Here is a 57,671-nt window from a genome sequence, read left to right as displayed (position 1 = left end):
ATGTGGATGCTCCCCTCGCTCGTCAGGCGGAGCAGCTGGCCGTAGATGGTCATGCCCGGCTTGCGGTCGATGCTGCTGAGCGGCACCGGATGCTTGTCGTCGCCGAGCGCGAAGGTGTAGCCGCCCAGATAGAGCTGCAGGTCGGGGCGACGGTCGCGGCTGGTCAGGTTGAGGAAGGCGCCGACCTCGAACGGCCCCGTCGCCATGATCCCGCCGCGCGTGAGCAGATATTGCACCATCGCGCGCGCCAGGCCGACGCCGAAGAAGCTGCGGTTGCTGCCGATATCGCGCGACAGGCGGTGCGGCATCGAAAAGCCGAGATGTTCGCGCATCCGCCCGCCGACGTCGGGGGCGTCGACGACGGGTTCGACCCCGGCGGCGCGCAGCACGTCGGCAGGGCCGATCCCCGAACGCTGGAGCAGCAACGGGCTCTCGAGCGTGCCGCCGGCCACGATCACCTCGCCCACGCAATCGAAACGCTGCGGCCGGCCCGCGACCTTTGCCTCGACCCCCGTCACCCGCCCGCCCTCGACGACCAGCCGCTCGGCCATCGCATGGGTGACGACGTGCAGGTTCGGCCGCCTCCTTGCCCGCGCAAGGAAGGTCGTCGCCGCGCTCTCGCGCCGTCCGCGGCGGATATTATGCGCATAGAAACCGACGCGGTCGGAAGTAGAGGCATTGAGGTCGTCGACCGGCTGCAGCCCCATTTCGACCCCGGCCCGTACCATCGTCTCGGCTAGCGGATAGCTGTGGATCTTGGGCGCGATGCCGACCGGCCCGCCCGCCCCGCGCATCGCGCTCGCGCCGAGGCCGTGATCCTCGAGACGGCGGAAGGCTTCGGTCATCGCGGCACCGTTCCAGCCGGTGCAGCCGAGCTTTTCCCATTCGTCATAGTCGGCGGGCTCGCCGCGGCTCCAGATCATGCCGTTGATCGCCGACGATCCGCCGAGACCCTTGCCGCGAATCCACGCCTCTCCCGGCGCGCCGCCGTCGCCGCGCGGCTGCGACACACCATAGGCCCAGATATGATCGGGATTGGTGACGAGCTTTGCGACACCCTTGGGTATCGCGACCCAGCGACCGTCGTTGCGGCCGCCCGCTTCGAGCAGCAGCACGCGAATTTGCGGATCGGCGCTCAGCTGTTCGGCGACGACGCATCCGGCCGAACCTGCTCCCACGACGATATAGTCCCAGCTTTCCGCCATGGCGCCTCTCCTCGCCCATGACCTGACAGCGGCTCCCCGCCCCCGCACCTAGCGCAATAAATAGGCTCGCGGCGCCGCGGCCGCATGATAGTCGAGAGGCAAAAGAGGGAGGACAGGATGGCAGGGCAAGGCCGCATCGCGGGCAAGATCGCGTTCGTCACCGGCGGCGCATCGGGGCTCGGCCTCGACATCGTCCGCCGTTTCGTCGCCGAGGGCGCGCGCGTTATCATCGCCGACATCGACGTCGCCGCGGGCGAAGCGCTCGCCGCCGAACTCGGCCAGCGCTTCGTGAAACTCGACGTATCGCAGGAAGCCGAGTGGCTCGACGCGCTCGCCAGCTGCGAGCGCGTCGACATCCTCGTCAACAACGCCGGCATCACCACCCACGGCTCGATCGAAGATCTGACGCTCGAAGCCTTTCGCCACGAATTTTCGGTCGATGTCGACGGCGTCTTCCTCGGCTGCAAGCATGTGATCCCCAAGATGAAGGATCATGGCGGGTCGGTGATCAACATGTCGTCGATGTGCGGCGTGCGTGCGCAGGGCGATCTCGCCGCCTATAACGCCGCGAAGGCCGCGGTGACGCACCTGACCAAATCGGTCGCGCTCCACTATGCGCGCAAGGGGTACGGCATCCGGTGCAATTCGGTGCATCCGGGCGCGATCCACACCCCGATCCTCGACAAGGTCATGGCGCAGGTCGACGATCCGCAGGCGCTCTACGACAGCTGGGTCGCGACGCACCCCGTCGGACGGCTCGGCAAGCCCGAGGAAATTTCTGCGATCGTCCTGTACCTCGCGTCGGACGAATCGGGCTTTGCGACCGGCGCCGAATTTCGCGTCGACGGCGGCAGCTCGCTGTGACCGCCGGGCGGCTCGACGGCCGCGCTGCGCTGGTAACCGGCGCCGGATCGGGGATCGGGCGCGCAACCGCCCGGCGTCTCGCCGCCGACGGCGCACGCGTGCTGACCACCGACCGGACGGGCGCGGTCGACATCGTCGCCGACGTCACCGAACCGGGCACCAATGCCCGGCTGGTCGCCGAGGCCGAAGCACGCTTCGGCGCGCTCGATATCGTCGTCGCCTGCGCAGGGATCACGGGCATGCAGCCGCTGGACGGCCACAGCGACGATTTTTTCGACCAGATGATGGCGATCAACGTCACCGCCATCTTCCGCCTGATGCGCGATGCCCTGCCCTTGCTCAAACGCTCGCCGCACGGCCGGATCATCCTGATCGGTTCGGTGATGTCGAGCTTTGGCGAGGCCGGCATGGCGGCGTACAGCGCGTCGAAACATGCGGTGCTCGGCATGACCAAATCGGTCGCGGCGGAAGTCGGCGCGCATGGCATCACGGTCAACTGCATCCAGCCCGGCGCGATCGACACGCCGATGACCGCCCCCGCCTTTTCGGCGCTGCCCGAATTCAGGCAGCGCTGGATCGACAAGGCCGCGCTGGGGCGCCTCGGCCAGCCCGAAGACGTCGCCGACGTTGCCGCCTTTCTTGCGTCCGACGACGCGCGGTTCATGTCCGGCCACGGACTGTTCGTCGACGGCGGCGCCACCCAGCGGCAATAGAATCGCCCAATTTCAGGGCGTTTCCGGCCGTTACGGCATGCCTGATATTTTTGATGATTGTTGAATCGGGACATTAAGCGGACCTTCCGCTCCAACGTGACCGGCGAGCCTATGCGCCGGCGCGAGAGGGAGGATTGACGATGACCACGCATGCCCGAATGCTGCCCGCCGTCTACGCGACCGTGTCGCTCGCCGCGCTTGCCATCGCCACGCCGGCGCTCGCGCAGGAGGCCGCCGCGGACGACAGCGGCAGCGCGCTCCGCGAGATCGTGGTCACCGCGCAGAAGCGCCAGGAGAGCGTCCAGTCGATCCCGATCGCGGTCACCGCACTCGACCAGACCGCGCTCGAATCGGCAACGATCGACGACATCCGCGACATCGCCGGCCGCGTTCCCAGCCTCGTCGTCGACTCAGTCGGCGCCGGCCCCAGCGCCGCGGCGATCTCGATCCGCGGGATCAGCTTCGAGGATATCGAAAAGAGCTTCGACCCCGCGGTCGGCGTCGTCGTCGACGGTGTCTTCATCGGCACCAACACCGGCCAGCTGCTCGACAGCTTCGACCTCGAACGGCTCGAAGTGCTGCGCGGACCGCAGGGCACTTTGTTCGGCCGCAACACCATCGGCGGCGTGATCAACGTGACGCGCACCAAGCCGACCGACGATTTCGGCGTGCGCGGTCAGTTCGCCTACAGCAATTTCGATACCAAGCGCGGCCGCCTCGTCGTCAACACCGGCAAGCTCGGCGACTTCATCGCATTGAAGGCCTTCGGCTATTACGACAAAACCGACGGCTATTATTTCAACGTCACCAAGAACAAGCGCGAGGGTGCCTATGAGACGCTGACTGGCGGCGTCACCGCGCTGATCACCCCCAGCGACACGATCAGTGCGCAGATCACCTATCAGCACAGCCGCGAACGCGGGGAGACGATCGTTGCGCCGCTGTCCGAAACCGGCCGCGACGTCGTCTGCGCCGCTCCCGGCGCGCCGGGCTTCTCTCCGGCCGCCGAGTGCAACCGTTCGACCCAGCCGCACCGCGGCCTCTACACCACCTACAGCAGCATCGAGACCCCGGTGCGCAACGATGCGGACAGCATCACCGGCAACATCGACATCGAACTCAGCGACAATCTCACGCTCTCGTCGGTCACCGGTTACATCAAGAACAAGGAATCGGTGACGCAGGACTTCGACGCCAGCTCGGTCAATTTCTTCGAGACGAAGCGCGACCAGCGCTACAAGCAGTTCAGCCAGGAGGTCCGCCTGCTCGCCGACTTCGACATGGTGAACCTGCTGGTCGGCGGCTATTATTTCAACAGCAGTTACACGCTCGACCAATCGACCAATTTCGGCGTCGTCCTCGGCCAGGGCTCGACCGCGGTGCTCCGCCAATATGTCGACCATCACGCCAAATCCTATGCCGGTTTCGCCGACGCGCAGATCAGCCTGTCGGACCAGTTCAAGATCTCGGTGGGCGCGCGCTACACCGACGACAAAAAGTCGATCTTCAACAATTACGGCCGCATCGGAGCGCTCGTCCGCCTGACCCAGCCGACCTTCGACGGCACGAGCTGCGTCGCGGTGACCGGCACGACCAGCCCGGCACCCGGCGTGGTCATTCCCGTCTACGCCCCTGCCAACAATTGCTCGGGCAGCGACAGCTTCGGAAAATTCACCTGGCGCGCCAATGCCGAATATACGATCGAACCGGGCAAGCTGGCCTATGCCTCCTTCTCGCGCGGTTTCCGCTCGGGCGGCTTCAACGGCCGCGCGGCGTCGCCGACCTCGCTCGGGCCGTACCAGCCCGAGACGGTCGACGCCTATGAGGTGGGGCTCAAGGCCGACTGGCTCGACCGCACGCTGCGCACCAACCTCGCCTTCTATTACACCAAATATAACAACAAGCAGGAAGAGGTGGTGCAACCGTCGCCGCCGGGTTCGTCGAGCCCGCAGGAAACCGTGGTGAAAAACGCCTCGTCCGCCGACATCAAGGGCTTCGAGGCCGAGATCATCGCGCAGATGTCCGACGCGTTCAGCTTCAACGCGTCGTTCAGCTACACCGACGCCAAGTACAAGAGTTTCTTCAACGACATCGTCGGGCTGACCACCGGCAGCGCCGCCGACGGCATCCCCGACGACGTGTCGACGCTGACGCTGCGCCGCGCCCCCAAATATCAATGGTCGGCGGGGCTGAACTACAGCAAGGAAATCAGCTCGGGCCGGATCGATGCCTCGACCCTGCTGCGCTACCAGAGCAAATATGTGACCTGCATCGCACCGAACCGTCCGGTCGTCCCCGGCGCGGTGACCAACGACAATCGCTGCTTCACCGAAAACCGGGAAAATCTGTCGGCGCAGATCGGCTACACGCATTTCCTCGGCGAAGGACGCGAAGTCAGCCTCGCGCTGTTCGGCCGCAACCTCACCAACCACAAGGGCCTGTCGTCGACCCTGCCGGTGGCGGGTCTCTTCACCTTTGGCGCGGCGATCCAGCCGCGCACCTATGGCGTGGAACTCGGCTTCAAATTCTGACGAACGGCCGTGCCCGCCACGGGCACGGCGAGACGAAAAGGGGGACGGGGGGCGGCGCATTGCACCGCCCCTTGTTTGATGGATCACACCAGTATGTCGGGGGAACCCAGATGACGCAGGCCTTTTTCGACCACCCCTATCTGTCGGGCCATCACCAGCCGGTGCGGTTCGAGGCGACGGCGCCCGACCTGATCGTCGAGGGCGAAATCCCGGCCGATCTCGTCGGCGTCTTCTATCGCAACGGGCCCGAGCCGCTCTATCCGACGCGCGAAGGTGAGTATCACTGGTTCGACGGCGACGGCATGGTCTATGCCTTTCACATCGAGGGCGGCCGCGCGTCGATGCTCAACCGCTGGGTGCGGACCGAGAAGTTCGAGCTGGAGAAGGCGGCGGGCAAGCGCCTGTTCGGCATGTTCGGCAACCCGATGACCGCCGATCCGTCGGTGCAGGGAAAGCGCTACAACACCGCCAATACCAATATCATCGTCCATGGCGGCAAATTGCTCGCGCTGATGGAGGGGGCGCCTGCGGTCGAACTCGACCCGCGCACGCTGGAGACGCTGGGCGAGGAACATTATGGCGGGACGATCACCACGACCTTTTCCGCCCACCCCAAGATCGACCATTATAGCGGCGAACTTATCAACATCGGCATGGCGATCAACGGCCCGATGGGGGCGCCGCAATTGCGTTACGACGTGATCGCCGCCGACGGCAGCGTGCGCAAGGCCGAGATCATCGACATGCCGCACAACGCGCTGATGCATACTTTCTTCCTGACCGAGAATTGGGTCGTCTTCCCGGTGATCCCGATCGACGCCGACCTCGGCCGGTTCATGAAGGGCGGACCGATGACCGCCTGGGTCAACGGCCGCCCGACCAAATTCGGGGTGATGCCGCGCGAAGGATCGGCGAGCGACCTTCGCTGGTTCGATTATGAACCCCGTCACATGTTCCACGAACTCAATGTGTGGGAACAGGACGGCAAGATCGTCGCCGACGTCGCCGCCGCCAACGGCACCGCGCTCTTCCCCGACGAGACGGGGGTGAAAAAGACGCATGGCGACACGCAGCAGAGCCTGCGGCGCTGGACGATCGACCCCGGCACCAATGGCAACGGGACATGGATCACCGAAGAAACGCTCAACGACCGCGACATCCAGTTCCCGCGTCCCGACGACCGCTTCATGACCCGCGCCTCGCGCCACAGCTTTGCGAATATCAACCTGAACAGTCGCGACGGCCGTGCCGAGGGGATGGATGGCGTGCTGCGCTTCGACACGGTGAGCGGCAAGGAGGATTTCTATCATTTCGGCAACGGAGCGGCGTGCGGCGAACTGATCTTCGCGCCGAAGATGGGCGCTGCTGGCGAAGGCGACGGCTATGCGATGACCCTCATCCACCGCGCCGGCGCTGCGACGAGCGAACTCGCGATCTTCGACGCGCTCGACATCGCGGCGGGTCCGGTCGCGCTTGTGCATGTCCCGTTCCGTGTACCGTCGGGTTTCCATTGCAATTTCTACGCCGCCGACTCCATGCTCTATCGGCAGGCGCTCGGCGCAGCATAGGGAGAGAAGACCCGTGAAGGTCGCAGCATTTGAACGCGTCGCCGATGTCGCGCGGCGGAACGCGCACGAGCGCCCCGACAAGATCCTCTTTCATTTCGAGGGCCGGACGACGCGCAACGCCGACTTCGATGCGAACAGCAGCCGCGCCGCCAACGCACTGATCGCGATCGGGCTGGAACCCGACGACCGCGTCGCCTATCTCGGCAAGAACAGCGATCTCTATTTCGAGCTGATGGTGGCGGTCGCCAAGGCCGGCGGCGTCATGACGCCGGTCAACTGGCGGCTCGCGGTGCCCGAGATCGCGTGGATCATCGACAATTGCGGCGCGCGCATATTGTGCGTCGGGCCCGAGTTCACCGACCTGGTCGCGGCGAACCGCCATGCGTTTCCAGGCGTCGAGCATGTCATCGCGGTCGAGGGCGATTACCGGGCCTGGCGCGACGACTTTCCCGCCACCGATCCCGGCATCCCGCGCGGCGAGAGCGACGCGGTGATCCAGATGTACACCTCGGGCACCACCGGCAAGCCCAAGGGCGCGGTGCTCACCAACGGATCGGTGCTGCGCTCGAAGCTCGACCGCGACCCGGCGCTGCAGGCCGACTGGGAACGCTGGGACGAGGATGACGTCGGCCTCGTCGCCATGCCCTGCTTCCATATCGGCGGCACCGGATACGGCATCACCGTCATGACCAACGGCGCGACCGGCGTCATCACGCGCGAGTTCGATCCCGGCGGGGTGCTCGACCTGATCGAGGCCTATGGCATCTCGAAAATCTTCATGGTGCCCGCGGCGATGCAGATCATCGTCAATCAGCCGCGGGCGCGCGAGGTCGATTTCTCGCGGCTCCGTCACATCGCCTATGGCGCCTCGCCGATCCCGCTCGACCTGCTGCGCCAGTGCATCGACATCTTCCAGTGCGGCTTCGTCCAGATGTACGGCATGACCGAGACCTCGGGCACGATCGCCGCGCTGCCGCCCGAGGATCATGACCCCGCCGGCAACGAACGCATGCGTTCGGTCGGCAAGCCACTGCGCGGGGTCGAGATGCGGGTGATCGACGGCGACGGCCATGTCCTGCCGCCGCGCGAAATCGGCGAGATCGCGATCCGCGCGCAGGCGAATATGCGCGAATATTGGGGACGACCCGAAGCGACCGCAGAGACGATCGACGCGGGCGGCTGGCTGCGCACCGGCGACGCCGGCTACACCGACGAGGACGGCTATTTCTACCTCCACGACCGGGTGAAGGACATGATCATCTCGGGCGGCGAGAATGTCTATCCGGCCGAGGTCGAGAATGCGATCTATGGCCACCCCGCCGTCGCCGATGTCGCGGTGGTCGGCGTCCCCGACGCGAAATGGGGCGAGGCGGTGAAGGCCTGCGTCGTGCTGCGCGAGGGCCAGAGCGCCCACGCAGACGAGATCATCACCTGGGCCCGCGAGCGGATCGCTGGGTATAAATGCCCGAAGTCGGTCGACTTCATCCCCGCGCTGCCCCGCAACCCTTCGGGCAAGATCCTTCGCCGCGAACTGCGCGCGCCCTATTGGGAAGGCCGCGAGCGGCAGATCGGCTGAGAATCCTCCCTGTCGCGAAGCCATGGGGAGGGGGACCGCTCGCAAAGCGAGTGGTGGAGGGGCTAGCATCGTTGCGTATTGCCCCTCCGTCAGCGCTTCGCGCTGCCACCTCCCCATCGCTTCGCGACAGGGAGGATTTCAGGCTTGCAGCTTCGCCATCGCCGCGCCCACCGCTGCCGCAATGTCACCTTCCTGCGGATTCCCCCGCAGCGCCAGCCCGCCATTCGGCTGCAGATTCTCACCGGTCACGAACGCCTCGTCGCTCGCAAGCCACAAACATGCATTCGCGACATCCTGCGCCGTGTTGAGCCGACCCAGCGGATAGCGCGGCAGGAAGGCGTCGACCAATCCCGGCGTCGCGAAGGCGCCCTCGGTCATCGGCGATTCGGTGAACGCCGGCGAGACGATATTCGCACGGATGCCTGCCGCGCCGAAATCATTGGCAACGCAGCGGATCAGCGCCTCCGACCCCGTCTTGGTTCCGATGTAAGCGGCGTGATTGCTGATCGGCGAGCGCGTCGTCGCCGACGATATCTGGATGATCGATCCGCCGCTCGGCTCGTTCGCCAGCATCGCGCCGACGAACGCCTGGAGGAAATGATGCACGCCGGTGAACTGGAGCGCGACGATTGCGGCCAGTTCTTCCTCGGTGACGTCGAGCAAAGGCTTGAGCAATCCCCAACCGCTCGCGTTCATCGCGATATCGACCCCACCCATCTTCGCCTTCGCCGCATCGGCGAGCGCAAAAACCGACGCCCGGTCAGTGATATCGCAGAGCGCGGCATGACCACCGATCTCTCCCGCCAGCGCTTCGAGCGGTTCGGCCTTGCGCCCCGCGACCATCACGGTCGCGCCCTCGCGTGCAAAGAGGCGCGCGGTCGTCTGCGCCATATTTCCCGTCGATGCCGCGCCGATGATGACGGCGCGCTTGCCGGTCAGCCTGCCCATGTCGATCTCCTTCAGAGCTTCAAGAGTTGTTTGCCGCGGTTCTGCCCGCTGAACAGGCGCTTCAGCGTATCGGGCGCATTCTCGAACCCGTGCTGCACATCCTCGCGATAGGTCAGGCGCCCGTCGAGAACGAAGCCCTCGAGCCGCTTGCGGATCTCCGGAAACTCGCTCGCCCAGTCGAGCACGATGAAGCCCGCCATCGAGCCGCGGCGGAAGATCAGGTTGAAATAATTCTGCGGTCCGGCGGGCAGCGTCCCCATCTCGTAGCGGCTGATCCCGCCGCACACCGCGACGCGCGCGCCGGTCGCGATCTCGCCGAGCATGTCGTTGAGGATCGCGCCGCCGACATTATCGAAGACGACATTGACGCCGCCGGGGCAATGTTCGCGGATCTGCCGCCGCACCTCGCCCGCCTTGTAGTCGATCGCGGCGTCGTAACCCGCCTCCTCGACGAGCCAGCGGCACTTGTCCTCGCCCCCGGCGATCCCGACCGCCCTGCATCCGGCAATCCTGGCAAGCTGTCCGACGACCGATCCCGTCGCCCCCGCCGCCCCCGACACGAGCACCGTATCACCCGCGACCGGTCGCCCGACCTTGAACAGGCCGCAATAAGCGGTGACGCCCGTGGTTCCCAGCACCGACAGCATCGCAGTCGGCGGCAATTGCGTGTCGATCTTCACCAGCCCCTCGCCGTTCGACACATGCCATTCGGTCCAGCCGGTCGATCCCATGACGAGGTCACCGGCGGCAAAGCCCGGGTGCTCGCTCTCGACGACTTCGCTGATCGCGCTGCCGCGCATCACGTCGCCGATCGCCATCGGCGCGACATAGTCGGCGATATTCTCCATCCAGCCCTTCTGCGCCGGATCGAAGCCGAGATAGAGCGTCCGAAGCAGTAACTCGCCATCGCCCGGCGCGACGATTTCGGTCTCGACGAGCCGGAAGTCACCGTCCTCGATCCCGCGCCCGCGCGGATGTCCGTTCAGCAGCCATTGGCGCGATGTCGGCATCGATACTCTCCCTGTTGATGCCGCGAAACTGCGCCTGCCCCCCGCCGCCAGCCACCGCCAAAAGTGCCAGTCGATCGGGAGCGCCCGCGGCCTAGGGTGTCATCAAGGGAGAGAGACGATGCCCGAAGTCCGCCGCAGTTTCTGCCGCTTCTGCCATGCCAATTGCGCGATGCTGGTCACGGTCGACGACGGCCGCGTCACCAAGGTGCAGGGCGACCCCAACGACCCGGTGTTCGGCGGCTATACCTGCATCAAGGGTCGCCAGCTCGCCGAGGCGCATCACGGCCCGCAGCGGCTGACGGTGTCGCAGAAGCGCGTCGATGGCACGTTCGAGGACATTGCGACGGACGCTGCGCTCGACGAGATCGCGGCAACGCTCGGCGCGATCGTTGCCGAGCATGGACCGCACGCCGTCGCCGTCTATGGTGGCACCTACGCCTTCCAGAACAGCGCCGGGGTCGGCAGCGCGATGGCCTTCGCGCAGGGGCTCGGCACGCGCAACATCTACACCTCGGTCACGCTCGACCAGCCCGCGAAAGTCTATACGACGATGCGCTACGGCAGCTGGATGGGCGGAATGCACAGCTTCGCCGATGCCGACGTCGCCTTCTTCATCGGCAACAACCCGATCGTCTCGCACTACGGTCCGCCGGGCGGGCTGCCGCCCTTCTCGCCCTCGCGCCGCCTGCGCGATGCGCTCGAAGGCGGCCTGAAGCTGATCGTCGCCGACCCGCGGCAGAGCGACGTCGCGGCGCTCGCGCATATCCACCTGCCCGTGCGGCCGGGCGAGGATCCCGCGCTGCTTGCGGGGATCATCCACGTCATCCTCGCCGAAGGCCTCACCGACAAGGCCTTTGTCCAGCGCTATGTCGATGGCCTCGACGAACTGCAGCGCGCGGTCGCGCCCTTCACCCCCGACGTCGCCGCCGCGCGCGCGGGGGTCGAGGAAAGCCAGCTCGTCGCCGCAGCGCGCATGTTCGCGAACGGCACGAAAGGCGTCGTCTCGACGGGCACCGGGCCCGAGATGGCGGGCAACGGCACGCTCACCCAATATCTCGTCTCGGCGCTCAACATCCTCTGCGGGCGCTTTTGCCGCGAGGGAGAGTTGAGCTCGATCCCGCGCGTCTTCACCCCCGTCACACCGCGCCGGGCGCAGGTCGCGCCGCCGATGGCGCTTTATGGCGAGGGTTTCCCCGCCTCGCGTTTCCGCGGGCTGACGCATCTCGGCATGGAGATGCCGTGCAACGTCCTCGCCGACGAGATGCTGACGCCCGGCGAGGGGCAGGTGCGCGCGCTGATCGTGATCGGCGGCAATCCGGTGGTCGCCTTCCCCGACCAGGACAAGATGACGCGCGCGATCGACGGTCTCGAGTTGCTCGTCTCGATCGACGTCAACGCCGCGTCGGCGACCGCAAAGCGCGCCGATTACATCCTCGCGCCGAAGATGTGCCTCGAACGCGAGGACATCAGCAACCTCAGCGAATGGTGGTACGAAATCCCCTATGCCCGCTATACCGAGGCGATGATCGACGCGCCCGCAGGGCTGCTCGAGGAGTGGGAGATGCTCTGGGAACTTGCGCACCGTCTCGGCACCGGCCTGCCGCTCGCGGGCGGCGCCTGCCCGATGGATGAACGCCCCACCAAGGAGGCCTTCCTCGACCTGATGGTCGCGGGCTGCGCGGCCCTGCCAAGCAAGGTGCGCCGCGATACGGTCGACGGCAAGGCGGTGATCTATGCCGACCTCCACCCGGTGGTCGAGGCGGGCGATCCCGATGCGCCCGGCCGTTTCGACCTGACGGCGGGCAGGATGCCCGACCAGCTCATCGCCTATGCCGATGCCGACCAGCCGACGCCCGACTTCCCCTGGCGCATGGTGTCGCGCCGCAGCCGCCACCGCTTCAATTCGACCGGACAGAATCTGCCCGCGCTGCGCGCCAGGCGCACGACTAACCCGGCGTTCCTGCATCCCGACGATCTCGCGCGCATCCCATGCAGCGACGGCGACACCGTGCGCATCCGTTCGGCGGCAGGCGAGGTCGTCGCGGTCGCGCGCGCGGCGGAGAATATGCGCCCCGGCGTCGTGTCGATGGCGCATGCCTTCGGCGGCCCCGACATCGGTCCCGACGGCGTCCATGAGCATGGCGTCTCGACCAACCGCCTCGTCAGCGAAAGCGCCCGCTACGACACCATCACCGGCCAGTCGCTGCAAAGCGCGATCCCGGTCTCCATCGTTCCCGCCTGAGGAGTTTTCATGCCCGACAACCGCCGCTTCCTGCTCGTCCGCCGGCCCGATGGCGAACCCGTACGGGAAGATTTCTCGCTCGTGACCGAAGCAACGCCCGAACTCGCAGACGGCGAATTCCTGATCCGCAACCATTATGCCTCGCTCGACCCCGCGATCCGCGGCTGGATGGACGATGCGCCGAGCTATATGCCGCCGATCCCGCTCGGCACGCCGGTGCGCGCGACGACGGTGGGCGTCGTCGAAGCGAGCCGGGCCGAGGGTTTCGCACCCGGCCAATGGGTGCTCGGCCTCAACGCGATCGAGGATTATTCGGTCGGCGTCGCGGGCGGCTTTACCCAGGTGATCGATGCGAGCCTCGTGCCATCGGTCACCAACTATCTGTCAGTTCTGGGCGCGGTCGGGATGACCGCCTATTTCGGCTATATCGACGTCTGCGAACCCAAACCCGGCGATATCGTGCTCGTCACCGGCGCGGCGGGCGCGGTCGGCTCGCTCGTCGGGCAGATTGCCAAGATCAAGGGCGCGAGCAAGGTCATCGGCATCGCGGGCGGACCCGAGAAGTGCGCCAGGCTGATCGATCGCTACGGCTTCGACGCCGCGATCGACTATCGCGGCAAGGACCTTGCGGCGCTGACCGACGCGATCCGCGCCGAAGCCCCCGACGGGGTCGATATCATCTTCGAAAATGTCGGTGGCGACATCCTCGACGCGGGCCTCAACAATCTGCGACACGGCGCGCGAGTCGGACTGTGCGGGCTGATCAGCGAGTATAACAGCGTCGAAAAGATCGGCGCGCGCAACATCTGGCAATTGATCGTGCATCGCGCCTCGATCCGGGGTCTGCTCGTCGCCGACTATATTGCGCGTTTTTCAGAGGGAGGAGCCGAAATGGCGGGCTGGCTGCAACAGGGCGAACTCGTCGCTGACGAACATATCGACGAAGGCCTCGAAAACAGCTTCGACGCCTTCATGCGCCTGTTTGCCGGAAGCAATCAGGGCAAAATGATACTGAAGATCGCATGACCGGGTCGCGCAGCCTTCTCGTCCTGTCAGGCGGCCATCCCTTCGAGGCCGCCCCCTTTACCGAACTGCTTGAAAGTCTCGATGGCTGGACGATCACCCACTTGATCCATCCCGAAGCCGAAACGGCGGTCGCCGCAGGCGCCGCGACCGGTGCCGACGCGATCCTCTTCTACGACATGCCCGGCTACAGCTTCGGTGACGGGCGGGCCGCAACACGCCCTCCGTCCTTCACCTATCGCCGCGCGATCACCGACTTTTTCGCGCGCGGCGGCGGCGCGGTCGCGATGCACCATGCGATCGCCGGCTGGGCCGAATGGCCCGAATGGGCCGACATGCTCGGCGGGCGCTTCCTCTATGCGCCAGGCGTCGCGAACGGTGAGACCCATCTCGACTCGGGCTATCGTCACGACGTCCGCTACGATGCCGTCATACTCGACCCCACACATCCGGTGACGGCTGGTCTGCCTTCGCGCTTTCCACTCTGTGACGAACTCTATCTGGCACCGATATGGGGCGCCGTGACCCCTCTCCTCCGCGCTGATCACGCCTTCGTCCGCGACAATTTCTATTCGGCGGCGCAGGCTGTCGCGGGACGGATGTTCAGCAATGACGGTTGGGCGCATCGCCCCGAAAGCGACCTGATCGCGTGGGAAAAACCCGTCGGCGCCGGACGCCTCGTCTATCTCCAGCCGGGCGACGGCCCGGCGACCTACGCCGACCCGAACATCCGCCGTCTGATCGCCAACGCGCTCGACCATGTCGCCGCGGCCCCGCCACGCGCCTAACGAAAGTGTGCATCGCGTGCCGGGAGCCGCTGCATATAGTTGCGCGTATAAAGAGAAGATCGAGGGAAGAGGCGCGTGAACACTATCGCCGCAGGCAGTTTTTTCGACCCGCAGGTCATCGCCGACCCGTTCGACTATTATCGCGCCTGGATGGCGAAAAGCCCCGTCGTCCAACTGTCCGAGGGAATGTTCCTCGTCCTCTCCTATGACCTTTGTGCGCAGGCGACCGGTGAGGTCGAGACTTTCTCGAACAATTTCCAGGGCACATTGTCGGGCGCGATGGCCGAGGACGGCGACGTCGCCGCGATCCTGTCCGGGGGGTGGCCGCAGGTCGACACTTTGCTCACCGCCGACCCGCCGGTCCACACGCGCTTTCGCAAGCTCGTCAACCTCGCCTTCTCGATGAAGCGCGTCGCCGCGATCGAGGAGGAGATGCGGGGGGTCGTGATCGACCTGATCGAAAAAATGGCCGCAAAAGGCGAGGCCGACTTCGTCCGCGATTTCGGCATCCCGCTGCCCGTCGCGATGATCGCGAGCCAGATCGGCATGGAGAACGACCTCGATCGCGTGAAGCGCTGGTCCGACGCCTTCGTCGACCGGCTCGGGCGCATGATCCCCAAGGAACGCGAACTCGAATGCGCGCGCGAGGTCGTCGAGTTCCAGCATTATATGAAGGCCAAGATCGACGAACGCCGCGCGAACCGCACCGACGACCTGCTCTCCGACCTCGTCCATGCCGAAGTCGACGGCGAACGCCCGCTCGAGGATGCCGAGATCCTGTCGATCATGCAGCAACTGATGGTCGCGGGGAACGAAACGACGACTTCGGCGCTCGCCGGCGGGCTGCTCCAGCTGATCGAAAACCCCGACCAGATGGCCAAGGCCGTCGCCGCCGCCGACGAGGGCAATGAGCGCGCGATCATCAACCTCGTCGAAGAGGTTCTGCGCATCGAAAGCCCGACCGCGGGCATGTGGCGCATGGTGCTGAAGGACGCCGAACTCGGCGGGGTCAAAATTCCCAGGGGTGCCATGGTGCAGCTGCGCTATGCCGCGGCAAACCGCGATCCGACCAAATATCCCGATCCCGACCGGTTCGACATCGAGCGCGCCAATGCGCGCAGCCACCTCGCCTTTGGCAAGGGCATCCATATGTGTGTCGGCAACATGCTGAGCCGCAAGGAAATGGCGGTCGCCTATACGGAACTGCTGAAGCGCCTGACCGATTTCCGCGTCGCCGAGGGACATGTGCCGAGCTGGCCGCCGAACATGCTGCTGCGCGGGCTCACCACGCTGCCCATCAGCTTCGGGCGGCGGGCATGAATTTCGACCTCGACGAAGGCCAGCAGCTGACGCGCGACACGATCGGGCGCTTTCTGGGTCCGGTCGACATTGCCGCGCGGCATGCAATGCGGCGGACCGAGGGCGGTTATTCGCGCGCGCGCTGGCGGGACGTCGCCGATCTCGGCCTGCTCGCGCTCGCCGCGCCGGAAACGATGGGCGGCATGGGCGGCACGATGGTCGACCTTGCACTCGTCGCCGAAGCGCTCGGCAAGGGACTCGCGATCGACCCGTGGCTCGAAAATGGCGTGCTGCCGATCCGGCTCGCCGCAGCGGCGGGCGATGGCGCCCTGGTCGGCGAACTGGCCACCGGGACGCAGTTCGCAGCGGTCGCCTTCGCCGAACCCGGACGCCGCTACGAAACCGAAGCCATCGGTACCAAGACCGAGGCCAATCAGGTCGCGGGCGCCAAGACCTTCGTCCTCGGCGCTCCGCTTGCCGACATAGTGCTCGTCACCGCCGCTGGCGACAAACTCGCCAAGGTCGAGAAAAGCGCTGCCGGCATCGTGCGGCAGGACTATCCCGTCATCGACGGCTCGAATGCCTCCACCGTGGACCTGCTCCGCACGCTCGCCGAAATCTTCGACCTGCCAGACGCCAAATTCCGGCGCGTCATCGGCGACGTCCGCACGCTCGCCGCCGCAGAAATGGTCGGACTCGCACAGACGATGTTCGACGACACCCTCGCCTATGTCGGCGAACGCCAGCAGTTCGGCGCCGCGATCGGCAGTTTCCAGGCGCTCCAGCACCGGCTCGTCGAATGTTACGCCGCGCTCGAACAGGCGCGGTCGATGGTGCTGCGCACCGCAATGCTCGACCCGACAACCGACGATGCGAACTGGCCCCGGATTGCTGCGGGCGCCAAGGCCTTCGTCGGCGAAGCCGCGGCACGCATCGGGCTGGAGGCGGTACAGATGCACGGCGGCATGGGCCAGACCGACGAGCTCGCGATCGGCCATGCGCTGAAGCGCGTCATGCTGCTCGACAAGCTTTTCGGCGATCAGGACCATTGCCTGCGCAGCTATGCGAGGGCGGCATGAGCACCCTCGCCCCCATCGCACCCGGCCTGTGGACCGACGATCCCGAACCGCGGCTGATCGGGGGACGGCGCGCCGACGGCGAGATCGTCTTTCCCGTTCCCGAAGGCGACGCCGCCGCGCTGGTCGAACCCGTCGCATTGTCGCGTCGCGGCACGCTCTGGTCGTGGACGACGCAGGGCTTCGAACCCAAGGAACCGTACAGCGGCCCGCAGCCCTTCCAGCCCTTCCTGATCGGCTATGTCGAGCTGCCCGGCGAGGTGATCGTCGAGACGCGGATCGCCGATGCGACCGCCGCCGACCTTGTGATCGGAATGCCGATGGAATTTGTCGTCGTCGCCTTCGACGACCACCGATCGACCTATGCCTTTCGTCCGGAGCGCCAGCCATGAGTGACGACGTCTATATCATCGGCGCGGGCATCCATCCCTTCGGCCGTACCGACAGCCGTTCGGGCCGCGATCAGGGCGTCTATGCCGTGCGCGAAGCGCTGGCCGACGCGGGCGTCGCATGGAGCGACGTCGAATTCGCCTATGGTGGATCGGCTGCCGCCGGCTCCGCCGACATCATGGTCAACGAGCTCGGGCTGACGAGCGTGCCCTTCATCAACGTCGCCAACGGCTGTGCGACCGGCGGCAGCGCGCTGACCGCGGCGCGCAACGCGATCGCGGCCGGGGCTTGCGACATCGCGCTCGCCGTCGGCTTCGACAAGCATCCGCGCGGCGCCTTCAACGCCAAACCGTCCGATTACGGCCTTCCCGAATGGTACGGCGAGACGGGCATGATGCTGACGACGCAATTCTTCGCGCTCAAGATCCAGCGCTACATGGCGCTCCACGGGATCAGCCGGCGGACTCTGGGTCTCGTCGCCGAAAAGGCGTTTCGCAACGGCACGCTGTGCGACCACGCCTGGCGGCGTTCGCCGGTCGATCTCGACACGATCCTGAACGCGCCGATGGTCAACGATCCGCTGACCAAATATATGTTCTGCTCACCCGCCGAGGGCGCGGTCGCGCTGATCCTCGCGAGCGGCAAAAAGGTCCGCGAACTCGGCGCCGACGCGGTGCGCATCGCCAGCGTCGCCTTCCGCACCCGCCCCGAGGGATCGTTCGAGGTGTTCGCGCCGTCGATCAGCGTCAATGGCGGCGGCAAGCCGACCCAGATCGCCAGCAAGGCCGCCTTCGAAATGGCGGGCATCGGCCCCGAGGACGTCTCGGTCGCGCAATTGCAGGACACCGAAAGCGGCGCCGAAATCATGCACATGGCCGAAAACGGCTTCTGCGCCGACGGGGAGCAGGAACAATGGCTCGCCGAAGGATGGAGCGAGATCGGCGGCAGGATGCCGATCAACACCGATGGCGGCTGCCTTGCGTGCGGCGAACCGATCGGCGCCTCCGGCCTCCGGCAGGTTTACGAAAACACCGTGCAGCTCCGCGGCCGCGGCGGCGAACGGCAGGTGCCGAACCGCCCGCGGGTCGGCTATTCTCATGTCTATGGCGCGCCCGGCCTGTCGGCGGTGGCGATCCTCGAACGCTAGCGGAAACATGGATCTCGATCTTACCCCCGAAGAACTCGAATTTCGCGAGGAGGTCCGCGACTTCCTTCGCACCTCGCTGCCGCCCGAAGTCCGCGACGGCGCCCGGCGCACCCCCGGGGTCTTCGTCGAACCCGATATCGGCCTCGTCTGGCACCGCATCCTCAACGACAAGGGCTGGGTCGCCTATCACTGGCCCGAGGATTGCGGCGGCACCGGCTGGTCGCCGATGCAGCGCTATATCTTCGAAAAGGAATGCGCGATCGCGGGGGCGCCCGCGCTGTCGGTGCTCGGCCTGCGCCTCGTCGGTCCGGTGATCTGCGCCTTCGGAACGCAGGAGCAGAAGGATCGCTTCCTTCCCGCAATTCGCGCCGGGACCGATTATTGGTGCCAGGGCTATTCCGAACCGCAGAGCGGCTCCGACCTCGCGTCGCTGCGCACCCGCGCGCGGCGCGACGGCGACGACTATGTCGTCGACGGCTCGAAGATCTGGACCACCCACGCGCACCACGCCAACTGGATCTTCTGCCTTGTCCGCACCGACAGCGAGGTCAAGAAACAGGCGGGGATCAGCTTCCTGCTCGTTCCCATGGACCAGCCCGGCGTCACGGTCAGCCCGATCATCACCATGGCGGGCGATCACGAGGTCAACCAGGTCTTCCTCGACGGCGCGCGCACTTCGGTGGACAACCGCATCGGCGAGGAAGGGCAAGGCTGGACGATCGCCAAATTCCTGCTCGAGAATGAGCGCGGCGGCTCCTTCCACGCTCCGCGCCTGATCCGCGCGATCGATCATCTCGAACAGCTCGCGGGCATCGCGCCGAGCGGGCACAACGGATCACTCGGCGGCGACGTCCAGGTCGCGACGCGGATTGCAAAGCTGCGCCTCGAGGCCGAGGCGCTCGAAACCACCGAACTGCGTATCCTCGCCGACATCGCCAAGGGCCGCCCCGCCGGGCCGCAGACCTCGCTCGTCAAATTGCTCTCGTCCGAAATCCATCAGCGGATCGACGGGTTGGCGATGGACCTCCACGGTTATGACGGGCTGCAACTGCCCACCGTCCGCCCGCTCTACGGCAATGAAGCGCCCGCGCCGATCGGCGACGAGGACGCGCAGGTTGCCGCCGCCCGCTATCTCAACAGTCGTGCCTGGACCGTATTCGGCGGTTCGAGCGAGGTTCAGAAGAACATCATAGCAAAGACGGTGCTCCGCTTATGACTCCTGCATTGCGACTTGCCAGCCACTATGAAATAGTCCCCGCCATGGGAGAACAGGCAGAAAAACTGCCGGTCGACGGGTTCGCGCCCCCGATGGATGCAAGGACGCTCGTCGATGCGGTCACGATCCGCTGCGTGGAGGATATCCACGATGCCGCGGTGCTGCTGCGCGACTATGCGGCGGCCTATGGGCTGCGCGCCGCGCTGTGCGACGACATCGCCTCGAAGGAGCCGATGGTCGACGCCGATGGCGCCGTCCTTGCCGCCGACCTGTTCGGCTGGCTCGGCGACGGCGAACGTTGGTGGGAAGATCACCGGCTGGCGCTCCATTCGCCGCTGCCGCGCTCGTGCCGCTACGAAAGCGAGCCCTTCTGGTGTAACAGCAACGGGTTTCGCACCGCGCAGCCCAATCCCTATCTCGATGAAATCGACCCGGCGCGCTACTTCGCCGCGAACCCGCGCTACAAGGCGGCGATCGTCGTTCCGGTGCACCTGCCGTTCGGGCAGATTTCGGCGAACAGCTTTCATCCGAACGATCCCGAAATCGACGACCTATCCGACCTGTTTGCGGACGTCGGCGACACGCTGGCGCTTGCAACGCGGCGCTTCATCGCCGGTTATGCCTCGGCGATGCGGACCAAAAGACGGATCCCGTCGGACTGTGAATTGTCGAAGCGCGAGGTCGAATGCCTGCGCTGGGCCGCGATCGGCAAGACCGACCGCGAGATCGGGATGATCATCTCGCTGAGCCACGCGACGGTGCGCTATCACGTCCACCGCGCGGGCGAGAAGCTGAACTCGGTCAACCGCGCGCAAACGATCTTCAAGGCGGGACAGCTCGGCTATCTGGGGGCGAACAGCTGAATACCGTCATTGCGAGGAGCCGAAGGCGACGCGGCAATCTTCAGCCATCGGCCCAGAGCTGGGTCGATAGCTGGAGATTGCTGCGCTCCGCTCGCAATGACGAAGTTTTACCAATAAGCCGCGTCCCTACCCCAGCGACCGCAGCGGCGCGCTCCCATCCCAGTCCTTCGCCGCATCGCGCATCATCGCGAACAGTTCGCGCGTGCCCGGCTGCGGTTCGAGCAGCTCGACCAGCGTTCCCGGTCCCGTGCCGGGATCGGCATAGATCACTCCGCCCTTGTCGCCGACCGGGGCTTCAAAGATGATCTCCGCGCCGACCTCGGCGCAGCGCGCCCGCGCCTCGGCGATCGAGTCGACCAGCACGCACACATGGTGCAGCCCCTCGCCCACCGCATATTCGCCGCGATAGATCGACCGCGCGTCATTCTCCGGCCGGATCAGCTCGATCTGCAGGTCGCCCCAATAGCCGAGCGCCATGGTGAAGACGGGGTCGCTCGCCTCGCCGCGATAGCGGCCGCCGGGGAGCGACACGTTCGGCAGCAGGAAGAAGGGGCCCGCGCCCATCACCCCGGTCCAGTGCTTCACCGCGGCATCGAAGTCCGACGGCACATAGGCCAGCTGCATGATATCGCCGAGCGATGCGAGCGTCGCGGGTCCGGCCATCGGTCTCTCCCCCTCAAAAGCACTAGCGCACAAGCGCCTGCCTTTGTGCGATAAGTCCAATCAGGCCCGGAGTCATACTGGGCAAAATGTGAGGGAATGCCATGGCCGAGTCCGATCCGAAGATCGCGCCGCAGGACTGGTTCGCCGTCCGCAAGCGCAACGCGCGCACCGGGCTGCGCAAACTGGTCGCGATCGTGTCCGAAAACCGGACCGACCGGGCGGAGGCGCCGCTGCCGCTGCACAAATCCATCTATATGAGCGAAGCCCGCAACGCGGCCGAGATGGAGCATATCTTCCGGAACGAACCGATCGTCGCGGGATTGTCGGGCGACATCCCCCAGACCGGCGACACACTCGTCTTCGACTCGGTCGGCCCGTCGATCCTCGTCACGCGCGGCAAGGACGGCGTCGCGCGCGCCTTCCTCAACATGTGCACGCACCGCGGCGCCAAGCTGGTCGAGGAAAAGGAACCGTGGAGCGGCGCACGTCCGCGGCTCGTCTGCCCCTTCCACGCCTGGACCTTCGATCCCGCGGGCCAACTCGTCGGGCAGCCGGGCAAGGAAGGCTTCGCGAACTGCGAGATCGGCGCGCGGAACCTGATCGAACTGCCGTGCGCCGAGCATCTCGGGCTGATCTTCGTGCGTGCCAATCCCGAGGGCGCGCCGATCGACGCCGCGGCGCATCTCGGCGATTTCGGCCCCGTACTCGCGCAGCTCGAACTCCACCGCGCCGAGCCGGTGAAAAAGGGCATCCTCACCGCCGAATCGAACTGGAAATTCGCGCTCGACACCTACGGCGAGGGCTATCATTTCAAGATGCTCCACGCCTCGACGATCGGCGGTACGCATTACAGCGACCGCAACGTCTATGAACCGATCGGGCGCCATCACCGCGTCAGCTTTCCCGACCTGTCGATCGGCAATCTGGTCGGCAAGGACGAGAGCGAATGGCCCGAGACCGACTATGGCGGGGTCCATTTCCTTTTCCCCAACACCGTCATCTTCTTTGGCGCGGTGACGCCCGGCGTCTATTTTACGCAGGTCTTCCGGCTCTTTCCCGACGGCGCGGGCAGGATGTTCTGCCAGTTCGCGGTCTATGCTCCCTTCGGCGTCGAAAATGACCAGCATCGCGCGATGTGCGAGATGGCCTATGACGCGACCGCCACCGTCGTCCAGACCGAGGATTATCGCGTCGCCAGCAACGGCTATGCGAACCTGATGACCGCGCCTGCCGACTTTCACGTCGTCCTCGGCGCGAACGAGCCGGCGCTGCACGGCGTCCACCGCTCGATCGCCGCGGCGTGCAAGATGCCGCTCGACCAGATCGCCTGACCCATTCGGAGTATCAGATGAACGACCTCTCGCCTCCCCAGGACCAGCACCGCGACGACCGCTGCCCCGGCACGAGCTACACCGACATGCTCAACGCCGATACGCGGCGCGTCCCCGATTATCTGTTCGCCGAATCCAATCAGGAACTCGGCGACGAACCGATCGCGATCGAGCGTTATGTCAGCGAGGATTGGGCCCGGCTCGAACGCGAAAAGATGTGGCCGAACATCTGGCAGTTCGCGGCGCGCGAAGAGGATATGCCGAACCCGGGCGACACCGTGGTCTATGACATCAACGAAAAGAGCATCTTGCTCGTTCGTCAGAAGGATCTGTCGGTCAAGGCCTTCTATAACGTCTGCCTCCACCGCGGCCGCAAGCTCAGGACCGAGAGCGGGCCCGCGGTGAACCTGCGCTGCCCCTTCCACGGCTTTTCCTGGCATCACGACGGCCGTTTCAAGGAAGCGCCGTGCGCGTGGGACTTCAGGCATCTCGAAGACAAGGACATGCGCCTGCCCGAGCTCAAGGTCGAAAGCTGGCAGGGCTTCCTTCTCGTCACCGAAAACCACGACCTGCCGGGCTTTCGCGACTGGGTCGGTCCCGGCGTCGAGCATTTCGACAACTGGCGCCTCGATGAATGCCATACCGGAGCATGGGTCGGCCGCGTCATCCCCGCCAACTGGAAAGCGGTGGCCGAGGCCTTCATGGAGGCGTGGCACAGCATCGTCACCCACCCGCAGATCCTGGGTTTCACCGCCGACGCGAACACGCGCTACGACTTGTACGGCGATTTCCTCAACCGCGCGATCACGCCGGCGGGTGCGATGTCGCCGCACATCAAGGGCAAGGATCAATTCTATGTCCTGAAGTCGCTCGAGGAGTTCATCGGCGGCGGCGACAGCCGTGCGCGGCGCAGCACCGCCTCGGCCGACGACCTCAAGGGTTTCGATGCCGACGACCCGATGCTCGCGCGCAAGGTGCTCGCCGAGGCGAACCGCGCCGCCTTTTCGGCGATGAACGGGCATGATTATTCGGACGCGACCGACAGCGAGATGCTCGACAATTTCACCTATAATGTCTTTCCCAACTGGGCGCCGTGGGGCGGTCTCACGCCGAACATCGTCTATCGCTGGCGGCCGTGGGGCGACGCCGATCATTGCCTGATGGAAGTCCGCATCCTGATGCGCACGCCCAAGGGCGAGCAAGCGCCGAAGTCGGCACCGATGCACCTGATCCCCGACGATCAGCCCTTCGCCAGCGCCAGCCATCTGATCGGCGCCGCGCTCGCGGGGGTTTTCGACCAGGACATGGAGAATCTCCCCTATGTGCAGGAAGGGATGAAATCCTCCCCCAACGGCGTGATCGAGCTCGGCCATTATCAGGAAAGCCGCATCCGCCATTTCCACCGCACGCTGGGGAAATATATGGGCGGGCAATTGCCCTGAAACGGGTGATTGTCTCTTTTGCAAACGCATGGAACGAATGCCGGTATTGGGGTGGGAAGCGGACTGGTCGCTCCTCCCTGTCGCGCAGCGATGGGGAGGTGGCAGCGCGAAGCGCTGACGGAGGGGCCGACGCCGTCAGGCGTCGCGCGACCTTTCAGCCCCTCCACCACGCCCTGCGGGCGCGGTCCCCCTCCCCATGGCTTCGCCACAGGGAGGATTGAACGTCCGCAACCGGTCGATTCTAGACGCTTCTCTTCCCGTTCGTGTCGAGCGAAGTCGAGACACCCATCGAGATGGCGCCAAGCCGAGGGGCATCTCGACTTCGCTCGATGCAAACGGGATGGAAGGTCCGAAATCGTTCGAAAATGGTCATTCTGTGGGGTTGCAAAAGGCATAATCGCTCAAAAGCCGACGTCATGGCGATCAGGCCGGAACCTTCACCGGCGACCAATCCTGCCGCGCCGCCCATTCGGCAAACGACGTCGGCGTCACCCCGAGCAGCCGCGCCGCCGGCACCGCATCGAGCGCGACCGGCGAGACCGGCTGGTCGTTGTACCAGCGGTAGAATTTCGCCATCCCGTCATAGATGCTCGCCGGTTGCACGTCGCGCGAGCCCGTGACGAGTTCGCTCATCCGCGCCGCGAATTCGTCGGGCGACAGGCTCTGGAAGCGCACCGGTTTGCCCGTTGCGACGCTCAATCGCTCGGCGACCTCGGCGCCCACCAGCGCCTCGGGGCCGCCCACCGCGATGCGGTCGGCGATCAGGTCCTCGTGGAGCAGTGCCGAGACCATATAGGCCGCGACATCCTCGAGGCAGACCCAGCTGATCTTCAGCGTCTCGGCGGCCGGATAGGCGAACACCCCGCTGTTCACGATCGCCGGCCGCGACCAGATGCGGGTGATATTGTCCATGAACACCATCGGCTCGATGATCGCATAGGGTACGCCGCTGTCGTGGATCGCGCGCTCGATATCGCGACGCCCGTCGTGCGCCGACAAGTCCAAGTCGCGGTCGGCGACGAAGCAGCTCGTATTGAAAACGATCTTCTTCAGCCCCGCGAGCCGTGCCGCTTCGGCGATATTGCGTCCCATCGTCGCGGCGCGCGCGCGGTCGAATTCGAACGGCAAATGCATCGCCAGCGCATCCTGCCCGCTGAACGCCGCGATCAGACTGGCGACGTCGTACAGATCGGCCGCGACCTCGGGGACGTCGGGATGCAGCGTGGCCGCCATGGCGCCCGGCCGCCGTACCCCGGCGGTCGGTTCGAGTCCCCGCGCCTTCAGTGCCGTGACCAGCGGAATACCCTGATCGGCCGGCGCGCCGAGAACGAGGACTTTCTTCATACCGCACCCTCCGGTTGCTTCGCCGATACGCGCGCGGCGTGGCGGCCCGCGAGGAAGCCGAACACCATCCCCGGCGCAATCGTCCCGCCCGGCCCGCCGTAGGTCATGCCCATCGCCGAGGCCATGACATTGCCCGCGGCGTACAGCCCCGCGATCGTCCCGCCGTCGACGTTCAGCACCTGTGCGTTGGCGTCGGTCTGCGGCCCGCCCTTGGTGCCGAGCGCGCCGCTCTTGATCTCGATCGCGAAGAAGGGCCCCTGCCCGATCGGCCCCAATGTCGCCGCGGTCGAACCGCGCCCGTCGGGATCGCCCCACCATTGGTCGTGCGCCGCATCGCCGCGCCCGAAATCGGGATCGCGTCCGGTCGCGCAATGGCCGTTGAAGCGCGCAACCGTCGCCTCCAGTGCATCGGCATCGATCCCGAGCCGCGCCGCCAGTTCGGGCAGGCTTTCGGCGCGCGCCGCCCATTGCGGTGGCGCGACGCCGCGCTCGCCGCTGATCATGCCGAAACCGAAGCGGTCGATATAGCGCTGGTCGAAGATCAGCCAGCACGGCAGATTCTTATAGTCGAACGCGCTGACGTCCTGATCGTGGAACGCCGCGCCGATCGCGTTGTAATTCGCCGCCTCGTTGGTGAAGCGCTGCCCCGCGCGGTTGACCATGATCGAATGCGGCAGGCTGCGCTGTCCCGCGACGAGCGTCTTGCCCATTGAGCAGTCGCTTTCCGGCACCTCGGCGACGGGCATCCACCACGCCTCGCGCATGTTGCCCAGCATCGCCCCGACGCGCATCGCCATCTTGAGCCCGTCGCCGGTGTTCGTCTTCGGGCTGAGCGGGTGCGTCAGCGGCCCGCGGATGAAGGCGCGGAGCAGATCGGCGTCCCATTCGAACCCGCCCGTCGCAAGTACCACCGCATCGGCCGCAACCTCGACCTCGCCATCGGCGGTCTCGAACATCACGCCCGCCACGCGGCCCCCGTCCATCAGCAACCGCACCGCGCGGTGCCCGGTCTTGGGTTCGATCCCGCGATCGAGGCACGCGCGCAGCAGCCGCCCCACCAGCGCCTGACCGCTCCCGCGCAAATCACCGTCGATCCTTCGCTGCAACTCCTCGGGTGCCAGCGGCTGCGGCTTCGCCTGCCCCAGCGGCGTGTCGTAGATCGAGAAATGCGGCGAGGGATAATAGGGCGATTTGGTCACCTTGTCCGCCCACTCGCCAAGCTCGTGGAACGAATAGAGCGGGCAGTCGAGCGAGCGGCCGCCGTTCGGCATCCCGCCCGGAAATTCGGCATGATAATCGGGGAATTCGGGGATCGGCCGGAACTGCACCGGGGTGTTCGCTTCGAGGAACGCGACCATCTCGGGTCCGTGGTCGAGGAACGCTTCGACCAGAGGCTGCTGCATCAGCCCGTGCGACATCGACATCAGATAGGTCAGCGCCTTGGCGCGGCTGTCCTCGATGCCGAGGGCCGCTTCGTGATGGTTGTTCGGGATCCAGATCATCCCGCCCGACCAGGCGGTCGTCCCGCCGACCTGATCGCCCTTTTCGAACAGCGAGACGCGCGCGCCGGCTTCGTGCGCCGAAATGGCGGCAGTGAGCCCCGCGCCGCCGGTGCCGAGGACGATGACGTGCGGCGCCTTGCTCATCTCTATGCCTTCAATTGCTCGACCATATGCGCGGTGTCGAAATAATGGATGCGCATCGACGCCATCTTGCCCGCGTCGTCGAACTCGGTGACCTCGGCGATATGCGTCTCGAAACGCTTGCCGCTCGATTTTGCGGTCACCGTGAAGTGGAGCAACGCGACGGCGTATGTTTCGCCGCCGACCAGTTCCTGCCATTTGACGACGGGATCTTCCCAATAGCCCATCACATGCGCGTACAGCCGCTGGAGCGCATCGCGCCCGCGCCATTCGCCGCCATAGGGCAGCGATGCGGGTTCATGGATGACGAAATTGTCCGCCATATAGTCGGCGACCGCAGCCCAGTTGCCCTTGGAAACCTCGGCATACATCGCCTTGCTGGCTTCGAGCGGCGTCATTCGATCGTGCCGACGAGCGCGCCGACCGGATAGACCTCGCCCTCGACCCCCGTCGGGCGGATCGTGCCCGCGACCTGCGCCTCGATCTCGACCGTCGTCTTGTCGGTCTCGACGGTGTAGATGATGTCGCCGACCTCGACGCGCTCGCCGTCGCCGAACATCCATTCGTTGAGCGTCATTTCGGTCGCCGACATGCCGATCTTGGGGATGCGCAATTCCTCGGCCATCGCCTCAGCCCTTCCAGTTCATCGCGGTCCGCACCGCGTCGGCGATCGCGTCCTTGTTTGGGATCCACGCCTGTTCGAGCGCGTTCGCCATCGGCACCGCGGAAAAGGCCCCGCCGATACGCGTGACCGGCGCCTTGAGCTTGCCGAAGAGTTTTTCGTTGAGGCGCGAGGCGATCTCGGCGCCGGTGCCGTACTGCTTCACGGCCTCGTGGAGCACGACCGCGCGCCCGGTCTTTTCGACCGACGCGGTGACGGTCGCCTCGTCATAAGGGGCGATGGTCCTGAGATCGATGACCTCTACCGAAACCCCTTCATCCGCGAGCTTGCCTGCGACTTCGAGCGCGTCGAGCACGGTGCGGCCATAGGTGACGATCGTGCAATCGCTGCCCTCGCGCGCGACCGCCGCCTTGCCCAGCGGTACGACATGACCCGGCCCCGGATCGTCGGATTTGAGCCCGTAGCAAAGGATATTCTCGATGAAGATCACCGGGTCGTTGCACGCGATCGCGGCGCGCATCAGCCCCTGCGCGTCGGCGGCGTTCGACGGGGTAACGATCTTCAGCCCCGGGACATGCGCGAACCACGCCTCGAGCATGTCGCTGTGCTGCCCGCCGAAACCGACCCCGACCCCGGTCGTGGTGCGCAGGACCAGCGGCACATGCGTCTGTCCACCCGACATGAAGCGCAGCTTCGCGGCGTGGTTGACGATCTGGTCCATCGCGACCGTCACGAAGTTCATCAGCATGATCTCGGCGATCGGGCGGAACCCCGCGAGCGCCGCGCCGACGCATGCGCCGACGATCGCCTGTTCCGAAATCGGGGTCGCGCGGATGCGGTGCTCGCCATATTTCTCGGTCAATCCCGACGATATCTTGAACACCCCGCCACCCTGTTTCGCGGCGACATCCTCGCCGAGCAGGATCACGCCCTCGTCCCCGGCCATCGCCTCGTCGATCGCGCGGTTGATCGCCTGCGTCATCGTGATCTGCGCGCTCATGCCGCAATCTCCTCTTCGAAGACATCCTTGCGGATTTCCTCGGGTCCCGGCAGCGGGCTCTTCGCGGCGAACTCGGCAGCCGCCTCCATCTGCGCATCGAGGTCGGCGACGATCGCGTCGAGTTCGGCCTCGGTGAACTGGTGATCGAGCATCAGCTGGCGCAGCCGCGGCAGCGGGTCTTCCGCCGCCATCTCGGCGAGATGCTCCTTCGGCATATAGGAGAAGTCCGATCCGAAGAAATGCCCCATCATGCGGTAGCACATCGCCTCGATCAGCGTCGGCCCCTCGCCCGCGCGGGCGCGGTCCACGGCCGCCTTGGTGGTGTTGTACATGGCGATCGCGTCGTTGCCGTCGACCTTCACGCCCGCCATCCCGTAGGCCCGGGCGCGGGTGACGATCGAATCGACCTTGGTATGGTCGGCGAACGCCGTGTGCTCGCCATAACGGTTGTTCTGGCAGAGGAAGATCACGGGCAGCTTCCACAGCTGCGCCATATTCATCGCCTCGTGAAAGGCGCCGATATTGGTCGCGCCGTCGCCGAAACAGACGATCGTCACCTTGCCGTCGCCGCGGTTCTGCGATGCCAGCGCGAGGCCGTTGGCGATCGGCAATCCCGATCCGACGACGCCCGTCGTCACCATCACCCCCGAATCCGGATGGGTGATGTGCATCGACCCGCCCTTGCCGCGACAGGTGCCGTCGACCTTGCCCGCAATCTCGGCAAACAACGGATTCAGCGGCACGCCCTTGGCGATCTGGTCGTGCTGGCCGCGATAGGTGGTGACCAGATAGTCGCTGGGTTCGAGCGCCGCCATCGCCGCCGCCGAGACCAGTTCCTGCCCGCGCACCGTATAATAGATGACCGCGAGTTTGCCGGTCATCAGCAGCGAACGGAATTTCTCGTCGGCGCGCGCGACGCGCATCGTGCGGGTATAGATATCGCGCAGCTTGTCGCGGTCGATCGTCGTCTCGGTCATGCAGGCTCTCCGATGCCATATTGGGGGTTGGCGCTGGCAGCGGCGCTGGGGCGCGCCGCGACGCGGCCCTGCCAGGCGACAAGGTTGGCGAGCGCGGGATCCGGCGGCTGCCCGACCATCGCGCCGAACTCGACGAAGCAATAAAGCAGAACGTCGGCGAGGCTGAACCGATCGCCGGCAAGCCACGGCCCCGCCCCGACGATCCGGTCGATTTGCACCAGTCCGTCGGCCGCCAGCCGCTTCAGGTCGGCGGCCGCATCGGGCAGGCAGAGCACCCGGCTCTCGAACATCGGCAGTCCCTCGGCACCGCGGAAGCCCGCGGTCATCGGCACGACGACGAGCTGGTCGACGATCCGCACCAGCATCCGCGTTCTGGCCCGCTCCTCCGCCGTCGCGCCGAGCAGCGCATGTCCGCCCAGCACCTCGCCCAGATATTCGCAGATCGCGAGGCTTTCGGCGATGCAGCGACCGTCGTCGAGCTCGAGCAACGGGGTGTGCCCGAGCGGACTTTTGGCACGGAAACCGGGCTGGCGGTTCTCGGCCGTCATGATGTCGACGAACCGGTGATCGACCGCGATTCCGGTCTCGGCGAGATACATCAGCACCACGCGCGGATTGGGGCCGAGCGACTGGTAGAGCTTCATCGCGCGCGGCCTAGAACTGGACGCGCTTGGTGAAACCGCCATCGATGACGAGATGCGCGCCGGTCATGTACGGACAGGCGGGCGAGGCCATGAACACGATACCCTTCGCGACCTCCTCGGGCTCGCCGAAGCGCCCCATCGGCATCTGCGCGAGCGTGGCTTCATAGAGCGGCGGCACCGCCGACCTGATCGTCTCCCAATTGCCGCCGGGATAATAGATCGCGCCGGGCGAGACGATATTGACGCGGATATTCTGCGCCGCGAGCGCCTGGCTCAGCTGCGAACCATAGGTGATCAGCGCCGCCTTGAGTGCGTTGAACGCCTGCGGAACGATGAAGGTCTCGACCGCCGCGGTCGACGACATGAAGATGATCGATCCCGACCCCGACGCCGCCAGCGCCTCGGTCAGCACCTCGACCCCGTGCACCGCGCCCATGATATCCATGTCGAGTCCGCGCTGCCAGTCGCCCGTCGCGCCCTGCCCCGACGAGCTCGCGGTGTGGATGAAGATGTCGCAGCCGCCGAGCGCATCGCGCGCCTTTTCCAGCCATTCGCGATAACCGTCGGGATTGCCCGTCATGTCGAACTGTTCGCCCAGCACCTTGCCCGGCCCGGCGGCGTCGATCGCCGCGACCGCCGCCGCGACCTTTTCGGCATCGCGCGAAAAAAACGCCACATCGGCGCCTTCGGCCGCGAAAATCTTGAGCGACGCCAGCCCCAGCCCGTGCGCGCCGCCGTTCATGATGACCTTCTTGCCGGCCAGACCCAGATCCATCGCATCCTCCTCATGTCATTTTGAAGAGGAGACTATCGTGCCCATCAGCACCGCGACATCAGCAAAAATGGGAGCGGCGGCCGGGCTGCCCCGTCCGCCTCCTGCCTCCATTCCAGCCACCGCACCGCAGGAACGGCGAATTGCAACAGATGGTCGGCCAACGACGGGGATGTCGTACGGGTTTGAAGGGCCGACGCCCGCACGATTCGATCGCGACGAGGATTGGTCGCGGCCTTTCGTCGATTTTCGAAAACTGGAGCGGGCGAAGGGATTCGAACCCTCGACCCCAACCTTGGCAAGGTTGTGCTCTACCCCTGAGCTACGCCCGCTCTGGCGGCTGGAAACGGGTGGTTCCCAGCGGGTGAGGCGGGCGATTAGCACCGGCTTTCGGAGTCGGCAAGCCCTGTTTGTGCATTTTCTCGAAGGGTTGGCATATCGGCCGGAATTCCCACATAAGCAGGCGACAAAAAGAGCTTTCCGGCCCGCGCCGGAAGCGCCCACCTCAACAGGAGCAACCAACCCGTGGCCACTCTGGGTCTGAACCCGCAGGAAAAGGAAGCCGTCGAAGCCTTCCGTCGCGATGTCGTCGAACCGTCGATGACCAAGATCGTCATCCTCGATTTCTGGGCCGAATGGTGCGGGCCGTGCAAGCAGCTCGCCCCCGTGCTCGAAAAGGTCGCGGCCGATTATGCCGACAAGGGCGTCGTGCTCGCGAAGATCGACGTCGATGCGAATCGCTTCATCGCGGGCCAGTTCCAGGTCCAGTCGATCCCGACCGTCTATGCCATCTTCCAGGGCCAGCCGGTCGCGAACCTGACCAATGCGCGCAGCGAGAGCCAGCTCAAGGCGATGCTCGACCAGTTGCTCGCGCAACTGCCCGTCGAAAGCGAGGCCAGCGCGCGCGCGGTCGAGATCGCACCGCTGCTCGAAATGGGCGAATCGGTGCTCGCCGAAGGCGACGGCCCGCGCGCGGCGGGCATCTTTGGCCAGATCGTCGAGATCGCGCCCGACAATGCCGCGGCGCACGGCGGCCTGATTCGCGCGATGCTGCTCGCCGGCGACACCGAAGGCGCGCAGGCGGTGCTCGACGCGCTGCCCCCCGAGATGGCGAACGATGCCGCGATCGCGCAGGCGAAGAGCGCGCTCGCGCTCGCCGCCGACGCCCCCGATGCGGGCGAACTGGCGGGGTTCGAAGCCGCGGTCGCCGCGAATCCCGACGATCATCAGGCGCGGCTCGACCTTGCCGCGGCACAGATCGGTGCCGGCCAGCGCGACGCCGCGGCGGACAATCTGCTCCATATCGTCGCGGCCGACCGCGAGTGGAACGACGGCGCCGCACGCGCCAAGCTGCTGTCGCTGTTCGAGGCGGTGGGGCTGGAGGATCCGTGGGTCGCGGCCCAGCGCCGCCGCCTGTCGCTGATCCTGTTCGGCTGATGACCGAAGACGCGCCCCTGACCATCCAGCGGATCGCGATCTTTCCGCTGCCCGGCGCGGTGCTGTTCCCGGGGCTGCATCTGCCGCTGCATATCTTCGAGCCGCGCTATCGGGCGATGGTGCAGGAGGTGCTCGCGCGCGACCGGCAGATCGGGATGATCCAGCCGCGCGTGCTGGCGGGCGAGGAGGATCGCGAACCGCCGGCGCTTTACGACATCGGCTGCATCGGCAAGATCGTCGACATCGAAGCGCTCGACGACGGGCGTTTCAATCTGGTGCTGGAGGGAACCGCGCGCTTTCGCGTGCGCCGCGAACTCGACGTCACGACGCCCTTTCGCCAGGTCGAGGCCGAAATCGCCCCCGAGCGCGAGGATGCAGCGGTGCTGTCGGGAATCGAGCGCGCCAGCCTCGAACGCGAAGCGAAGCGCTTTGCCGAACGGCAGGGTTATGTCGTCGACTGGAACGCGGTCGGACAGCTCGACGATGCGACGCTGGTCAACGGAATCGCGCAGGTCGCCCCCTTCGACGCGGCGGCGAAACAGGCGCTGCTCGAGGCGGCCTCGATCGACGCGCGCGCCGAACTGGTCGTGCAGATGATGCAGTTTTTCGGCCGCTTCGACGGCGACGATGGGCGCGCGACGCTCCAGTGACCGGGCAATGACCCGAAGCCGCGCCGCGGCGGAGGTCGCGGTTCGGCTCTAGAGCATCGAGCGTTAAATTCGCATCATCCCTCAGGCCCGTTTGTGCTGAGCCCTTCGACTGCCTTGCAGGCGCTCAGGAGAGCCTTGTCGAAGCACCGTTCTTCTTCCTTCGCCGTTGAAAGAAAGGACGGCCCCCTTCGACTGCCTGCAAAGGCAGGCGCTCAGGACAGGCTTCGACAGGCTCAGGGCGAACGGTTCATATTAAACGCACGCCGCTCTAGATTTCCGCGCCGGCGAGCAGCCGCGGCAGGTCGCCGGCCTCGCCGCGCGCTTCGTCCATGAAGAAGCGCTTGAGCATCGGCAGCCGCTGCACCGCGCCGAGCCCGGCGCGGCGCACCGCCGACGCGGTCCGGCCCGGGATGCCGAAGAGGCGGGTGAGCCCGTCGGTCGCGAGGCTGACCATCAGATTGTCGAGCCCGCGCCAGCGCTGGTAGCGCGCGAGCAGCGCCGCATCGCCGAGGTCGAGCCCGAACCGCGCGCCGTCGACGAGCACCTCGGTCAGCGCCGCGACATCGCGCAGCCCGAGGTTGAGCCCCTGTCCGGCGATCGGATGGATGCCGTGCGCCGCATCGCCGACCAGCACGATGCGGTCGGTCACGATCTTCGCGCTGTGATGGAAACCGAGCGGATAGGTCATGCGCGGCGCGACCAGCTCCATCGCGCCGAGAATCCCGCCCGCGCGCTTTTCGAGTTCGGCGACGAACCCGCGGTCGCCGAGCTTGGCGAAGGCCGGACCTTCCTTTTCGCTCACCGTCCAGACGAAGGCCGAACGATGCCGCCCCTGTTCGTCGTCGACGAGCGGGAGCAGCGCGAAGGGACCCGCGGGGAAGAAAATCTCGTGCGCGACATGGCCGTGCGGCCTTTCGTGCGCGACCGCGCCGATCATCGCATGATGATGGTACGACCAGCCCGCGATCGTGAAGCCTGCCGCGTCGCGCGTCGGCGAGCGACGCCCCTCGGCGACGATCAGCAGCGGCGCGGCGAGCCGCGTGCCGTCGGCGAGCGTCAGCGTGACGCCATGCGCATCGACCCGCCGGTCGGTGACCTTGGCCGGCGCGATCAGGTTGATCAGCGGCGCGTCGGCCAGCGCGTCGCGCAGCGCGATGCGAAGCTGGCGGTTTTCGACCATCGTGCCGAGCGGCGGCGCGTCTTCGGCGGTTTCGAAATCAAGTTCGCCCGTCTGCCCGCCATCGCTGACCTTGATCGCGCGAATCGGGCAGCCATGGCCCGCGAGCCGGCCCGCGATGCCGATCACGTCGAACATCTGCCAGACCGCGCTGGCGATGGCGGAGGCACGCCCGTCGAAACCGGGGGCGATCGTCGAGACCGGGTCGGCGGGGTCGACGATGATGCTGGACAGGCCGTGGTGCGCGAGCGCAAGGGCAAGCGTCTGCCCGACAAGGCCGCCGCCGGAGATCAGGACGTCGCTGCGCTGGATATCGCTCATATCGCGGCCCTAGACCATTTTCCCGGTCGAAGGGAAGACGTTCCCGATCGTCGCCGAGGACGGGACCGGCATGACGAAACGGCCATGTCCATCGACGCCAGACCTTCAGCCAGCGGCCCCCCGAAAAAGCGCTGTCCTATATTATTTCGGTCGAATAGCGTCGCCCCATGTTGCATCGCGCTTGCCCCTTGTTTCGCACCACGCCCTGGACGGCGCGCCTCGCCGCGAACGGCAAGGCAGAGCCGGAAGAGGGGGCAGAAGAGGGGCCAGAAGATGGGCCAGAAGATGGGTACGTAGCGTGACCTTTGTGACCTTCGGAATGATGTGGCGCGCTCCGATGGACTGCCGAGGTCTGCTTGACGGCGAGTCACCCCCACGTGCATATCGCCTTGGTTAATCCAGAGGGGATCGATTTCAGCATGGCCAGCCGCAAGCCCGTCGCCGCGAAGGCCGATTGGCGAACCCTTTTCCGGGCGAGCATCGCGCGGTCGCTCGTCATCGCCGCGGCGGTGGCGCTCGGCGCCTTCACGCTGTTCCTCACACTCGCGCTGCTGACCCACGACGGCACCGACGCTGCGATCCACACGGCCGCCGGCGGCGCGCCCGCCAACTGGATGGGCGGCGCCGGCGCGTGGTTCGCCGACCTGTTGCTGTTCGTCGGCGGGGTGCCGGTCGCGCTGCTCCTGCCGCTGCTCGGCGTGATCGCGTGGCGGCTCTGGACCACCGAACCCCAACCCTATTGGAAGCGCCAGCTCGCCTTCGCCTTCGGCGGCGTGCTGCTCGTCGGGCTCGGCGCGCAGCTCTGGGCCTCCGACAGCAATGCCGCGCTGCCCGCGGGGCTCGGCGGGATCATCGCGCTCGTCGTCGGTGGCGCGATCGACCCGCTGTTCGACCGCGCCGGCGAGCCCGCCGCGGCGCTGATCCGCGTCGCGGCGATCCTGCTGCTCATCGGCGTCGGGCTGTGGTTCGCGTGGCGCGCGCTGCGGCTCGGGCCCGGCTGGTGGACGCGCCTCCGGCTTCCCGCCGCCGAGCGCGGGCGCGTCCTTGCCCCGCCCCCGGCGCCCGCCGCGCCCAGGGACGAGAAGGCGCCATCGCTGATGGGCCGCGTCATCCGCCCGCGCGCCCGCGCCGAGCCGAGCGACCGCGCACCGCCCGAGATCGCCGATCCCGCCGAGCGGGCCGCGCCGTCGAAGCCGCGCCCCAAGCCGCAGACCGAGCTGTTCACCAATTACCAGATGCCGTCGATCGACCTGCTCGCACCGCCGCCGCCGGCGCCGACCGGACAGATCGACAAGGCCGGGCTCGAACGCAACGCGCGCCTGCTCGAATCGGTGCTCGAGGATTTCCAGGTCAAGGGCGTGATCACCGCGGTGCGCCCCGGCCCCGTCGTGACGATGTACGAACTCGAACCCGCGCCGGGCACCAAGGCGAGCCGCGTGTCGAACCTTGCCGACGATATCGCGCGCAACATGTCGGCGCTGTCGGCGCGCATCGCACCGATCCCGGGGCGCACCGTGATCGGCATCGAACTGCCCAACGCGGTCCGCGAATCGGTCGTCCTGTCCGAAATGATCGGCAGCGCGCTGTTCCAGGAACAGACCGGCGCGCTCCCAATCATCCTCGGCAAGAATATCAGCGGCGACCCGGTCATCGCCGACCTTGCGCCGATGCCGCACCTCCTGATCGCGGGCACCACCGGTTCGGGCAAGTCGGTCGGGCTCAACGCGATGATCCTGTCGCTGCTCTATCGCCTCGGTCCCGACCAGGTGAAGATGATCATGATCGATCCCAAGATGCTGGAACTCAGCGTCTATGACGGCATTCCGCACCTGCTCGCCCCCGTGGTGACCGAGCCCAAGAAGGCGATTCGCGCGCTCAAATGGGCGGTCGAGCAGATGGAGGACCGCTACCGGATGATGTCGTCGCTGTCGGTGCGCAACCTCGCCGGCTACAACGACAAGGTCCGCGGCGCGCTCGCCAAGGGCAAGTCGCTCGGACGCCGCGTCCAGACGGGCTACGACCCCGATACCGGCCAGCCGGTCTATGAGGAGGAGACGCTCGACTATCAGCCGCTGCCGCAGATCGTCGTGGTGGTCGACGAGCTCGCCGACCTGATGATGACCGCGGGCAAGGAGGTCGAATTCCTGATCCAGCGGCTCGCGCAAAAGGCGCGCGCGGCGGGCATCCACCTGATCCTCGCGACGCAGCGCCCGTCGGTCGACGTCATCACCGGCGTCATCAAGGCGAACCTGCCGACGCGCATCAGCTTCAACGTCACGTCGAAGATCGACAGCCGCACGATCCTGGGCGAGGCGGGGGCGGAGCAGCTGCTCGGCAAGGGCGACATGCTCTACGTCCCCGGCGGCAAGCAGATCACGCGCATCCATGGCCCCTTCGTCTCGGACGACGAGGTGCGCCTCGTTGCCGATCATTGGCGCGGCCAGGGCCAGCCCGACTATATCGAGAGCGTGACCGAGGAACCCGAAGACGGCGGCTTTGCGATGGAAGGCGCCCCCGCGGGCGGCGACAGCGCCGAGGACCGCATCTATGCCAAGGCGTGCCAGATCGTCGTCGAGAGCCAGAAGGCGTCGACGAGCTGGCTGCAACGCCAGCTCCGCATCGGTTACAACAGCGCGGCGCGGCTGATCGAGCGCATGGAGGAAGAAGGCCTCGTCAGCCCGCCCAATCATGTCGGCCGCCGCGACGTGCTGACCGACCAATATGGGCAACAGCGCTGAACGGAGCAGCGGAACCAAAGCCCGCCTCGCGACTTGAACAGCATCTAACGGCCGGGTTCACGGCGGGTTCAACGCTCCGCTGGCAGGGCTTCGGCCACCGATGGAACAGAATGAGAGCCTTATGACCCTGACCTTCCCCCGCCTGACGCTGACGCGCGCCGCCGCGCTGGCGCTCGTCCCAGCCGCCGCCGCGGTGCTGGCGGCCGGCGCGCCGGCGATCGCCCAGTCGGCGAATACGCTGACGTCGGTGCAATCGCACCTCAAGGCAACAAGCTCGATGACCGCCGACTTCGTCCAGACCGACCGCAACGGCCAGCGCCTGTCGGGCCAGCTGACTCTGAAGCGCCCCGGCAAGATCCGTTTCCAATATCAGAAGGGCGTGCCGTTGCTGATCGTCGGCGACGGCAGCGCGCTGACGATGATCGATTACGAGGTCAAGCAGGTGCAGCGCTGGCCGGTGAAGAACTCCCCGCTCGGCGCGCTGCTCGATCCCGATCGCGATCTGACCAAATATGCCAGGGTCGTGCCGACCGGCAGCGACGAGGTGGTGAGCGTCGAGGTCAAGGACCCCAAGCGCCCCGAATATGGCACGATCACCATGGTGTTCGTCCGCGACGGCGCCGCGCCAGCGGGTCTCCGCCTGCGCGGCTGGGTCGCGCTCGATTCGCAGAACAACCGGACGCGCATCGACCTGAGCAACCAGAAATTCAACGTCGCGGTCGCCGAATCGGCGTTCAAATGGACCGATCCGCGGCCGCGCCAGCGGGGGCGCGGCGGCTGACGCCGCCCGCCCGAACCGCCGCAATATCCGGCGCCGGATCCCGCTCCGCGGATTCGGCGCCTTTTTTTCGGACCAACCGTCGTTCAGCATCGACGAACTGCAAAAGCCGCCAAAAGCCCGGCATTTTCGTTCAGCTTGGCGACAGGGAAAGGCGTCTATTTGGGTTCTCGAAGGCGCCAACACGGCCCCCGGTTCTGGGTTTCCCCCTGTTGCCCCAACCGGACTGCCCGGCACCTTCATCAAGAGCGTGACGAACGCTGACCTTGAACCCCCGTTCCACCGCCCCTGGAACGGGGGTTTAATTTTGGAAGGGCCCGCGGGCGTTGCGCGCGTGCGCGCGCGCCGATAGAGCCACCGCATGACAAGCATCAGCATCGCGTCCTGGAACATCAACAGCGTCCGCGCCCGCATCGGCATCGTCGAAAAATTCCTGCGCGAGGAAGCTCCCGACGTGTTGTGCCTGCAGGAAACCAAGGTCGAATGCGGCCTGTTCCCGCCCGAGATGTTCCGCAAGCTGGGGTACGAACATATCGTCACCCACGGCCAGCGCATGCATCATGGCGTCGCGATCGTCAGCAGGCTGCCGCTCGACGAAGTGCGCAAATATGACTGGCAGGCGAACGGCGAGGCGCGCCATATCGGCGTAACGCTGCCCGGCGGCGTACGGCTCGACAATGTCTATATCCCCGCCGGCGGCGACGTCGCCGACCGCGAGATCAACCCCAAGTTCGGCCAGAAGCTCGATTTCTATGCCCGGATGACCGAATGGTCGGGCGCGCTCGACCAGCCGACGATCCTGACCGGCGATTTCAACGTCGCACCGCTCGAAAGCGATGTGTGGAACCACAAGGCGCTGCTCGACGTGGTCAGCCACACGCCGATCGAGGTCGAAACGCTGGCGAAGCTGCAGGCGGCGTCCAACTGGGTCGATCTCGGCCGCCACTTCATCGCCGCTCCGGCCCCGCTCTACACCTGGTGGAGCTATCGCGCCAAAGACTGGGAAGCGTCGAACCGCGGCCGCCGGCTCGACCATATGTGGGTGACCCCCGACCTGCTCGCCAACGCGGTGTCGCACCGCGTCGTCCAGCCGGCGCGGAGCTGGGAACGGCCGTCGGACCATATCCCGCTGATCACCGAGTTCGCCTTTTGAGCGACGCAGCGACCGGCGCCGGCGCACGCCAGGCGGCGCGCGCGATCGACGCACTGCGCCGCGGCTGGCCGGTGCGCGTCGCGGGCACCGACGGCGCGCTCGATCTGCTCGCGATCGAAAGCGCGGGCGACGCGGCGCTGGCCGCTTTCGGCAGCGGCGATGTGCTGCTGTCGGGCGAGCGTGCGGTGACGCTCAAGCTCACCAACCAGCGCGCCGCGGCCACGGCGGGCCCGGTGCGGCTGGCCGACGCCGCGGCAAGCACGGCCGCAGCGCTGGCGATCGCCGACCCCGCGCTCGACCTCGCCAATCCGCTCAAAGGCCCGTTCCGGACGATTGCGACCGGCGGCGACAATGCCGCCGCGGCAGCGATGACGATGGCACGCCACGCCGGACTGCTCCCCGCATTCTTCGTGCGCGCGGCGGCCGGCGACGCCGAGACCGTGTGCGTGGCGGCCGACGTTGCGGCGCTGCTCGATCCGGCACGGCTGCACATCGCGGCGCGCGCACGGCTGCCCGTCGCGGCGAGCGAAACGGCCGAAATCATTGCCTTTCGTACCCCCGAGGAGGCCTCGGATCATGTCGCGCTGGTCATCGGAAAGCGCGATGCCAACCCTCCGGTCGTGCGGCTGCACAGCGAATGCCTGACCGGCGACGTGCTCGGCAGTTTGAAATGCGACTGCGGACCGCAGCTCCACGCCGCGCTGCACGCGATGGCCGGAGCGCCGTGGGGGGTGCTGCTCTACCTCCGTCAGGAAGGGCGCGGGATCGGGCTGGTCAACAAGCTGCGCGCCTATGCGCTGCAGGACCAGGGGTACGACACGGTCGACGCCAACCTCCGGCTCGGCTTCCCCGTCGAGGCGCGCGATTTCGCGATCGCCGCGCGGATGCTCGACCTGCTGAACGTGCCGCGCATCCAGCTGATGACGAACAATCCTGAAAAGGTCGCGCGGCTGGAGAAAGAGGGCGTCGAGGTCGTCGAGCGCATCCCGCTGGCGCTGCCGACGAACCAGTATAACGAACAATATCTCGCAACGAAGCGCGACCGGACCGGACACCAGCTTTGACCGCGATGCATTCGCGATCACACAAAGCCACGAAATAGCAAAAACCTCTGCAATCCGTTCGCCCTGAGCTTGCCGAAGAGCCGTTCCTTCCTTGCGGCGTTGCAAGAAAGGACGGCGCGTCGACAAGCGCGGCACGAACGGATCAGAGAGGCTTCTTCGTGTCTTTGTGCCTTCGTGCGAAACTCGTTAGTGCACGAACCTTGCCACCACGTCGCGATAGCTGCGGCTGACCTTCACCTGCGCGCCCGACCCCAGCACGAGGAAGCATTCGCCGTTGGTGTGCGGTTTCACCTGCTTCACTTGCGACAGGTTGACGATCGTCGAGCGATGAACGCGCTGGAAGTTGCGCGGATCGAGCCGCTTTTCCAGATCCTTCATCGTCTCGCGCAGGATCAGGCTGTTGTCGGCGGTATAGATGCACATATAGTCGCCGGCGGCGTCGATGCGTTCGATGCTGTCGACGTCAACGCGGAAAATCTGCCCGCGATCCTTGATGTTGATCATCTTTTCATAGCGGTCGGCGGCGTGCGCGTCGGGCATCGTCTCACCATCGAATTCCTCGGCGGCGTCGGGGGCGACTTCGGCGAGCACTGTCTTGAGGCGCTCGACCTCGGCCGCGCCCCGCTTTTCGGCGAGGCGCTGGCGGACGCGGTCGAGCGCGTCGGCGAGCCGCTCTGGCTCGACCGGCTTGACCAGATAATCGACCGCCTGCGCCTCGAAGGCGCGGATCGCATGGTCCGAATAGGCGGTGACGAACACCACCAGCGGGGGTTCAACCTCCATCAGCCCCTGGATCACCGAAAAGCCGTCGAACCCCGGCATCTGGATGTCGAGGAAAACAAGGTCGGGCTTGTGCGTCTTGATCTTGCGAATGGCCTCGCGGCCGTTGAGTGCGGTGTCGACGACCTCGACATCGCTGTGCGCTTCGAGCCTGAGTTGCAGGCCCTGGGTCGCCAATTTTTCATCATCCACCAGGATGGTTCTGATCGTCATGTGCGTTCGGTTCCAATCGTCATATGCCCGTCGGGCTGAAACGGAAACTCGATCACCACCGTGAACCCGCCCTCAGCGCCCGCCTGGGCGTCGAACCGGTGCTGGTCGCCGAAAGCCTGCGCCAGCCGGTCCCTGATATTGGCTAAACCCACGCCGGTCGATTCCGTTGCAAAGCCGGTGGTGGGGTCCGTGCGCTCCCCTGACAATCCCGATCCGGTGTCGGACACGGTGATCCGGACATTTTGACCGGCCAGCTGTGCGGAAATCGTGATATCGGCGCCGTCTTCCTGCGGCGTCACCGCATATTTGATCGCATTTTCGATCAGCGGCTGAAGCAGCAACGACGGCAGCCGCGCGCGCGCCACCGCCGGATCGATCGCGAAATGCGGGCGCAGCCGATCCTCGAAGCGCATCTTTTCGATGTCGAGATAGAGCTTCAGCGTCTCGATCTCCTGCGCCAGCGTCACCTGCGCGGTCGGCTCGTTGGCGAGCGTGTAGCGGAGGAACGCCGACAGTCGCGACAGCATCGCATTGGCGGGCTCGGACTGTTTGAGCAGCACCAAGGTCGAGATGCTGTTGAGCGTGTTGAACAGAAAATGCGGGTTGAGCTGGTAACGCAGCATCGCGAGCTGCGCCGAAGCCGCCTGCGCCTCGAGCCGCAGCACACGGTCATTCTGTTCCTCGAGCTGGAGGAAATAGTTGATCGCGAAATAGAGCGCCGACCAGGCGGCGATCGACGAGGCGTCGATATAGACCGCGCCGAGCAACAGGCTGGTGAACCCCGTCTCGCTCGCCGGGTTGAGGATCTGCGCCACCCATGCGTCGATGAACGCCCAGAGCGCGGTCGCGATGCCCGCCAGCGCCAGGCTGACGCCCCACATCACCAGCGGCCGCCGGTTGATCAGCGTCCGGTAGCAGACCGCGAGGATCAGCGTCAGCGAAAAGCCGGTGATCGCCGAAACGATCGGCTGGACGAGGAAGGTCAGCGACTGGCCATTGGCAAAGCCCGACACCCCGCGCAAACCGAGCCAGCCGAGCCAGCCGAGGATCTGGAGGTTCCAGAAAGCCCGGACCTTGTTGTCGAAAAAGGGCTCGGGCGACGAGAGGCCGAACAGCGGCATCGGCCCGGACTGCGTCCGTGGCCGGGCGGCGGTCAGCGGCATCGTCGAAGCGGATGGGGCGAGAGACGAAGCCACGCCCGGCGGCTCATTCGGCGGCAACCGGCGTCATCCGTTCGTCGGCGCGCGTCCGCGCCTGCCCCAGCGGCTGGAGTTCGGAGCGATGCTTCCACACCAGTTCCTTGTAACCGAGCGCGCGGCCATCGTGCGCCGTGATGGTCACGGGGCCGATCGGCTGTTCGTCGCAAATGTCGACAAGCACCGGGGTCGACGGCACGCCGGCGCCCCATTTTTCGCCCCACTGGCGCAGCGCGATCATCGCCGGGAGCAGTTCGAGCCCCTTTTCGGTAAGCTCGTAATGCACCTTGCGCCGGTCCTCGGCCATCACTTCGCGCGCCATGATGCCATGGTCGACAAGCCGCGACAGCCGGTTCGACAGGATGTTCCGCGCGATGCCGAGTTCCTGCTGAAACTCCTCGAAATGATGCACGCCGTTGAAGGCGGCGCGCAGGATCATGAACGACCAGCGCTCGCCCATCGCCTCGAGCGCGAGCGGCAGCGCGCAATTGTCCCCGTACAGAAGGTTAAGCGGTTCGCGTAATTTTGCCATGGCCCAGCCCTAACGTAAAATGAGTCCCCGCACAAAAAATATGTGATCTGAGTTGCATTTTGCAACCATCTAACTAGATCGCCTTTTTGCAGCCCTCGCGGCGGCGCAAAAAGGAGGCCTCCCCATGTTCGATCTTTCTTCACCGGCACGCATTCTGCCGCTGTTCGGCGCGGCGTGCGTCGCGCTCGGCGCACTCGCACCGGTCGCCGCCAGCGCGGCGGGCGGCGCCTATTACCGCGCCGAGCTCGCCAGCCCCGCCGCCAAGGATCGCTTCGTCTCGCGCGGGGTCGTCTGGACCTGCACGGGCACGAGCTGCGTCGCGGCGCGCGGCACCAGCCGCCCCGCGATCATGTGCTCGACGCTCGCGAAGGATGCCGGCGAGGTGAAGGCCTTCGTCGCGGACGGCAAGCCGCTCGAGGCCGACGCACTCGCGCGGTGCAACGGCGCCGGCTGACCGCGCAGGCAGCGCAGCCTTTCGCTGCCTGGCCTTCACGCTGACGGTCGGGCGACGTTCCGCGGCAGGCCGCGGCCGTCACGCCATGGTGCGCGACGCCAGCATGTCGACCAGTCGCGCCTCGAGCAAGCCGAGCTGGTGCCCGCGCGTCAGGTCGCGCGGCGCCGCCGCCCGGCTCTCGCACCCCTCGGCGGCGAGCCGTGCGAGAAAGTTCGCGATTTCCTCTTCGTCGATGCTGGCGATGCCGAGGCCGTAACGCGTGATGACGCGGCCCGAATCGGACTCGCTATTGGCCAGCGCGACGATCGGCCGCCCCGAACCCGCATATTCGAACAGCTTGCCCGGGAGCAGCGTGTCCTCCCAAGGGTCGGTGCCGACCACGAGGATCAGCGCATCCGCCTCGGCCTGCGCGCGCAACGCCGCATCGCGCGGCACCCGGCCGCGATCGGCGATGGCGAGACCCGGAAACTCCGCCGCAAGCTGGAGCACGATCTCGGGCTCCGAGCCGTAGAAATCGATGCTCACCGGCAAACCCAGCCGCTGCGCAGCACGCAGCAGCGGCCTCGTATCGCGCCGTTCGCCGTACAGGATGCCCGTATAGGCGAGCCGCAGTCCGGCCGGGTTGCGCCGATAGGGGGTGGCTGCCGCGGGCCGCGCATCGACGCCGTTCATGACCGTCGCGACCCGGTCCGAAAGATCGGGGTAGAGGGTCCGGTAGTGGGCGCTCATCCCTTCGCTCACCGACACGACGAGATCGGCTGCGGAGAGCGTGGCGGCTTCGTGCCGGCGATCGAGCGAGGTGTAGAAGGGCGCCGTCCACTTGTACGGATTGCCCGCCCAGATGTCGCGATTGTCGGCAACGAACAGCGCCCCCGCCGCGCGCGCGACATCGCGCGCCGCGCCGTGGACCGAAAAGGGCAGCGCGGTCGACAGGACGACGTCGGGCGGAGGCAGCCCGGCGAGGAGCGCGAGCCCGCGTCGCCGCATCGCACGCGCGACCGGCCTGATATTGTCGGGCCAGGCGAGCAGGCGCAGCGTCGTGGTGAGCCGCTGAGCGGCGACCCCGCGCTCGGCCTTGAAGCTCGACCGGCGCGTGAGCCAGCCGTCGGGAACATAATGAACGTCGAAGCCGGTCAGGTCGGCCTCAAAACTGGGCGGGACCGCCTGCGCCGCGCCAGCGACGACCGTGACGCGCCACCCCCGCACCGCAAAGTGGCGCGCCATCGCAAGCGGCCGCGACGATCCGACCGCGTTGGCGGGCGGGAACCAATAGCTGAAGATCATCAGATGCCTGGACGCGTCACGCGGCAGCGCCGGGTCGAGCCCGGAACCGGACGAATGCGAATCAGAAGTGTCGGTCCCCATCGTCTTCGCTCTAGATGGCACCGCCGACGCTTCCAATCGGCTTTACCATAGTTTGTGACCGACTGGTGCGATCACACGATTTGCATTGCAATATCCGCGGCGGCGACGACATTGGGGATCCATGCTGAGGCAATATGAACTTGTCGAGCGCGTACGCGCCTATGATCCCGACGTCGACGAGGCGCTGCTCAACCGCGCCTATGTCTTCACCGTCCAGAAACACGGCAGCCAGAAGCGCGCATCGGGTGATCCCTATTTCAGCCACCCCGTCGAGGTCGCCGGCATATTGACCGACCTGCACCTCGACAGCGAGACGATCGTCACCGCGCTCCTCCACGACACGCTCGAGGATACGCTGACCACCCCCGAGGAAATCGAACGATTGTTCGGCGCCGACGTCGGCCGGCTGGTCGACGGGGTGACCAAGCTGAGCAAGATCGAGGCGCAGACCGAGAATGAGCGCGCCGCCGAAAATCTGCGCAAATTCCTGCTCGCCATGTCCGACGACATCCGCGTGCTGCTGGTCAAGCTCGCCGACCGGCTCCACAATATGCGGACGCTGCATTTCATCAAGAATCCCGACAAGCGCCGGCGCATCGCGCGCGAGACGATGGACATCTATGCCCCGCTCGCCGAGCGGATCGGCATGTACGAATATATGCGCGAGATGCAGATGCTCGCCTTTCGCGAACTCGAACCCGAAGCGCATGCGACAATCACCGGGCGGCTCGCCAAGCTGACCGCGGGCGGCAAGGACAAGGTCGCTGCTGTCAGCCGCGACTTCAAGGAATTGCTGGCGAAGAACGGGATCGAGGCCGAGGTGTCGGGGCGCGAAAAGCACCCTTATTCGATCTGGCGCAAGATGCAGGAACGTCACGTCAGTTTCGAACAGGTCACCGACATCATCGCGTTCCGCATCATCACGCCGACCGACGCCGACTGCTATGCCGCGCTGGGGCTGATCCACCGCAAGTGGAAGATGGTTCCCGGCCGCTTCAAGGACTATATCTCGACACCGAAGCGCAACGGATACAAGTCGCTCCACACGACGATCATGCACCAGCAGAACATGCGCATCGAAATCCAGATCCGCAGCCTCGCGATGCACCAGCAGTCCGAGTTCGGACTCGCCGCACACTGGGCGTACAAGCAGGGCGGCAGCGGCCCCGACGGGCAGGCGGGGTGGATTCGCGATCTCATCGAAATCCTCGAACAGACGCACGATCCCGAGGAGTTTCTCGAAAACACGCGCATCGCGATGTACCAGGATCGTATCTTCGCCTTCACCCCCAAGGGCAGCCTGCACCAGCTGCCGAAGGGTGCGACCCCGGTCGACTTCGCCTATTCGGTGCATACCAAGCTCGGCGACCGCACCGTCGGCGCCAAGGTCAACGGGCGGCTCGTGCCGCTGCGCACCCAGCTCGCCAACGGCGACACGGTCGAAATCCTGTCGTCGGACAAGCAAACACCGCAGCCCGCCTGGCTCGGTTTCGCGGTCACCGGTAAGGCGCGCGCCGCGATCCGCCGCCACGTCCGCTCGAAGGAAAAGGTCGAACTCGCGGCGCTGGGGCGCAAGTTGTACGACGAAATCGTCGAACGGCTGCCGAACAAGATCGGCGACAAGGCGCGCGCCGCCGCGCGAACGCGGCTGAAGCTGGAGGACGACACGGCGCTTTACGTCGCGATCGGCAAGCGCCGATTGTCCGACAATGCGGTGCTCGAAGCGCTCGTCCCCGGCATCACCGCCGAAATGAAGACCAAACCGGGCAAGCTGGCACAGGGTGCCGCGGTCTCGATCGCCGGACTGACCCCCGGCGTCGCCTACAAGCTGGCGGATTGCTGCCACCCCGTCCCCGGCGATCGCATCGTCGGGCTGGCCCGCGAAGGCGAAGGCATCGAGGTGCACGTCATCGACTGTCCGAGCCTCGCCGACGGCATCGACGCCGACTGGATCGACCTCCGATGGCAGGAGGACAGCGAGGGCGGCAATGCCCGGCTGTGCATCGTCATCCTCAACGAACCGGGCACGCTCGCCGAAATGTCGGGCATTCTCGCCGCCAATATGGCGAACATCACCAATTTGCGCCTGTCGAACCGCGAGGGCGGCTTCCACACCTATGATGTCGTCGTCGAGGTGCGCGACGTCCAGCACGTAATGCGCATCCTGTCGGCGCTGCGCGCGTCGGATTCGGTGGTTCAGGCCGAGCGGCTCTAACCTCCCGGCCGCATCGATCCGTCGGCAAAATCGGCGAGCGCGCAGGCGCCGATCGGCCCCGCGGGGTTGCCGCCGACGATGACGTTGCGGTCGACGTCCTTGACCACCACCGCCCGCGCCGCTGCGACGGCCCCCTCGGCGAGCGTCACGCCGGGGCCGACAAAGGCGTCGGCGGCGACCCAGGCGTTGCGTCCGATCGCGATCGGGGCGGCGGTGAGCGCAAAGCCCGGCGCGTGGATGTCGTGGCTCGCGGTGCAAAGATAGGCGCGCTGGCTGACGACCGACCAGGGGCCGAGCGTCACGCGCGCGACGCAGTAGATTTCGCTACGCGGCCCCACCATACTGCCCTCGCCCATCGCGAAATTCCACGGCGCCCAGATGCGCGCGCTGGGATAGGGCCGCGCGCGCGCGCCGACCTCGGCGCCGAAACGCCGCAACAGGAAGCGCCGCCAACCATGCAGCGGGATCGGACTGGGTCGATAGAGCAGAAGCCAGGCGGCGTTCCAGATCGCGCGGCGCAGCTTGTCGCCAAGGCTGGGGTGGGGAATTACGGCCGGGCGCATTGATCGTCTCGCATCGCCGCCAGCAGTCGCACAGGCCAGCCCGCGAGCCAAGCCCAACATCGGCGGCGGGGCCCGCAGGCTGTCGGATTTGCGGACCCGAGACCTGTCGGCTTGCGACCGGAAGCGGACATTCCGTCCAGTAATCCCGTTCGTGTCGAGCGAAGTCGAGACACCCATCGGGAAAGCGTACCTCGGGGTGTCTCGACTTCGCTCGACACGAACGGGGATAGAAGTTGGTCCGCTTCCCACCCCATTTCTGTCGCTAGCCGCTGTCGCTGGATAGAATGACCGCCAACGACCGGTTGCGGTCAGTCGCTCCTCCCTGTGGCGAAGCCATGGGGAGGGGGACCGCCGCCGCAGGCGGTGGTGGAGGGGCCGCGAGGTCGCGCCTTTCGCCCCTCCGTCAGCGCTTCGCGCTGCCACCTCCCCATCGCTGCGCGACAGGGAGGATATAGATATACGCTAGCGACCGATCCTTGCCGTACCCCGGCGAAAGCCGGGGCCCAGAGCGGAACTACGCAGCGCTGACTTTCTAACGCCTTGGGCCCCGGCTTTCGCAGGGGTACAAACTGAAAGACAACGTCCACTTTCCACCCCATAGCGGACATTCCCCCGACGTTTGGACCGAAGCACGGTTAGTTGTTCGCGCGCCAGCCGCTCTGGTCGACTTCGTCGCGGACCTTGTAGACCAGCCCCTGGCGGTTGAGGAACATCCGCTCCATCTCGGGCCGGGTGAAGGGCCGCGAACCGAGGCGGCCGAACACCGCCATCTGTCCGCCAGTCTCGTCGACCGCGCGGTCGCGATCGAGTCCCTTCGACAGCGCGAGCGCCGGCGAGGGCGTCCTGGCCCAGGCGATCATCTGCGGCGTCGGCCGCGGCGAGAAGCCATAGAGCCCCGGATTGTCCGGGCTGGTCAGCTGGAGCACCTTGATGCCCTGCCGGCCGTCGGCGACATAGGCGAAGAGCGAGGCGTTGGTCGAAGCAACGATGACATCCTCGGCGTCGCTCGGTGCGCCCTCGATCGCGAGACGCGGCCAGACGATCGGCGCCCGCGGCCGCGTCACGTCGACAATCACAAGCCCGTCCTGCTTCGCGGCGACATACATGTATGTTCGCGCGAGATAGAGCTTGCGGGCGTTGGCAAGGCGCACCGTTCCCTCGGGCACCGGGACGGGCCGCGCGAGGTTGGTGACGTCGAACAACTTCACCCCCTCGGCGTCGGTGACCCACAAATAGCGGAACTGCACCGCGCTCGCGCGCGCATCGCTGAGCGGAAGCTGAGCGGTTACCTTCGGCGCGAGCGGATCGGTGAGGTCGAGCACGACGAGTCCGGCGTCGGTGGTGACATAGGCATAGCTGCCCGCGAGCGTGATATGCCGCGCCCCGGCGAGCACATTGCCTTCGTTCCACGTCAGCGCGCGCTTGAACCTGTTGTTGCGGAACTCACCGTCGGCGAGCGTATCGACGTCGACGAGGACCAGGCCTTCGACGCTGTCGGTGATTACCGCGTAGCGATAGATGGCGTGCATCGCCTGTTCGTGGTTCTCGGGGAAATTCTTGACGATATTGTCGTTGCGGCTGACGCTGATCGGCTGCGTCGTCGCGATCGCCATGCAGGTCGCGTTGGTCGTCTTGACATGCGTGCTGTGCCCGAGTCCCGAGAAAGGCGCGCGGACGATACGCTCCGAGAAGCCCTTGTTGCCGATCGAGGCGATGTCATAGACGCGAAAGCCCCCCCTGCCCTCCGCCACGAACATATATTCGCCGCGCTGCTGCAGGCAGTTTACCCGGCCGCTGGTGCCCTGGACGATGTTGGCGAATTCCTCGAGTGCGTGGGTTTCGCCCGAGCCCTTCTTGTCGAAAGTCTTGCCGCGCACCCAGTTCTTGAGCTCGCGGCCATTCTGCTCGACGTGCAGCTTCCAGTAATCGGGATAGGCATATTTCTGCAGATAGCTGCCGATCACCGCCTGCGGCTCGTCCCACTCGGTGACGCGCGTCGCCTGGAAACCGTCCTCCATCCCCGACCAGACGTTGAGGCCGACGAAATTGACGAAATTGGTGCCGAGCAGCAGCAGCTGCGACATGATGGCATTATTGTCATCGGCCGCCGACAAATGGCAGTCGCTGCACTGCTTGGTTTCCTGACGGCGCACCGTGTGCGGGAAATGCGGCGCAAACGCCTGGCTCGAATAGCCCGCCGCCGAGACCGGCGGTTGCTGCACATAGATGCGTTCGCGGTTGATGTTGGTCGACGACAGCACCAGCGCCGACGTCGAGCGGACCGGGGTGATGATCCCGCGCACCTCGCCGTCGGGGCCGGGTTCGCCGGGCTTGGTCAGCTGGTGACGGCCGAGCTGGAACATCTCGTCGCGCGCGACCTGCGGGTTGTACGTCGCGAAGTTGCGCGTTTCCTCACCCTCGAAATGGTGCATGCTCGTCTTCCAGTTCGCCTCGATCGGCAAATGGCAGCCGCCGCAACTCGTCGTCCAGCTGAGATGGCAGGTGAAGCACGTCATCTTGTCGTCACCGTGCGCGCGATCCTCCTTCGCGACGCCGGGACCCCATTCGAACTTGCCGTCCTCGGCCCCGCTGCGCGCCATCAGCTTGGCGCGCGCCGCCTTGGCGTTGAAATGCGGTCCGGGGGTCACCGCCTGTTTGACCAGGCTGACCTGCCATTCGAGCTTCGGGTCGACGATCGAGCGCTGGATCAGCCCGGTGACTTCGCCGTCGTCACCATACTGGAATTCGAAACGGCGACGTCCGTCGGGGTTGCGGAGCAGCGCAAGGTTGGTGCCCTGCGGCCGCGCGGCGACGTTCGAGGTCAGCAGATTGGGCAGCGCGTCGACGGTGCCGTGGCAATCCTTGCAGCCGATCTCGACCGCGTTCGCGACCTCGCCCTGGATATAGCCGTTGCCATGACTGTCCTGCGCGAAATGGCAATCGGCGCACTGCATGCCCTTTTCGGCGTGGATGTCCATCATGTGGACCGCCTTGCCGGGGTTGATCCCCGGCGGCACGAACTTGCCCTCCACCCCCGGCCTGCCGGGATCGGCGCTCGACAGGCACAGGTCGCGCTGCTTGGGGTCACTGTAATGGCTGCAGCTCTTGCGCCATTTTTCGGGATCCTTCGGATCGACGATGTTGGCGGTATCGGTACCATAGGTCGCCATATTGCCGTCGGCGGTCAGCAGATTACCCTCGCGGTCGCGCTTGAAGATGCCGCGGAAGTTCCAGCCATGCCCGTGATAATCGGCGAACTGGGTGTCCTTGTTGCTGTCGTTGACGTCATAGACGTCGCGCAGGAATTCGACATCGGCCCACAGCCCGCGCGCCGACGCACCCTCGGGATTGCGTTCGAGCACCTTGTGGACTTCGGCCGCCGTCGGGTAATGCTGCTGCTTGTATTTCTTCTGATAATCCGCGTCGCTCATCCCCGGCGGGCGCGGCGCGCTGTTGTCCGGTCCCGGCCACATCTGCGGCGCGTCCGATTCATAATCCCACATCGTGTAGCCGAGGTAGGAATTCAGGAAGATGTTCGGCTGGTGCATGTGGCAGGTCATGCACTGCGACGTCGGGATCGAGCGCGTGAAGACATGCTTGATCGGATGCCCCGATTCGAGCCGTTTCGGCTTCGCCTGCGGTCCTGCCTTCGCGTCGGCCGGGTCGATCAGTGCGCCATGCTTGTCGGGATCGGGGGCATGGTTCGCGGTATCGACGTGACCGCCGCCCTTCTTGTCCTTGCCTTTCCCATGATCGTCCCCTTCGGGCTTCCACGCACGGTCCCTGATCGTCGGGTCGACCGTCGCGGTCTCGCCATCACGGCCATAGGCCGAATAGGTCAGGCTGTGGCGCGGCTCGCGATCGTTGGCATAGATGACGTGACACCCCGAGCAGCCCGAATGGCGATAGTCGCCCGGCTGGTCGTTGGTGCCCATGAACCACATCAGCGGATCGTTGAGGCGCGTCTTGTGGATGTTGAGCACGGGGATCGACACGCGCAACCCGGTGCCAGGGCCGCGGTTCGACTGCTTGAGGTCGGGGCGGCCGGGCTCCTCGAGCCGCTGGATGCTGCCCGTCGGGTTGGGTAAGCCGATTTCGGGAAATTGCGTGTTGATGTTGCGCCCGCCGCGCTCGAACACCCGGAAGACATCACCCGGCGGAATCACGCTCCAGCGCGGCAGCGGGTACATCTTGGCGAGCGCGCCGCGCGCGCGTTCCTTATCGGTCAAGATCTTGTCGAACGGGACCTTCGGGTCGCATGCCTTCTTATATTCCTCGGCCGTCATCGAGGTCGTCGGCGACAGGATGCACGCGGGATCGCCGCTGCGCGTATAGGCTTCGCCGAAGATGTAGTTTTTATACGGAACGATGCCATTGTTATACGCCGCGCCGCCCCACAGCATCGCGCCGGTCGACATCAGCGAACGTTCGGCCGCCTCGATCGTTTCGAGATGGCAGGCCCCGCACGCCTCGCGCGCGACGCGATAGTCGCTCGGGTTGACGAAGCGGATATATTCAGGCGCTTCCTTGTTCAGCAACGTGTAGCTGCGCTTGGGGTTCGCCGAACTGTCGCCCCAGCTTTTCGGCAGCGTCGGCTGCGGATGCGCGACCTTCATCGCCGCGCGATTATAGGGGTTGTCGTAACCGAGCTCGGGTTTGCCGAACGCCGCGGGAGACTCGGCGTCGCCGCCGTGGCAGTCGGTGCAACCCAGTTGCACCGCCGGGGTGACGTGCATCGACGGCGCGTCGGTCTGGGTGTGACAGCTGTAGCAGCCCTGCGACTTCGCCATCACCGCCGCCTCGCGCGCCTCGAAGGTCGTACCGGGCTGCTCGCGCGGCGCGGGCGGGCTGAAGCGATAATCGACCTTCACGGGCTTTTCGCCCTCGGCGGCACGCCCGATCGACACGGCAAGGCTCGCGCCCAGCAGGACGAAGGCGAGAAGGGCGAAGAGCTTGCGTAGCGTCATCTAGAAACTCAAAATCAGATTGGCGAGGATCGACACATAGGCGTCCTCGCGCTGCTTGTTTTCGAACAAATCCTTGAACCCCTCGCCGGGCAGCAGAACCGCGGCGCTCAGGCGCCCGACGATATTCTGCGTCGCCTTGGGCCGCCAGATCGTCGCGACCGACAGGTCCCAGCCGATGTCCGTGGGGATCGAACCCTCCATGCGCAGCGCCTGCAGCGAACTGGTGTTCTCGAACCAGAGATGGTTGAGGTTGGTGCTGATGCGGAACTGCGGCGAGAGGTCGAAATCGGCGCCGGCCCCGAGGAAGATCGTGCCGGGGTTGTTGAAATTCGACTGCCCTTCTTCCTTCGACGAGCGCAGCGAATTCAATATGCCGTTGCGCCCGTTGATCGAGATCACGCGCCCGCCGCCCGCAAAGGGAATCGTCTGGCGAATCCAGTAACTCGTGTCGGCGCCGCCGAAGATCGGGTTTTCGAAGATCGCGTCGAAGCCCCCCTCGGTGTTGTTATAGGGGTCGCCGTCGCCGGTCGCGTAGAGCCCCGAGAGACGGAAGCGCATCCAGTCGTGGTCGTAGCTGAGTTCGACCGCCCCGAAGCCCGCGCGAATCTCGGCAGGCTTGCTGGTGAAGAAGCTGTTCCGGTCCTCGCCCAGTGCCGCGTAGAGGCTGGCGGTCAGGTTGATCCGCCCAATGCGCCCGTCGGCGCTGTACCCGAGGTAGACGACGTCATAGGCGCGCCCGCGCAGGTCGCCGAGCAGCGCCGGTCGCACCGGGAAGCCGTTGTGATCGATCTGCACATCGTCCTTTTCGCGATTCATATTATACGTCACGCTGACCTGACTGGTCAGCCCGACGACCGGGAAATCCTGGCGATAGAGATTGCCGGTGAAGATGAAGTCGCTGCGCGGAGTCTGGGTGATATCGTTGAGGCCGCTGTTGGTGTCCTTTTCGAGCCGCCAGAAAGCCGCGAGATTATATTGAAAGCGATTGTTGTCGCGGTTGCCGAACAGGCGAATGCCGAGTTGGCTGTCGTTGAACAGGAAACCGCGGAAATCGCTCTGGAACGGCTGGATACCGACGCGCACCGAATAAAAGTCGTAACGATCCGACGTGTTGCCGAGATGCTTGTCGACGAACAGTTCCTGCACGCCGAGGAAGCTGTCGTAGCGATGGCTCGCCTTTGACGGACGCACGTCGAGCACGCGTCGTTCGGGCACATCGACATAGTTGGCCTGATACGCAAGGGTCAGGCGATATTCGACGTCGGGCGGCTTGAACGCGGTCGATCCCTTGATCAGCGCGAAACCCGCGATGAAGGTCTGCGCCGCAACGAAACTGCGGTTCTTGCCGAACACGTCGAGGCTGCCCGGGCGCGAAGTCGTCTGGACACCGACCGGAATCGGAAAAGTGCGCGGTTCGAACACCGTATCCGACACCGCATTGGCCACGAAGAACCAGTCGTCGCCCTTGAGCCCCAGGAATTTGGGCGTCTTGCAGCGCGCCTCGCCGAGCCGCGCACGACGCTCCTGCTCCTCCTCGGTCGCGATGCAGAGCGCGCGGTCGCCCTTGTAGGTATTCTGGTGATAGGGGTCGAACCAGCGCTCCTTGACCACCCCCAGGCTTTCGATCAGGCGCCAGCGATCGGGAACCGGAAGCTGGTCCTGGATCCCCGGAAAGGCCTCCGGCGGCGGCGGCCGCAGCGCACCGGCATTGTCCTGCGTCAGCCGGTCGGGAAGATCGGGCCGATAACCGGGACGGCGGCGGCCGTCGATGATCTGGGTGATCAGGTCGTCGCTCACCATCTCGCGCCAGTCGACCGGCGGCGGGGGCGGCGTGAGGTCGTCGATCGACGGGTCGGTCGCGGGCGTTTCGGGCGTCGCGGCGGGCGGATCGACGACATCGGGCGCAGCCGCATCACCCGGTGCGCCCTGCGCCGCCAGGCTGGCGATGATCGGCCAAAGGCTGCTCCCCGCAAGGCTCATCGCTTACAATCCGTCGCAGACATTTTGCTGCGCCGTATCGAGGAAGGGCGCGAAGGGGCAGGACACATAGCGCAGCCGCGCGGTGGCACCACCCGCGAGGTTGACCACGACGCGGTCGGCACGGATCGCGGGCGCGGCATTACCGATACCGCCGGCGCGCGCGCCGCCGTTGTGGAGCCCGAGGAAGCTCACCATGTCATCCTGATCGATGCCGTCGCCCGACACACCGATCGCCCCGACCAGCGTGCCGCCGCGATAGATCGGGACCGAACCCGGGAAAATCTGGATCCCGTTGGCGAGGCGCTTGTGCCCCGGCGTGACGTCGGGGACCTGTGTGCATTGCTGCGGCGTGTCGGGGCTCGCCCCGCCGCTGACGACGAAATTGAGGTGCTGGACGATATTCGGTGCGACCAGATCGACCTGCAGCCCGACCGCGAAGGGACTGAACTGCGCCGACTGCTCGACCGACAGCGGCCCCGGCGGCCGCCCGACCTCGCCGTCGGGGAAATAGGGACGCGACAGATTGCCCCCGGAGCGGTCGGCAAAGGCGATCGTGCCGGTGAGCGCTGCGGGATCGCCGAGGAAGGTCCGCGTGCGCTGGACATAGGCCGGAACGTTGGTCACGCCCGGCAACACCGGGGTCGCGAGCAGTTCGGGCGCCGCGTGGCTGCCCGAGAAGAAAGCCGCGGTGCGCGCCTTTTGCAGGCTGACGTCGGTGCCGAAAATCGGGCCGTCGGGCGAGCGGACGATGCCCAATATCTCGCCGCGCGTGTCGACGAGACTGATCGTCGCCTGCATCCGGCTGTCGAGCGGGCGACGGATCTGCGCGCGTGCACGGGAGAGGACGGAGAAGGCTTCCTCCAGCACGGCGCGCACCTCGGCCGCGGTGAGCGGCTGCGCGACCGACGCGCCATCGGTGCCCGCGCGGATCGGGTAGCGCGGATTGCCGCTGCCGTCGGTGAGGACAAAGGCGTCGCGGTTCGAGAATTCGGCTGCGGTGCTCGCACGGATGCCCGACGCCTCGCTGCCATAGACGGTGCCGGCGCGCAGCGTGCCGTCGGTGTAGCCGGTGACTGCAATCAGCGCTCCCTGCACGCCGTTGATCGCACCGAAGCTGGTCTGAAGCGGCGCAAGGTTCGCCGCCGTCGCATCGCTGAAGCGCAGCGCGGTGCCGTCGACGGTGATCCGCTCGGCACGGATCGCCTCGGGTGCGGCGAAATTCTGCGTGCCGGCAAAGGCGATCGCTTCCTCGTCATCGGCGTCGGTGTCGAGGATATTGGGGTCGAAGCCGTAATCGCCGTCCCCCATCACGCCGACGCCGCCGACGACGACGCCATTCTTGTAAAGCGGGAAGCCCCCCGCGTCGGCGGCGAGCCCGAGCGGCGAGCGCTTCGGCCCGATCAGCGCGCCCGTGCCGCCGCCGGGAACGAAGCGCCGCGACAGGTCCGAACAGGGCAGCTGGCTGAACTGCACCCCGAACAAGGGGCCGCTCTCGAGCCCGACGGTGGTCGGCGCGGGGGGGAAATGCTGCTGGACGATCTGGCTCGCGGTACGGCTCGAAAAGGCGTTGCCGCCGCTCGACAGATAGGCCCCGGTGATCGCCTTTGCGATGGCCGCCGCGGCAGCGGGGATGGCCGCGCCCTGCAATCCGATTTCGCTGCCTGTCGGCGCCGGTCCGCCGATGCGGTTGCGGCTCACCACCGCCGTGTCGGGCGCGCCGGTCATCTTGAACACCGCAAGCACATTGCCGACGCGGTCGGTGACCGCGACGATCGACGGCCGGTTGCGCGCACGCGCTTCGCCGACCGCCTGCGCGATCACCTGCTGCACGTCGGCGGCGCTCAGCGATTCGGCGGCGGGCGGCGTGAAGAGCCCGCCGGTGGGAGTCGGCGTCGGGGTCGGCGTCGGGGCGGGGGTGGGCGTGCCGCCCCCACCACCCCCGCCGCCGCATGACGACAGGAGCAGCGCCGCCATGGCGGCGAAAGCGGACGATCGGAAGAGGCGGCTTGCTTTTGTCATATCACTCTCAGCGCAGCGCCCGGATCGCGCGCACCGCGCTGCCCAGCGAGGCCTGGAAATCGGCGGGTTTGTATGCGTTGGGATCCTTCACTGCGGCGTAGGCGCGGTCGATATCAGCGCGGATTCCGGCGGCGGCGCCGACGGTGACACGTCCCGACGAAACCATCGAATTGAGCAGCGTATCGACCCCCATCACCGCCTGCTGCGACCCCGAATAATCGGTGAAACGGTCGCTGATCGCCTTGGCCGAGACCGCGTCGACGAGCGCGAAGGCGTCAGTGCCCGAAAAACTGCGCGCGGCGAAGGCGCCCTTGAGCGCGGTCACCGTCTGCGCAAGCTGGCCGGCGGCCTGCACCGCACTCGTCCGGTCGACCGCCATCGCACGGTGAAAGGCGGCAGTACGCGCGGCAAGCTGGTCGGCAAGTCCGGGCGCCGCGATCCGCGCCGCCGCCGCCAGCATGATCAGATTTTCGTCATTATAGGGCGGCATGCCTTCGGGAATGTCGCGTCCGGGATTGTCCATGCTCGTCTTCACCGGCTTCGCCTGGTCGAAGATACGGCGGTGGCAGCTGTGACAGTCGAGAAAATAGAATTCGGGAAACACGCCTTCGGTGCCGCGCTTCGACTGGAAGAGCGACAGGCTGCGTTCGAGCGCCGCAGCCTGGCCGACCGCCCACATCTGGACATGGTCGGTGCGCGCCTGTCCCGAACCGAATTTGCGCCAGCCATAATCCTCATCCTCCTGGTGGTGCGCCTGAAGCGACGAGAAGAGGTCGAGCTCGAACGAAATGCGCGGATGACCCGCAGCCATGATCCGGTGGGTGACGAACTGTCCCTCGCCCGCGGCACCGAAATGGCAATCGACGCACACCCCGGCGCGCACGACCGGGTCTTCGAGCTTGCGGAGCCCCGCCGACAGGTTGGCGAGATGCTTGCCCCGCATTTCGGCGTCGGGATCGGCATTGGTCCCTACCCCGGCATAATGACTCGCGAGCCAGCCGCCCGCCGGACCGTGGCACGATTCGCAGCCGACCCCGTCGCCCCACATCGACGCGGGTGCGCCCGCGGCAGCGCTGGTGTGGCATCCGACGCATTGCTTCGCGCTCGTCGGGTCGCCGATGCCGAGGTTGCGCGCGATGAAGGCGCTGCGCGCATTGCCCAGCACGGCCTGC

The 57,671-nt window shown here is 66.2% G+C and carries 46 protein-coding genes and 1 tRNA gene (2 of these 47 cut by a window edge); 24 read left to right on the top strand and 23 right to left on the bottom strand.

Annotated features, from left to right (window positions below):
• A protein-coding gene (locus EAO27_RS20610; protein WP_242775111.1) for a GMC family oxidoreductase N-terminal domain-containing protein crosses the window boundary here: on the bottom strand, positions 1-1,205 show its 5' portion. It extends 433 nt beyond the left edge of the window; the window shows 1,205 of its 1,638 coding nt (coding positions 1-1,205); the start codon lies at positions 1,203-1,205; its stop codon lies beyond the left edge, outside the window.
• Between the two features lie 117 nt (positions 1,206-1,322).
• Between EAO27_RS20610 and EAO27_RS20605 the strand changes: the two genes are divergently transcribed.
• The 5 genes from EAO27_RS20605 to EAO27_RS20585 all read left to right on the top strand — a co-directional run bounded on the left by EAO27_RS20605 (position 1,323) and on the right by EAO27_RS20585 (position 8,457).
• Positions 1,323-2,069 (top strand): glucose 1-dehydrogenase, encoded by a 747-nt coding sequence (locus tag EAO27_RS20605; protein WP_242775095.1) that lies wholly within the window; start codon positions 1,323-1,325, stop codon positions 2,067-2,069.
• Positions 2,066-2,782 carry an SDR family NAD(P)-dependent oxidoreductase gene (locus EAO27_RS20600; protein ID WP_242775093.1) on the top strand — a complete coding sequence of 239 codons (717 nt, stop codon included), beginning with the start codon at positions 2,066-2,068 and terminating at the stop codon, positions 2,780-2,782. The genes EAO27_RS20605 and EAO27_RS20600 overlap by 4 nt, the downstream gene beginning before the upstream one ends.
• A 140-nt stretch (positions 2,783-2,922) precedes the next feature.
• Complete coding sequence (locus EAO27_RS20595) at positions 2,923-5,313, top strand: TonB-dependent receptor (RefSeq protein WP_242775090.1); 2,391 nt, start codon at positions 2,923-2,925, stop codon at positions 5,311-5,313.
• Positions 5,314-5,423: 110 nt separating this feature from the next.
• On the top strand, positions 5,424-6,881 hold the full coding sequence (locus EAO27_RS20590) for a carotenoid oxygenase family protein (protein WP_242775074.1): 1,458 nt from the start codon (positions 5,424-5,426) through the stop codon (positions 6,879-6,881).
• Between the two features lie 13 nt (positions 6,882-6,894).
• Positions 6,895-8,457, top strand: coding sequence for a fatty acid--CoA ligase (locus EAO27_RS20585; protein WP_242775071.1), 1,563 nt, complete (start codon positions 6,895-6,897; stop codon positions 8,455-8,457).
• A gap of 138 nt (positions 8,458-8,595) precedes the next feature.
• Here the strand turns inward: EAO27_RS20585 and EAO27_RS20580 are convergent, their stop codons facing one another.
• Together EAO27_RS20580 and EAO27_RS20575 are read right to left on the bottom strand one after the other, a co-directional pair.
• The gene (locus tag EAO27_RS20580; RefSeq protein ID WP_242775068.1) at positions 8,596-9,405 is read right to left on the bottom strand and encodes an SDR family oxidoreductase; all 810 of its coding nucleotides are present in this window, start codon (positions 9,403-9,405) and stop codon (positions 8,596-8,598) included.
• A gap of 11 nt (positions 9,406-9,416) precedes the next feature.
• Entirely contained in the window at positions 9,417-10,415 is a 999-nt protein-coding gene (locus EAO27_RS20575) for an NADP-dependent oxidoreductase (protein ID WP_242775064.1), read from the bottom strand.
• Positions 10,416-10,533: 118 nt separating this feature from the next.
• On the opposite strand from EAO27_RS20575, the gene EAO27_RS20570 reads away from it, so the two are divergent.
• The 9 genes from EAO27_RS20570 to EAO27_RS20530 all read left to right on the top strand — a co-directional run bounded on the left by EAO27_RS20570 (position 10,534) and on the right by EAO27_RS20530 (position 20,459).
• Positions 10,534-12,657 (top strand): molybdopterin-dependent oxidoreductase, encoded by a 2,124-nt coding sequence (locus EAO27_RS20570; protein WP_242775060.1) that lies wholly within the window; start codon positions 10,534-10,536, stop codon positions 12,655-12,657.
• Between the two features lie 9 nt (positions 12,658-12,666).
• Entirely contained in the window at positions 12,667-13,683 is a 1,017-nt protein-coding gene (locus EAO27_RS20565; protein WP_242775057.1) for an NADP-dependent oxidoreductase, read from the top strand.
• Positions 13,680-14,468, top strand: coding sequence for a ThuA domain-containing protein (locus EAO27_RS20560; RefSeq protein WP_242775054.1), 789 nt, complete (start codon positions 13,680-13,682; stop codon positions 14,466-14,468). Before EAO27_RS20565 ends, EAO27_RS20560 begins: the two co-directional genes overlap by 4 nt.
• Before the next feature lie 75 nt (positions 14,469-14,543).
• The gene (locus EAO27_RS20555; RefSeq protein ID WP_242775039.1) at positions 14,544-15,788 is read left to right on the top strand and encodes a cytochrome P450; all 1,245 of its coding nucleotides are present in this window, start codon (positions 14,544-14,546) and stop codon (positions 15,786-15,788) included.
• Entirely contained in the window at positions 15,785-16,846 is a 1,062-nt protein-coding gene (locus EAO27_RS20550; RefSeq protein ID WP_242775034.1) for an acyl-CoA dehydrogenase family protein, read from the top strand. The genes EAO27_RS20555 and EAO27_RS20550 overlap by 4 nt, the downstream gene beginning before the upstream one ends.
• A complete protein-coding gene (locus tag EAO27_RS20545) occupies positions 16,843-17,235 on the top strand; it encodes an OB-fold domain-containing protein (RefSeq protein WP_242775031.1) in 393 nt (130 codons plus the stop codon). Before EAO27_RS20550 ends, EAO27_RS20545 begins: the two co-directional genes overlap by 4 nt.
• Positions 17,232-18,380 carry a thiolase family protein gene (locus EAO27_RS20540; RefSeq protein WP_242775028.1) on the top strand — a complete coding sequence of 383 codons (1,149 nt, stop codon included), beginning with the start codon at positions 17,232-17,234 and terminating at the stop codon, positions 18,378-18,380. The genes EAO27_RS20545 and EAO27_RS20540 overlap by 4 nt, the downstream gene beginning before the upstream one ends.
• A 7-nt stretch (positions 18,381-18,387) precedes the next feature.
• Positions 18,388-19,596 carry an acyl-CoA dehydrogenase family protein gene (locus tag EAO27_RS20535; protein ID WP_242775025.1) on the top strand — a complete coding sequence of 403 codons (1,209 nt, stop codon included), beginning with the start codon at positions 18,388-18,390 and terminating at the stop codon, positions 19,594-19,596.
• Positions 19,597-19,640: 44 nt separating this feature from the next.
• Positions 19,641-20,459, top strand: coding sequence for a helix-turn-helix transcriptional regulator (locus tag EAO27_RS20530; protein WP_242775021.1), 819 nt, complete (start codon positions 19,641-19,643; stop codon positions 20,457-20,459).
• A gap of 126 nt (positions 20,460-20,585) precedes the next feature.
• On the opposite strand, the gene EAO27_RS20525 is transcribed toward EAO27_RS20530, so the two are convergent.
• Complete coding sequence (locus EAO27_RS20525) at positions 20,586-21,122, bottom strand: VOC family protein (RefSeq protein ID WP_242775006.1); 537 nt, start codon at positions 21,120-21,122, stop codon at positions 20,586-20,588.
• 101 nt (positions 21,123-21,223) lie between these two features.
• Between EAO27_RS20525 and EAO27_RS20520 the strand changes: the two genes are divergently transcribed.
• Positions 21,224-22,453, top strand: coding sequence for an SRPBCC family protein (locus EAO27_RS20520; protein ID WP_242775003.1), 1,230 nt, complete (start codon positions 21,224-21,226; stop codon positions 22,451-22,453).
• Between the two features lie 17 nt (positions 22,454-22,470).
• Positions 22,471-23,895 carry an aromatic ring-hydroxylating dioxygenase subunit alpha gene (locus EAO27_RS20515; protein WP_242774975.1) on the top strand — a complete coding sequence of 475 codons (1,425 nt, stop codon included), beginning with the start codon at positions 22,471-22,473 and terminating at the stop codon, positions 23,893-23,895.
• 423 nt (positions 23,896-24,318) lie between these two features.
• Here EAO27_RS20515 and EAO27_RS20510 read toward each other — a convergent pair whose 3' ends face one another.
• The 9 genes from EAO27_RS20510 to EAO27_RS20470 form a co-directional block, all read right to left on the bottom strand.
• The gene (locus EAO27_RS20510) at positions 24,319-25,239 is read right to left on the bottom strand and encodes an NmrA family NAD(P)-binding protein (RefSeq protein WP_242774972.1); all 921 of its coding nucleotides are present in this window, start codon (positions 25,237-25,239) and stop codon (positions 24,319-24,321) included.
• Complete coding sequence (locus EAO27_RS20505; RefSeq protein WP_242774958.1) at positions 25,236-26,885, bottom strand: FAD-dependent oxidoreductase; 1,650 nt, start codon at positions 26,883-26,885, stop codon at positions 25,236-25,238. The genes EAO27_RS20510 and EAO27_RS20505 overlap by 4 nt, the downstream gene beginning before the upstream one ends.
• A gap of 2 nt (positions 26,886-26,887) precedes the next feature.
• Positions 26,888-27,280 (bottom strand): nuclear transport factor 2 family protein, encoded by a 393-nt coding sequence (locus tag EAO27_RS20500; protein WP_242774930.1) that lies wholly within the window; start codon positions 27,278-27,280, stop codon positions 26,888-26,890.
• On the bottom strand, positions 27,277-27,507 hold the full coding sequence (locus EAO27_RS20495; RefSeq protein WP_056372846.1) for a biotin/lipoyl-containing protein: 231 nt from the start codon (positions 27,505-27,507) through the stop codon (positions 27,277-27,279). The genes EAO27_RS20500 and EAO27_RS20495 overlap by 4 nt, the downstream gene beginning before the upstream one ends.
• A gap of 4 nt (positions 27,508-27,511) precedes the next feature.
• Positions 27,512-28,504 carry an alpha-ketoacid dehydrogenase subunit beta gene (locus EAO27_RS20490; RefSeq protein WP_242774927.1) on the bottom strand — a complete coding sequence of 331 codons (993 nt, stop codon included), beginning with the start codon at positions 28,502-28,504 and terminating at the stop codon, positions 27,512-27,514.
• Positions 28,501-29,481: a thiamine pyrophosphate-dependent dehydrogenase E1 component subunit alpha gene (locus EAO27_RS20485; protein WP_242774924.1), complete on the bottom strand. Its 981-nt coding sequence runs from the start codon at positions 29,479-29,481 to the stop codon at positions 28,501-28,503. Before EAO27_RS20485 ends, EAO27_RS20490 begins: the two co-directional genes overlap by 4 nt.
• A complete protein-coding gene (locus EAO27_RS20480; RefSeq protein WP_242774921.1) occupies positions 29,478-30,125 on the bottom strand; it encodes a glutathione S-transferase family protein in 648 nt (215 codons plus the stop codon). Before EAO27_RS20480 ends, EAO27_RS20485 begins: the two co-directional genes overlap by 4 nt.
• A gap of 10 nt (positions 30,126-30,135) precedes the next feature.
• On the bottom strand, positions 30,136-30,900 hold the full coding sequence (locus EAO27_RS20475; RefSeq protein ID WP_242774918.1) for an SDR family oxidoreductase: 765 nt from the start codon (positions 30,898-30,900) through the stop codon (positions 30,136-30,138).
• Positions 30,901-31,154: 254 nt separating this feature from the next.
• Positions 31,155-31,229 (bottom strand) — tRNA-Gly (locus EAO27_RS20470).
• Between the two features lie 193 nt (positions 31,230-31,422).
• On the opposite strand from EAO27_RS20470, the gene EAO27_RS20465 reads away from it, so the two are divergent.
• Together EAO27_RS20465 and EAO27_RS20460 are read left to right on the top strand one after the other, a co-directional pair.
• Positions 31,423-32,334 (top strand): tetratricopeptide repeat protein, encoded by a 912-nt coding sequence (locus tag EAO27_RS20465; RefSeq protein ID WP_242774915.1) that lies wholly within the window; start codon positions 31,423-31,425, stop codon positions 32,332-32,334.
• Positions 32,334-32,984 carry an LON peptidase substrate-binding domain-containing protein gene (locus EAO27_RS20460; protein ID WP_242774912.1) on the top strand — a complete coding sequence of 217 codons (651 nt, stop codon included), beginning with the start codon at positions 32,334-32,336 and terminating at the stop codon, positions 32,982-32,984. Before EAO27_RS20465 ends, EAO27_RS20460 begins: the two co-directional genes overlap by 1 nt.
• Positions 32,985-33,252: 268 nt before the next feature.
• On the opposite strand, the gene EAO27_RS20455 is transcribed toward EAO27_RS20460, so the two are convergent.
• Positions 33,253-34,482 (bottom strand): UbiH/UbiF/VisC/COQ6 family ubiquinone biosynthesis hydroxylase, encoded by a 1,230-nt coding sequence (locus EAO27_RS20455; protein ID WP_242774900.1) that lies wholly within the window; start codon positions 34,480-34,482, stop codon positions 33,253-33,255.
• 419 nt (positions 34,483-34,901) lie between these two features.
• Here EAO27_RS20455 and EAO27_RS20450 point away from each other — a divergent pair, with 419 nt between their 5' ends.
• The 4 genes from EAO27_RS20450 to ribA all read left to right on the top strand — a co-directional run bounded on the left by EAO27_RS20450 (position 34,902) and on the right by ribA (position 40,215).
• Positions 34,902-37,220, top strand: coding sequence for a DNA translocase FtsK 4TM domain-containing protein (locus tag EAO27_RS20450; RefSeq protein WP_242774897.1), 2,319 nt, complete (start codon positions 34,902-34,904; stop codon positions 37,218-37,220).
• Between the two features lie 121 nt (positions 37,221-37,341).
• Positions 37,342-38,001, top strand: coding sequence for an outer membrane lipoprotein carrier protein LolA (locus tag EAO27_RS20445; protein ID WP_242774869.1), 660 nt, complete (start codon positions 37,342-37,344; stop codon positions 37,999-38,001).
• A 358-nt stretch (positions 38,002-38,359) separates the two neighbouring features.
• Entirely contained in the window at positions 38,360-39,151 is a 792-nt protein-coding gene (locus tag EAO27_RS20440; RefSeq protein WP_242774866.1) for an exodeoxyribonuclease III, read from the top strand.
• A complete protein-coding gene (gene ribA / locus EAO27_RS20435; protein ID WP_242774835.1) occupies positions 39,148-40,215 on the top strand; it encodes a GTP cyclohydrolase II in 1,068 nt (355 codons plus the stop codon). The genes EAO27_RS20440 and ribA overlap by 4 nt, the downstream gene beginning before the upstream one ends.
• 186 nt (positions 40,216-40,401) lie before the next feature.
• Here ribA and EAO27_RS20430 read toward each other — a convergent pair whose 3' ends face one another.
• The 3 genes from EAO27_RS20430 to EAO27_RS20420 all read right to left on the bottom strand — a co-directional run bounded on the left by EAO27_RS20430 (position 40,402) and on the right by EAO27_RS20420 (position 42,936).
• Positions 40,402-41,208: a LytTR family DNA-binding domain-containing protein gene (locus tag EAO27_RS20430; RefSeq protein WP_242774832.1), complete on the bottom strand. Its 807-nt coding sequence runs from the start codon at positions 41,206-41,208 to the stop codon at positions 40,402-40,404.
• The gene (locus tag EAO27_RS20425) at positions 41,205-42,329 is read right to left on the bottom strand and encodes a histidine kinase (RefSeq protein WP_242774829.1); all 1,125 of its coding nucleotides are present in this window, start codon (positions 42,327-42,329) and stop codon (positions 41,205-41,207) included. Before EAO27_RS20425 ends, EAO27_RS20430 begins: the two co-directional genes overlap by 4 nt.
• Positions 42,330-42,414: 85 nt before the next feature.
• Positions 42,415-42,936 carry a helix-turn-helix domain-containing protein gene (locus EAO27_RS20420; RefSeq protein ID WP_242774814.1) on the bottom strand — a complete coding sequence of 174 codons (522 nt, stop codon included), beginning with the start codon at positions 42,934-42,936 and terminating at the stop codon, positions 42,415-42,417.
• Between the two features lie 124 nt (positions 42,937-43,060).
• Here EAO27_RS20420 and EAO27_RS20415 point away from each other — a divergent pair, with 124 nt between their 5' ends.
• On the top strand, positions 43,061-43,390 hold the full coding sequence (locus EAO27_RS20415; RefSeq protein ID WP_242774798.1) for a hypothetical protein: 330 nt from the start codon (positions 43,061-43,063) through the stop codon (positions 43,388-43,390).
• A gap of 78 nt (positions 43,391-43,468) precedes the next feature.
• Here EAO27_RS20415 and EAO27_RS20410 read toward each other — a convergent pair whose 3' ends face one another.
• Positions 43,469-44,674, bottom strand: a complete 1,206-nt coding sequence (locus EAO27_RS20410; RefSeq protein ID WP_242774795.1) for a glycosyltransferase — start codon at positions 44,672-44,674, stop codon at positions 43,469-43,471.
• Positions 44,675-44,876: 202 nt separating this feature from the next.
• Between EAO27_RS20410 and EAO27_RS20405 the strand changes: the two genes are divergently transcribed.
• A complete protein-coding gene (locus EAO27_RS20405) occupies positions 44,877-46,970 on the top strand; it encodes a bifunctional (p)ppGpp synthetase/guanosine-3',5'-bis(diphosphate) 3'-pyrophosphohydrolase (RefSeq protein ID WP_242774792.1) in 2,094 nt (697 codons plus the stop codon).
• Here the strand turns inward: EAO27_RS20405 and EAO27_RS20400 are convergent.
• From EAO27_RS20400 to EAO27_RS20380, 5 genes are all read right to left on the bottom strand, one after another.
• The gene (locus EAO27_RS20400) at positions 46,967-47,533 is read right to left on the bottom strand and encodes a putative colanic acid biosynthesis acetyltransferase (RefSeq protein WP_242774789.1); all 567 of its coding nucleotides are present in this window, start codon (positions 47,531-47,533) and stop codon (positions 46,967-46,969) included. The two genes, EAO27_RS20405 and EAO27_RS20400, sit on opposite strands and share 4 nt — an antisense overlap.
• A 635-nt stretch (positions 47,534-48,168) precedes the next feature.
• Positions 48,169-52,500 (bottom strand): hypothetical protein, encoded by a 4,332-nt coding sequence (locus EAO27_RS20395; RefSeq protein ID WP_242774787.1) that lies wholly within the window; start codon positions 52,498-52,500, stop codon positions 48,169-48,171.
• Positions 52,501-54,480 (bottom strand): hypothetical protein, encoded by a 1,980-nt coding sequence (locus tag EAO27_RS20390; RefSeq protein WP_242774783.1) that lies wholly within the window; start codon positions 54,478-54,480, stop codon positions 52,501-52,503.
• 3 nt (positions 54,481-54,483) lie between these two features.
• Positions 54,484-56,454: a heme-binding protein gene (locus EAO27_RS20385; RefSeq protein ID WP_242774775.1), complete on the bottom strand. Its 1,971-nt coding sequence runs from the start codon at positions 56,452-56,454 to the stop codon at positions 54,484-54,486.
• Positions 56,455-56,506: 52 nt separating this feature from the next.
• Positions 56,507-57,671, bottom strand: partial view of a cytochrome c family protein gene (locus EAO27_RS20380; RefSeq protein WP_242774774.1) — the 3' portion only. 272 nt of this gene lie beyond the right edge of the window; 1,165 of the gene's 1,437 nt are visible here — the last part of the coding sequence; the start codon falls outside the window, past its right edge — the gene reads right to left on this strand; its stop codon occupies positions 56,507-56,509.

Origin of the sequence: Sphingopyxis sp. YF1 (assembly GCF_022701295.1) — a bacterium.
GTDB lineage: Bacteria > Pseudomonadota > Alphaproteobacteria > Sphingomonadales > Sphingomonadaceae > Sphingopyxis.
The sequence above is the reverse complement of the archived record's forward strand: the minus strand, read 5'-3'. Positions and strand labels throughout refer to the sequence as shown.

Excerpts from the sequence above, each read along its gene's own strand:
- EAO27_RS20605 (WP_242775095.1), top strand. The coding sequence starts at position 1,323 with ATGGCAGGGCAAGGCCGCATCGCGGGCAAGATCGCGTTCGTCACCGGC.
- EAO27_RS20595 (WP_242775090.1), top strand. The coding sequence starts at position 2,923 with ATGACCACGCATGCCCGAATGCTGCCCGCCGTCTACGCGACCGTGTCG.
- EAO27_RS20590 (WP_242775074.1), top strand. The coding sequence starts at position 5,424 with ATGACGCAGGCCTTTTTCGACCACCCCTATCTGTCGGGCCATCACCAG.
- EAO27_RS20580 (WP_242775068.1), bottom strand. The coding sequence starts at position 9,405 with ATGGGCAGGCTGACCGGCAAGCGCGCCGTCATCATCGGCGCGGCATCG.
- EAO27_RS20575 (WP_242775064.1), bottom strand. The coding sequence starts at position 10,415 with ATGCCGACATCGCGCCAATGGCTGCTGAACGGACATCCGCGCGGGCGC.
- EAO27_RS20570 (WP_242775060.1), top strand. The coding sequence starts at position 10,534 with ATGCCCGAAGTCCGCCGCAGTTTCTGCCGCTTCTGCCATGCCAATTGC.
- EAO27_RS20565 (WP_242775057.1), top strand. The coding sequence starts at position 12,667 with ATGCCCGACAACCGCCGCTTCCTGCTCGTCCGCCGGCCCGATGGCGAA.
- EAO27_RS20560 (WP_242775054.1), top strand. The coding sequence starts at position 13,680 with ATGACCGGGTCGCGCAGCCTTCTCGTCCTGTCAGGCGGCCATCCCTTC.
- EAO27_RS20550 (WP_242775034.1), top strand. The coding sequence starts at position 15,785 with ATGAATTTCGACCTCGACGAAGGCCAGCAGCTGACGCGCGACACGATC.
- EAO27_RS20545 (WP_242775031.1), top strand. The coding sequence starts at position 16,843 with ATGAGCACCCTCGCCCCCATCGCACCCGGCCTGTGGACCGACGATCCC.
- EAO27_RS20540 (WP_242775028.1), top strand. The coding sequence starts at position 17,232 with ATGAGTGACGACGTCTATATCATCGGCGCGGGCATCCATCCCTTCGGC.
- EAO27_RS20535 (WP_242775025.1), top strand. The coding sequence starts at position 18,388 with ATGGATCTCGATCTTACCCCCGAAGAACTCGAATTTCGCGAGGAGGTC.
- EAO27_RS20530 (WP_242775021.1), top strand. The coding sequence starts at position 19,641 with ATGGGAGAACAGGCAGAAAAACTGCCGGTCGACGGGTTCGCGCCCCCG.
- EAO27_RS20525 (WP_242775006.1), bottom strand. The coding sequence starts at position 21,122 with ATGGCCGGACCCGCGACGCTCGCATCGCTCGGCGATATCATGCAGCTG.
- EAO27_RS20520 (WP_242775003.1), top strand. The coding sequence starts at position 21,224 with ATGGCCGAGTCCGATCCGAAGATCGCGCCGCAGGACTGGTTCGCCGTC.
- EAO27_RS20515 (WP_242774975.1), top strand. The coding sequence starts at position 22,471 with ATGAACGACCTCTCGCCTCCCCAGGACCAGCACCGCGACGACCGCTGC.
- EAO27_RS20510 (WP_242774972.1), bottom strand. The coding sequence starts at position 25,239 with ATGAAGAAAGTCCTCGTTCTCGGCGCGCCGGCCGATCAGGGTATTCCG.
- EAO27_RS20505 (WP_242774958.1), bottom strand. The coding sequence starts at position 26,885 with ATGAGCAAGGCGCCGCACGTCATCGTCCTCGGCACCGGCGGCGCGGGG.
- EAO27_RS20500 (WP_242774930.1), bottom strand. The coding sequence starts at position 27,280 with ATGACGCCGCTCGAAGCCAGCAAGGCGATGTATGCCGAGGTTTCCAAG.
- EAO27_RS20495 (WP_056372846.1), bottom strand. The coding sequence starts at position 27,507 with ATGGCCGAGGAATTGCGCATCCCCAAGATCGGCATGTCGGCGACCGAA.
- EAO27_RS20490 (WP_242774927.1), bottom strand. The coding sequence starts at position 28,504 with ATGAGCGCGCAGATCACGATGACGCAGGCGATCAACCGCGCGATCGAC.
- EAO27_RS20485 (WP_242774924.1), bottom strand. The coding sequence starts at position 29,481 with ATGACCGAGACGACGATCGACCGCGACAAGCTGCGCGATATCTATACC.
- EAO27_RS20480 (WP_242774921.1), bottom strand. The coding sequence starts at position 30,125 with ATGAAGCTCTACCAGTCGCTCGGCCCCAATCCGCGCGTGGTGCTGATG.
- EAO27_RS20475 (WP_242774918.1), bottom strand. The coding sequence starts at position 30,900 with ATGGATCTGGGTCTGGCCGGCAAGAAGGTCATCATGAACGGCGGCGCG.
- EAO27_RS20460 (WP_242774912.1), top strand. The coding sequence starts at position 32,334 with ATGACCGAAGACGCGCCCCTGACCATCCAGCGGATCGCGATCTTTCCG.
- EAO27_RS20455 (WP_242774900.1), bottom strand. The coding sequence starts at position 34,482 with ATGAGCGATATCCAGCGCAGCGACGTCCTGATCTCCGGCGGCGGCCTT.
- EAO27_RS20450 (WP_242774897.1), top strand. The coding sequence starts at position 34,902 with ATGGCCAGCCGCAAGCCCGTCGCCGCGAAGGCCGATTGGCGAACCCTT.
- EAO27_RS20445 (WP_242774869.1), top strand. The coding sequence starts at position 37,342 with ATGACCCTGACCTTCCCCCGCCTGACGCTGACGCGCGCCGCCGCGCTG.
- EAO27_RS20440 (WP_242774866.1), top strand. The coding sequence starts at position 38,360 with ATGACAAGCATCAGCATCGCGTCCTGGAACATCAACAGCGTCCGCGCC.
- EAO27_RS20430 (WP_242774832.1), bottom strand. The coding sequence starts at position 41,208 with ATGACGATCAGAACCATCCTGGTGGATGATGAAAAATTGGCGACCCAG.
- EAO27_RS20425 (WP_242774829.1), bottom strand. The coding sequence starts at position 42,329 with ATGCCGCTGTTCGGCCTCTCGTCGCCCGAGCCCTTTTTCGACAACAAG.
- EAO27_RS20420 (WP_242774814.1), bottom strand. The coding sequence starts at position 42,936 with ATGGCAAAATTACGCGAACCGCTTAACCTTCTGTACGGGGACAATTGC.
- EAO27_RS20415 (WP_242774798.1), top strand. The coding sequence starts at position 43,061 with ATGTTCGATCTTTCTTCACCGGCACGCATTCTGCCGCTGTTCGGCGCG.
- EAO27_RS20410 (WP_242774795.1), bottom strand. The coding sequence starts at position 44,674 with ATGATCTTCAGCTATTGGTTCCCGCCCGCCAACGCGGTCGGATCGTCG.
- EAO27_RS20405 (WP_242774792.1), top strand. The coding sequence starts at position 44,877 with ATGCTGAGGCAATATGAACTTGTCGAGCGCGTACGCGCCTATGATCCC.
- EAO27_RS20400 (WP_242774789.1), bottom strand. The coding sequence starts at position 47,533 with ATGCGCCCGGCCGTAATTCCCCACCCCAGCCTTGGCGACAAGCTGCGC.
- EAO27_RS20395 (WP_242774787.1), bottom strand. The coding sequence starts at position 52,500 with ATGACGCTACGCAAGCTCTTCGCCCTTCTCGCCTTCGTCCTGCTGGGC.
- EAO27_RS20390 (WP_242774783.1), bottom strand. The coding sequence starts at position 54,480 with ATGAGCCTTGCGGGGAGCAGCCTTTGGCCGATCATCGCCAGCCTGGCG.
- EAO27_RS20385 (WP_242774775.1), bottom strand. The coding sequence starts at position 56,454 with ATGGCGGCGCTGCTCCTGTCGTCATGCGGCGGCGGGGGTGGTGGGGGC.